Source organism: Streptomyces sp. NBC_01460, from assembly GCF_036227405.1.
Lineage (GTDB): Bacteria > Actinomycetota > Actinomycetes > Streptomycetales > Streptomycetaceae > Streptomyces.
This window is the reverse complement of the sequence record NZ_CP109473.1, coordinates 4,408,135-4,464,671: the sequence shown is the minus strand read 5'-3', so window position 1 is coordinate 4,464,671 and position 56,537 is coordinate 4,408,135. Positions and strand designations below refer to the sequence as shown.

The 56,537-nt window shown below is 71.6% G+C and carries 47 protein-coding genes, 8 tRNA genes, 1 other RNA gene, 2 pseudogenes and 1 riboswitch (1 of these 59 running past the window's edge); of the genes and pseudogenes, 27 read left to right on the top strand and 31 right to left on the bottom strand.

From position 1 onward, the window contains the following. Positions 1–25: 25 nt before the first annotated feature. The 3 genes from OG488_RS19935 to OG488_RS19925 are packed head-to-tail and all read right to left on the bottom strand — an operon-like array spanning position 26 to position 1,166. The gene (locus OG488_RS19935) at positions 26–409 is read right to left on the bottom strand and encodes a fluoride efflux transporter FluC (protein ID WP_329231056.1); all 384 of its coding nucleotides are present in this window, start codon (positions 407–409) and stop codon (positions 26–28) included. Continuing rightward, positions 406–816, bottom strand: coding sequence for a fluoride efflux transporter FluC (locus tag OG488_RS19930; protein WP_329231055.1), 411 nt, complete (start codon positions 814–816; stop codon positions 406–408). The genes OG488_RS19935 and OG488_RS19930 overlap by 4 nt, the downstream gene beginning before the upstream one ends. Further along, the gene (locus OG488_RS19925) at positions 813–1,166 is read right to left on the bottom strand and encodes a metallopeptidase family protein (protein ID WP_329231053.1); all 354 of its coding nucleotides are present in this window, start codon (positions 1,164–1,166) and stop codon (positions 813–815) included. The genes OG488_RS19930 and OG488_RS19925 overlap by 4 nt, the downstream gene beginning before the upstream one ends. Positions 1,167–1,290: 124 nt before the next feature. On the opposite strand from OG488_RS19925, the gene OG488_RS19920 reads away from it, so the two are divergent. The 4 genes from OG488_RS19920 to OG488_RS19905 all read left to right on the top strand — a co-directional run bounded on the left by OG488_RS19920 (position 1,291) and on the right by OG488_RS19905 (position 3,186). Further along, on the top strand, positions 1,291–2,820 hold the full coding sequence (locus tag OG488_RS19920; RefSeq protein ID WP_329231051.1) for a metallophosphoesterase family protein: 1,530 nt from the start codon (positions 1,291–1,293) through the stop codon (positions 2,818–2,820). Between the two features lie 80 nt (positions 2,821–2,900). Further along, positions 2,901–2,973, top strand: a tRNA-Glu gene (locus OG488_RS19915). 39 nt (positions 2,974–3,012) lie between these two features. Continuing rightward, positions 3,013–3,087 (top strand) — tRNA-Asp (locus OG488_RS19910). Positions 3,088–3,109: 22 nt separating this feature from the next. Beyond that, positions 3,110–3,186, top strand: a tRNA-Phe gene (locus OG488_RS19905). Between the two features lie 59 nt (positions 3,187–3,245). On the opposite strand, the gene OG488_RS19900 is transcribed toward OG488_RS19905, so the two are convergent. Together OG488_RS19900 and OG488_RS19895 are read right to left on the bottom strand one after the other, a co-directional pair. After that, positions 3,246–4,091: a cytochrome c biogenesis CcdA family protein gene (locus OG488_RS19900; protein ID WP_329231049.1), complete on the bottom strand. Its 846-nt coding sequence runs from the start codon at positions 4,089–4,091 to the stop codon at positions 3,246–3,248. After that, entirely contained in the window at positions 4,088–4,867 is a 780-nt protein-coding gene (locus tag OG488_RS19895) for a DsbA family protein (RefSeq protein ID WP_329231048.1), read from the bottom strand. The genes OG488_RS19900 and OG488_RS19895 overlap by 4 nt, the downstream gene beginning before the upstream one ends. A 294-nt stretch (positions 4,868–5,161) precedes the next feature. Between OG488_RS19895 and hrpA the strand changes: the two genes are divergently transcribed. The 3 genes from hrpA to OG488_RS19880 all read left to right on the top strand — a co-directional run bounded on the left by hrpA (position 5,162) and on the right by OG488_RS19880 (position 9,843). Continuing rightward, on the top strand, positions 5,162–9,094 hold the full coding sequence (gene hrpA / locus OG488_RS19890; RefSeq protein ID WP_329231046.1) for an ATP-dependent RNA helicase HrpA: 3,933 nt from the start codon (positions 5,162–5,164) through the stop codon (positions 9,092–9,094). 115 nt (positions 9,095–9,209) lie between these two features. Next, positions 9,210–9,284, top strand: a tRNA-Asp gene (locus OG488_RS19885). Between the two features lie 142 nt (positions 9,285–9,426). Continuing rightward, positions 9,427–9,843 carry a DUF6274 family protein gene (locus tag OG488_RS19880; RefSeq protein ID WP_329231044.1) on the top strand — a complete coding sequence of 139 codons (417 nt, stop codon included), beginning with the start codon at positions 9,427–9,429 and terminating at the stop codon, positions 9,841–9,843. A gap of 520 nt (positions 9,844–10,363) precedes the next feature. Here the strand turns inward: OG488_RS19880 and bldC are convergent. Then, positions 10,364–10,570, bottom strand: coding sequence for a developmental transcriptional regulator BldC (gene bldC, locus OG488_RS19875; RefSeq protein ID WP_003949541.1), 207 nt, complete (start codon positions 10,568–10,570; stop codon positions 10,364–10,366). A gap of 660 nt (positions 10,571–11,230) precedes the next feature. Then, positions 11,231–12,076, bottom strand: a complete 846-nt coding sequence (locus OG488_RS19870; RefSeq protein WP_329231042.1) for a hypothetical protein — start codon at positions 12,074–12,076, stop codon at positions 11,231–11,233. 175 nt (positions 12,077–12,251) lie between these two features. On the opposite strand from OG488_RS19870, the gene OG488_RS19865 reads away from it, so the two are divergent. Together OG488_RS19865 and OG488_RS19860 are read left to right on the top strand one after the other, a co-directional pair. Beyond that, the gene (locus tag OG488_RS19865) at positions 12,252–13,349 is read left to right on the top strand and encodes a Leu/Phe/Val dehydrogenase (RefSeq protein WP_329231040.1); all 1,098 of its coding nucleotides are present in this window, start codon (positions 12,252–12,254) and stop codon (positions 13,347–13,349) included. Positions 13,350–13,706: 357 nt separating this feature from the next. Next, positions 13,707–13,964 (top strand): DUF3073 domain-containing protein, encoded by a 258-nt coding sequence (locus OG488_RS19860; protein WP_033296941.1) that lies wholly within the window; start codon positions 13,707–13,709, stop codon positions 13,962–13,964. 156 nt (positions 13,965–14,120) lie between these two features. Here OG488_RS19860 and purM read toward each other — a convergent pair whose 3' ends face one another. Next, positions 14,121–15,194 (bottom strand): phosphoribosylformylglycinamidine cyclo-ligase, encoded by a 1,074-nt coding sequence (purM, locus tag OG488_RS19855; RefSeq protein WP_329231038.1) that lies wholly within the window; start codon positions 15,192–15,194, stop codon positions 14,121–14,123. Between the two features lie 60 nt (positions 15,195–15,254). Continuing rightward, positions 15,255–16,781, bottom strand: coding sequence for an amidophosphoribosyltransferase (gene purF, locus OG488_RS19850; protein ID WP_329231036.1), 1,527 nt, complete (start codon positions 16,779–16,781; stop codon positions 15,255–15,257). A gap of 490 nt (positions 16,782–17,271) precedes the next feature. Between purF and OG488_RS39285 the strand changes: the two genes are divergently transcribed. Together OG488_RS39285 and OG488_RS19845 are read left to right on the top strand one after the other, a co-directional pair. After that, complete coding sequence (locus OG488_RS39285; RefSeq protein WP_405693261.1) at positions 17,272–17,364, top strand: putative leader peptide; 93 nt, start codon at positions 17,272–17,274, stop codon at positions 17,362–17,364. A 195-nt stretch (positions 17,365–17,559) separates the two neighbouring features. Then, positions 17,560–19,023, top strand: coding sequence for a sulfatase-like hydrolase/transferase (locus OG488_RS19845; protein WP_329231034.1), 1,464 nt, complete (start codon positions 17,560–17,562; stop codon positions 19,021–19,023). A gap of 78 nt (positions 19,024–19,101) precedes the next feature. Here the strand turns inward: OG488_RS19845 and OG488_RS19840 are convergent, their stop codons facing one another. The 8 genes from OG488_RS19840 to purS form a co-directional block, all read right to left on the bottom strand. Next, positions 19,102–19,938, bottom strand: coding sequence for an META domain-containing protein (locus OG488_RS19840; RefSeq protein ID WP_329231032.1), 837 nt, complete (start codon positions 19,936–19,938; stop codon positions 19,102–19,104). 38 nt (positions 19,939–19,976) lie between these two features. Then, positions 19,977–20,774 (bottom strand): maleylpyruvate isomerase family mycothiol-dependent enzyme, encoded by a 798-nt coding sequence (locus tag OG488_RS19835; protein ID WP_329231031.1) that lies wholly within the window; start codon positions 20,772–20,774, stop codon positions 19,977–19,979. Between the two features lie 37 nt (positions 20,775–20,811). Then, entirely contained in the window at positions 20,812–22,074 is a 1,263-nt protein-coding gene (locus OG488_RS19830) for a hypothetical protein (protein ID WP_329231029.1), read from the bottom strand. A gap of 42 nt (positions 22,075–22,116) precedes the next feature. Continuing rightward, a complete protein-coding gene (locus OG488_RS19825) occupies positions 22,117–22,941 on the bottom strand; it encodes a M23 family metallopeptidase (protein WP_329231027.1) in 825 nt (274 codons plus the stop codon). Positions 22,942–22,970: 29 nt separating this feature from the next. Further along, positions 22,971–23,498 (bottom strand): ArsR/SmtB family transcription factor, encoded by a 528-nt coding sequence (locus OG488_RS19820; RefSeq protein ID WP_329231025.1) that lies wholly within the window; start codon positions 23,496–23,498, stop codon positions 22,971–22,973. Between the two features lie 105 nt (positions 23,499–23,603). Beyond that, a complete protein-coding gene (gene purL / locus OG488_RS19815) occupies positions 23,604–25,853 on the bottom strand; it encodes a phosphoribosylformylglycinamidine synthase subunit PurL (RefSeq protein WP_329231023.1) in 2,250 nt (749 codons plus the stop codon). Further along, complete coding sequence (purQ, locus tag OG488_RS19810) at positions 25,850–26,530, bottom strand: phosphoribosylformylglycinamidine synthase subunit PurQ (RefSeq protein ID WP_329231022.1); 681 nt, start codon at positions 26,528–26,530, stop codon at positions 25,850–25,852. Before purQ ends, purL begins: the two co-directional genes overlap by 4 nt. Further along, positions 26,527–26,778, bottom strand: coding sequence for a phosphoribosylformylglycinamidine synthase subunit PurS (purS, locus tag OG488_RS19805; protein WP_329231020.1), 252 nt, complete (start codon positions 26,776–26,778; stop codon positions 26,527–26,529). Before purS ends, purQ begins: the two co-directional genes overlap by 4 nt. 387 nt (positions 26,779–27,165) lie before the next feature. Here purS and OG488_RS19800 point away from each other — a divergent pair, with 387 nt between their 5' ends. The 8 genes from OG488_RS19800 (at position 27,166) to OG488_RS19765 (ending at position 31,857) form a co-directional block, all read left to right on the top strand. Then, positions 27,166–27,501, top strand: coding sequence for a histone-like nucleoid-structuring protein Lsr2 (locus tag OG488_RS19800; protein ID WP_329231018.1), 336 nt, complete (start codon positions 27,166–27,168; stop codon positions 27,499–27,501). Positions 27,502–27,653: 152 nt separating this feature from the next. After that, positions 27,654–27,725, top strand: a tRNA-Gly gene (locus OG488_RS19795). A gap of 79 nt (positions 27,726–27,804) precedes the next feature. Further along, positions 27,805–27,877 (top strand) — tRNA-Gly (locus OG488_RS19790). A gap of 245 nt (positions 27,878–28,122) precedes the next feature. Beyond that, positions 28,123–29,085 carry an ABC transporter ATP-binding protein gene (locus tag OG488_RS19785; RefSeq protein WP_329231016.1) on the top strand — a complete coding sequence of 321 codons (963 nt, stop codon included), beginning with the start codon at positions 28,123–28,125 and terminating at the stop codon, positions 29,083–29,085. Further along, positions 29,082–29,852 carry an ABC transporter permease gene (locus OG488_RS19780; protein ID WP_329231014.1) on the top strand — a complete coding sequence of 257 codons (771 nt, stop codon included), beginning with the start codon at positions 29,082–29,084 and terminating at the stop codon, positions 29,850–29,852. The genes OG488_RS19785 and OG488_RS19780 overlap by 4 nt, the downstream gene beginning before the upstream one ends. 30 nt (positions 29,853–29,882) lie before the next feature. After that, positions 29,883–31,139, top strand: a complete 1,257-nt coding sequence (locus OG488_RS19775; RefSeq protein WP_329231012.1) for a sensor histidine kinase — start codon at positions 29,883–29,885, stop codon at positions 31,137–31,139. Further along, a complete protein-coding gene (locus tag OG488_RS19770; RefSeq protein ID WP_329231011.1) occupies positions 31,136–31,759 on the top strand; it encodes a response regulator transcription factor in 624 nt (207 codons plus the stop codon). Before OG488_RS19775 ends, OG488_RS19770 begins: the two co-directional genes overlap by 4 nt. A 22-nt stretch (positions 31,760–31,781) precedes the next feature. Beyond that, a tRNA-Gly gene (locus OG488_RS19765) sits at positions 31,782–31,857 on the top strand. Positions 31,858–31,897: 40 nt separating this feature from the next. On the opposite strand, the gene OG488_RS19760 is transcribed toward OG488_RS19765, so the two are convergent. From OG488_RS19760 to ffs, 6 genes are all read right to left on the bottom strand, one after another. Continuing rightward, positions 31,898–32,824, bottom strand: a complete 927-nt coding sequence (locus OG488_RS19760) for a phosphoribosylaminoimidazolesuccinocarboxamide synthase (RefSeq protein WP_329231009.1) — start codon at positions 32,822–32,824, stop codon at positions 31,898–31,900. A gap of 128 nt (positions 32,825–32,952) precedes the next feature. Further along, the gene (locus OG488_RS19755) at positions 32,953–34,416 is read right to left on the bottom strand and encodes a N,N-dimethylformamidase beta subunit family domain-containing protein (RefSeq protein WP_329231008.1); all 1,464 of its coding nucleotides are present in this window, start codon (positions 34,414–34,416) and stop codon (positions 32,953–32,955) included. A gap of 218 nt (positions 34,417–34,634) precedes the next feature. Next, positions 34,635–36,362, bottom strand: a complete 1,728-nt coding sequence (locus tag OG488_RS19750; RefSeq protein ID WP_329231006.1) for a hypothetical protein — start codon at positions 36,360–36,362, stop codon at positions 34,635–34,637. A 445-nt stretch (positions 36,363–36,807) separates the two neighbouring features. Further along, on the bottom strand, positions 36,808–38,061 hold the full coding sequence (gene purD, locus OG488_RS19745) for a phosphoribosylamine--glycine ligase (protein ID WP_329231004.1): 1,254 nt from the start codon (positions 38,059–38,061) through the stop codon (positions 36,808–36,810). A 121-nt stretch (positions 38,062–38,182) separates the two neighbouring features. Beyond that, positions 38,183–40,420, bottom strand: coding sequence for a DNA polymerase III subunit gamma and tau (locus OG488_RS19740; RefSeq protein ID WP_329231003.1), 2,238 nt, complete (start codon positions 40,418–40,420; stop codon positions 38,183–38,185). A gap of 80 nt (positions 40,421–40,500) precedes the next feature. Beyond that, positions 40,501–40,595, bottom strand: an RNA gene (ffs, locus tag OG488_RS19735) — signal recognition particle sRNA small type. Between the two features lie 122 nt (positions 40,596–40,717). Here ffs and OG488_RS19730 point away from each other — a divergent pair. The 5 genes and pseudogenes from OG488_RS19730 to OG488_RS19710 all read left to right on the top strand — a co-directional run. Continuing rightward, positions 40,718–40,805: transfer RNA gene (locus OG488_RS19730), tRNA-Ser, on the top strand. Between the two features lie 77 nt (positions 40,806–40,882). Then, positions 40,883–41,819: pseudogene (locus tag OG488_RS19725) on the top strand (IS1380 family transposase); the annotation flags it as partial. Positions 41,820–42,287: 468 nt separating this feature from the next. Further along, entirely contained in the window at positions 42,288–42,503 is a 216-nt protein-coding gene (locus tag OG488_RS19720; protein ID WP_329231001.1) for a type II toxin-antitoxin system VapB family antitoxin, read from the top strand. Beyond that, entirely contained in the window at positions 42,500–42,922 is a 423-nt protein-coding gene (locus tag OG488_RS19715) for a PIN domain nuclease (RefSeq protein ID WP_329231000.1), read from the top strand. Before OG488_RS19720 ends, OG488_RS19715 begins: the two co-directional genes overlap by 4 nt. A gap of 255 nt (positions 42,923–43,177) precedes the next feature. Continuing rightward, positions 43,178–43,802 (top strand): annotated as a pseudogene (locus tag OG488_RS19710) (phosphorothioated DNA-binding restriction endonuclease); the annotation flags it as partial. A gap of 88 nt (positions 43,803–43,890) precedes the next feature. Here the strand turns inward: OG488_RS19710 and OG488_RS19705 are convergent. After that, the gene (locus tag OG488_RS19705) at positions 43,891–44,610 is read right to left on the bottom strand and encodes a hypothetical protein (protein WP_329230998.1); all 720 of its coding nucleotides are present in this window, start codon (positions 44,608–44,610) and stop codon (positions 43,891–43,893) included. A 300-nt stretch (positions 44,611–44,910) separates the two neighbouring features. Continuing rightward, positions 44,911–45,411 carry a DUF4234 domain-containing protein gene (locus OG488_RS19700; protein ID WP_329230996.1) on the bottom strand — a complete coding sequence of 167 codons (501 nt, stop codon included), beginning with the start codon at positions 45,409–45,411 and terminating at the stop codon, positions 44,911–44,913. 273 nt (positions 45,412–45,684) lie between these two features. Between OG488_RS19700 and OG488_RS19695 the strand changes: the two genes are divergently transcribed. After that, positions 45,685–46,809: a hypothetical protein gene (locus tag OG488_RS19695; RefSeq protein WP_329230994.1), complete on the top strand. Its 1,125-nt coding sequence runs from the start codon at positions 45,685–45,687 to the stop codon at positions 46,807–46,809. Positions 46,810–46,908: 99 nt separating this feature from the next. Here the strand turns inward: OG488_RS19695 and OG488_RS19690 are convergent, their stop codons facing one another. The 4 genes from OG488_RS19690 to OG488_RS19675 form a co-directional block, all read right to left on the bottom strand. Continuing rightward, positions 46,909–47,319, bottom strand: coding sequence for a VOC family protein (locus tag OG488_RS19690; RefSeq protein WP_329230992.1), 411 nt, complete (start codon positions 47,317–47,319; stop codon positions 46,909–46,911). A gap of 5 nt (positions 47,320–47,324) precedes the next feature. Further along, positions 47,325–47,774, bottom strand: a complete 450-nt coding sequence (locus tag OG488_RS19685; RefSeq protein ID WP_329230990.1) for a helix-turn-helix transcriptional regulator — start codon at positions 47,772–47,774, stop codon at positions 47,325–47,327. A 107-nt stretch (positions 47,775–47,881) separates the two neighbouring features. Beyond that, a complete protein-coding gene (locus OG488_RS19680) occupies positions 47,882–48,496 on the bottom strand; it encodes a glyoxalase (protein ID WP_329230989.1) in 615 nt (204 codons plus the stop codon). A 149-nt stretch (positions 48,497–48,645) separates the two neighbouring features. After that, on the bottom strand, positions 48,646–49,569 hold the full coding sequence (locus OG488_RS19675) for an SDR family oxidoreductase (protein WP_329230987.1): 924 nt from the start codon (positions 49,567–49,569) through the stop codon (positions 48,646–48,648). 85 nt (positions 49,570–49,654) lie between these two features. Between OG488_RS19675 and OG488_RS19670 the strand changes: the two genes are divergently transcribed. Then, positions 49,655–50,227, top strand: coding sequence for a TetR/AcrR family transcriptional regulator (locus OG488_RS19670; RefSeq protein WP_329230986.1), 573 nt, complete (start codon positions 49,655–49,657; stop codon positions 50,225–50,227). A 260-nt stretch (positions 50,228–50,487) separates the two neighbouring features. On the opposite strand, the gene OG488_RS19665 is transcribed toward OG488_RS19670, so the two are convergent. Beyond that, complete coding sequence (locus tag OG488_RS19665; protein WP_329230984.1) at positions 50,488–51,237, bottom strand: IclR family transcriptional regulator; 750 nt, start codon at positions 51,235–51,237, stop codon at positions 50,488–50,490. A gap of 84 nt (positions 51,238–51,321) precedes the next feature. Continuing rightward, positions 51,322–54,921, bottom strand: coding sequence for a cobaltochelatase subunit CobN (gene cobN / locus OG488_RS19660; protein WP_329230982.1), 3,600 nt, complete (start codon positions 54,919–54,921; stop codon positions 51,322–51,324). A 54-nt stretch (positions 54,922–54,975) separates the two neighbouring features. Next, a riboswitch (cobalamin riboswitch) is annotated at positions 54,976–55,050 on the bottom strand. Between the two features lie 163 nt (positions 55,051–55,213). Here cobN and cobG point away from each other — a divergent pair. Continuing rightward, positions 55,214–56,537 carry the 5' portion of a precorrin-3B synthase gene (cobG, locus tag OG488_RS19655; protein ID WP_329230981.1) on the top strand. Its footprint extends 44 nt past the window's final position, so the window shows 1,324 of its 1,368 coding nt (coding positions 1–1,324); the start codon lies at positions 55,214–55,216; its stop codon lies beyond the right edge, outside the window.

Genomic DNA, 56,537 nt, shown 5'->3' with positions numbered 1-56,537 from the left:
CCGGCACTCGCGCTGCCCGGCCGGCTCACCCGCCGGCGCCCCCCGGGCCGCCCGCGAGCTCCGCCCCCAGGAACACCGCCCCGAGCCCCACCAGCAGGGACACCAGGACATTGGCCCCGGCGAGGAAACCACGCCCCGTCTCGGCCAGCCGCAGGGTCTCGTACGAGAACGTCGAATACGTCGTCAGCGCCCCGCACAGGCCGGTGGCCAGCAGGGCGAAGGCCGGGTCGGACACCGAGGCCCCCGTCAGCAGCCCGAGCAGCAGGCTTCCCGCCGCGTTGGCGGCCAGGGTCCCCCACGGGAAGACGTACGGCAGCCCCGCGCCGTGCCGCGCGCGCACCGCACGGTCCGTCAGATACCGCAGCGGCGCCCCGACGGCGCCCCCGACCAGGACGAGCAGCCAGTTCACGCCGTACGCCCCCGCCGGTCCACCAGGGTCCGGGTGAGCACGGCGGCCCCCCACACCGCGCCGAGCGCCGCCACGGTGGTCGACGCCGCGTACGCCATGGCCGTCAGCACCTCCTGACGTACCAGCAGCCGGGCGACGCCGGCGGCGTACGTCGAGAAGGTGGTGAACCCGCCGAGCACCCCGACCCCCAGGAACGGCCGCACCAGCGGACGGGTGACCGTCCCCCGCTCGACGGTCAGCACCATCAGCACGCCGATCAGGGCGCAGCCCGTGACGTTGACGCCGAGGACCACCCAGGGAAAACCGTCCTCCGGGGCCGGCCAGGCGAGCGTCGCCGCGTGACGCGCCACGGCCCCCACGGCTCCGCCGGCCGCGACCGCCGCCAGGACCCGCCAGGAGCCGGTCATCCGTAGCCCAGCTCGTGCAGCCGTTCGTCGTCGATGCCGAAGTGGTGGGCGATCTCGTGGACCACGGTGATCTCCGTCTCGGCGACCACGTCCTCGCGGGTCTCGCACATCCGCAGGGTCGGCCCCCGGTAGACGGTGATCCGGTCCGGCAGGACCCCGGCGTACCACTCACCGCGTTCGGTGAGCGGCGTGCCCTCGTACAGACCGAGCAGCTCCCGGTCCTCCGGGTCCTCCGGCTCCTCCTCCACGAACACCGCGACGTTGTCCATCAGCCGCATCAGCTCCGGCGGGACCCGGTCAAGAGCCAGGCTCACCAGCTCTTCGAACTCCTCGCGCGTCATCTCCAGCACCCCGCCATTGTCACGTACCTCCGGCGGGAAGGGGCGGGCCGCACCCGCCCTCCGGGGCACCCGCCCGGCCCACAACGCCGCCCCCGCCCGCATGCGCGCCGCCCGAACGGGGCATACGCGCCCAATGGCACGCCCGTTCCACGCCGCAGCCGCCCGTGTCCGCCGCCTCCGTCGCCCGCGCACCACCGCCCCCGCCGGCGGGCTCGTCCCCGCCACGCACCCCTGGAAGCGCGCGCTCGGTCTGCTGGCCGTGGTCGTCCTGGGCGCCTGGCTCGGGCTCCTGGTCGTCGGCAGCGTGCGTACGCCGGTGGGTCCCATGGACACGACCATGACGCTGCGGCCGTCGGTGAGCGGCGGCACCAAGATCAACGTGTCACCGCTCGGCGCCCTGGAGCTGGACTCCCACCACGCCCCGGTGCGCCTGGACGTGGACGTGGACCAGCTGGACCCGGAGCGCTCGCAGGCCCTGGTGAAGCACCCCGAGCGCCTCTCCGGTCTCCAGGACGAGGTCACCCACGACGTCGCCGCCGGCACCCGGGAGCTGGCCGTCCGCTCCTGCGTGGCCGTGGTCTCCGGCGCCACCGCCCTCGGCCTCGTCGTCTACCGGCGCCCGCGCCGCGCCCTGGCCGCCGGGGGCCTGGCCCTGGCGCTGCTGGCCGCCTCGGGCGTCAGCGCGTACGCCACCTGGAACCCGAAGTCCGTCCTGGAGCCCAAGTTCTCGGGGCTGCTCTCCAGCGCCCCCTCGGTCGTGGGTGACGCCCGGTCGATCGTCACCGAGTTCGACGTCTACCAGCAGGAGCTGGCCAGGCTCGTCACCAACGTCACCAAGTTGTACGACGCCACGTCCACGCTCCCCGTGTACAAGCCGGACCCGGCGACCATCCGCGTCCTGCAGGTCTCCGACATCCACCTCAACCCGGCCGCCTGGCACATCATCGGCTCGCTCGTCGAGCAGTACGAGATCGACGTGATCATCGACTCCGGGGACACGATGGACCACGGGACGGCTGCGGAGAACGGCTTCCTCGACCCGGCCCGCGACCTCGGCGCTCCCTACGTGTGGGTGCGGGGGAACCACGACTCGAAGGAGACCCAGGCCTACCTGGAGAAGATGAAGAACGTGCACGTCCTGGACGAGGGGAAGGCCGTCACCGTGGCCGGGGTGCGCATCGCGGGCACCGGGGACCCCCAGTTCACCCCGGACCGCACGCGCCCCACCGGCGGCAAGGCGGCGGAGCAGCTGGCGGGCATGCGCCTCGCCTCGGCGCTGCGCGACCAGAAGCGGGCGGGCACCCCCGTGGACATCGCGGTGGCCCACGACCCGAACGCGGCACGGGAGACGGACGGAACGGTTCCGCTGGTCCTGGCCGGCCATGTGCACCACCGGGTGAACGAACTGCTGCCGCTGGGGACGCGGCTGAAGGTCGAGGGCTCCGCGGGCGGCGGCGGACTGCGTGCCGTGCAGAACGAGAAGCCCGAGAAGGTGCGCGCCTCGGTGCTCTATCTCGACCGCTCCACCCGGCATCTGCAGGCCTGGGACGAGATCACCCTCGGCGGTCTGGGCCTCACGACGGCCGAGGTCAGCCGCCATCTCCCGGAGGAGAACCTCAAGAGTCCGTCCCCTTCGCCGAGCGTCTCGACGACCTCCCCGTAAACCGTTTTGGCGATACCTCCCCGCATCCCATATGCTTCTCACGTCCCCGACGCGCTGGAAAGCGCGCAGGTGGGCCCTTAGCCCTCATCGTCTAGTGGCCCAGGACGCCGCCCTTTCAAGGCGGTAGCACGGGTTCGAATCCCGTTGGGGGCACGCTTTACCGTGTGCGAGACTTGTCTCGCACATTAGCTTGGTCCTGTGGAGCAGTTTGGAGTGCTCGCCACCCTGTCAAGGTGGAGGCCGCGGGTTCAAATCCCGTCAGGACCGCTGCAGCCCGTATGAGCTGCGTGGCTGGGTAGCTCAGTTGGTACGAGCGATCGCCTGAAAAGCGATAGGTCGCCGGTTCGATCCCGGCCCCAGCCACCACCCGAAGGCCCCGTCCGGTGGACGGGGCCTTCGTCGTGCTCCGGCGCGTCCGGCCGTCCTCAGACCGCCTCTTCCTCCTTCCGGCCGGAACGCCTGCGCCACACCTGCACCGCGAGGATCAGCAGCACCACGACCACCGCGGCCCCCAGCGCCGCCGTGTCCGACACCCGCTCGCCCACGCGCCGGGCCCATCCCTCCACGGCGAACGAGGCGTCCACGTCCAGGAGTCCGGGCAGCGCGGTCGTCCCGTCGTACACGAGGAAGAGCACCCCGAGGCCGGCGAAGAAGAGGCCGGAGAGCAGCGAGGTGCTGTGCACCTCGAAGCGCCCGGCGCGCAGCGGCCGGCCGCGCAGCCAGGCCCTCCGCCCGAGGTCGAAGCGGTCCCAGAGCAGGGCGAGCACGAACAGCGGGACGGCCATGCCGAGGGCGTACACGGCGAGCAGGAGCCCCCCGTAGACGGGGCTGCCGCTGACGGCTGCCACCGTGAGGACGCTGCCGAGGACGGGTCCGGCGCAGAAGCCCGCCAGCCCGTAGACCGCGCCGAGGGCGTAGACGGAGAAGGCCTTCGTGGGCCGGATCCGGCCACTGAGCTCCGTCATCCGCCGGGAGGCGAAGCCCCGCCCGGCGATCTGGGCCACCCCCAGCCCGATGATCAGCCAGCCCGCGCCCAGGACGAGGGCGTCCCGGTGTCCGTAGAAGAGCCGGCCGGCGTAGGAGCCGGCGGCCCCGAGCGGGACGAGGGTGGTGGCGAGACCGGCGTAGAAGATTCCCGTACGCGTGAGGAGCCGTGCGGCCGAGTCGACGCTGTAGGCGAAGAAGGCCGGGAGCAGCAGGGCGCTGCACGGGCTGACGAGGGCGAGCAGGCCGCCGAGCAGGGCGGCGAAGTAACCGATGTCCGGGGTCACTTCGCGGGGTCCCCGGCGTTCCCGACGTTCGCTTCCTCCGCCGCCGCCGCTTCGATGGCCTGGGTGAAGACCGCCATGGGCTGGGCTCCGGCCAGAGGACGGCCGTTGACGAGGAAGGACGGGGTGGACGTGGCCCCGATGCCGTACGCCTGATCCCGGTCCTCCGTGACCGCTTCGGTGGCCGCCGCGCTGCCGGCGTCCCGCGTGAAGCGGTCCAGGTCCTTCACGCCGGCCTGGCGGGCGAGGGCCCTGAGACGGTCCGCGCCGAACCCCTTCTCCTTGGCGTCCTCGGCGTAGGCCGCCCGGTGGAAGGCCCAGAAGCGGTCCTGCCGCCCCGCCGCCCAGGAGGCGCGGGCGGCCGCCTCGGACGCCGTGCCGAAGATCGGGAAGTTCCGCCACTCGATGCGCAGGGTGCCGTCGTCGACGTACCTCCTGATCAGTTCGGGTTCGGTGTCCCGGGCGAACTTCCCGCAGTAGCCGCACTGGAAGTCGGCGTACTCGATCAGGACGACCGGGGCGTCGGCGCGCCCCTGTGCCAGCTTGTCGCCCGGGTCGCGCCGGGCGAGCTCCGCCAGCTCCCGGTAGACGTCCGGGTCCGGTCCGGTGGCCGTGGCGGCCGGGGTGTCGGAGGCGGGTGCGTCCGGGGCGGTCGCCCGGTAGGACACGAAGCCGAGCAGCCCGGCGGCGAGCACGACGACGAGGCCGAAGAGCAGCGGTTTCCTCAGGGAGGACGGCTCCTTCGCGGAGGGTGAGGGGCGGCGGGCGGGCGTGGTCATGCGGCGCTCCGTGCGGGTGCGTGGGGGCGAGCGGGGCGTACGAGGGGAGAGCGGAGGGTGGGGCCCGCCGGCGCCCCCTGCGCGGAGCGTTCGGCGGGAGCGGGTATCTCCCGGGACATGGGACCGCCTTGTACGGGACGGGTGGTCGGTTGCCCGGAATGGTACGTGCTGTGACGACTTCGTACCGTTCCGTGACCACCGGCCCGGGGGTGGAGCCCTCCGGGACACGCCTGACGCGGCCCGGGTGAAATACGTTCGCCACTCCTCGCGCCCGGGTGAGATCCTGGGATCCGTATGTCTACTTCCTTCGCCGATCTCCAGACCCAGCTCGGGCAGCTCTCGCTCCGCGACGCGCACCGGCTCGGCCGCCGCCTCGAGGGTGCCCGCCGCATCCGCAAGCCCGAGGCCCGCCAGTCCGTGCTGGACGAGATCTCGGCCGAGGCCGGGAAGGCGGCCGAGCGGCTCGCGGGACGCGCCGCGCGGATTCCCGCCCTGTCGTACCCGGAACAGCTTCCGGTCAGCCAGAAGAAGGACGACATCCTGGAGGCGATACGCGACCACCAGGTCGTGATCGTCGCGGGTGAGACCGGCTCGGGCAAGACCACCCAGATCCCCAAGATCTGCATGGAGCTGGGGCGCGGCGTCCGGGGCATGATCGGGCACACCCAGCCCCGCCGGATCGCGGCACGCACCGTCGCCGAGCGCGTCGCCGACGAGCTGAAGACCCCGCTCGGCGAGGCCGTCGGCTGGAAGGTGCGCTTCACCGACCAGGTGAACCCGGACGCGACCTTCGTGAAGCTGATGACGGACGGCATCCTGCTGGCCGAGATCCAGACGGACCGCGAGCTCCTCGCCTACGACACGATCATCATCGACGAGGCGCACGAGCGGTCCCTGAACATCGACTTCCTGCTGGGCTATCTGGCCCGGCTGCTGCCCAAGCGCCCCGACCTGAAGGTCGTCATCACCTCGGCGACCATCGATCCGGAGCGCTTCGCCAAGCACTTCGGCGAGGCGCCGATCGTGGAGGTCAGCGGGCGTACGTATCCGGTGGAGGTCCGCTACCGCCCCCTTCTCGAGGAGGACTCCTCGGACTCCGACCGCGACCAGATCACCGCGATCTGCGACGCGGTGGACGAGCTGGACCACGAGGGCCCCGGCGACGTCCTCGTCTTCCTCTCCGGTGAGCGGGAGATCCGCGACACGGCGGACGCGCTGAACAAGCGCAACCTCAGACACACCGAGGTGCTCCCCCTCTACGCACGCCTCTCGCACGCCGAGCAGCACCGCGTGTTCCAGCGCCACACCGGACGCAGGATCGTCCTGGCGACGAACGTCGCGGAGACCTCCCTGACCGTCCCCGGCATCAAGTACGTGATCGACCCGGGCAACGCCCGCATCTCCCGCTACAGCCACCGCACCAAGGTCCAGCGACTGCCGATCGAGCGGATCTCGCAGGCCAGCGCCAACCAGCGCAAGGGCCGCTGCGGCCGTACGTCGGACGGCATCTGCATCCGGCTGTACTCCGAGGACGACTTCCTGACCCGTCCGGAGTTCACCGACCCCGAGATCCTGCGGACCAACCTCGCCTCCGTCATCCTCCAGATGACCGCGGCCGGCCTCGGCGACATCGAGAAGTTCCCCTTCATCGACCCGCCGGACCACCGCAACATCCGCGACGGCGTCCAGTTGCTGCAGGAGCTCGGCGCGCTCGACCCGGACGAGAAGGATCCGAAGAAGCGGCTCACCCCGCTGGGCCGCAAGCTCTCGCAGCTGCCGGTGGACCCCCGCCTCGCCCGCATGGTCATCGAGGCCGACAAGAACGGCTGCGCCCGCGAGGTCATGGTCATCGCGGCGGCGCTCTCCATCCAGGACCCGCGTGAGCGGCCCTCGGAGAAGCAGACGCAGGCCGACCAGAACCACGCCCGCTTCAAGGACGAGACCTCCGACTTCCTGGCGTACCTGAACCTCTGGCGCTACGTCCGCGAGCAGCAGAAGGAGCGCGGCTCGTCCTCCTTCCGCCGGATGTGCAAGCAGGAGTTCCTGAACTTCCTGCGGATCCGGGAATGGCAGGACATCTACGCGCAGCTCCGTACGGTCGCCAAGCAGATGGGCATCGCCGTCGAGGAGCCCCGGGCCGACGAGGGCGTGCCCGAGCAGGCGGTGCACACCTCGCTGCTGGCCGGGCTGCTGTCGCACATCGGCCTGAAGGACACCGAGAAGAACGAGTACCTGGGCGCGCGCAGCGCCAAGTTCGCGATCTTCCCGGGCTCCGCGCTCTTCAAGAAGCAGCCGCGCTTCGTGATGTCGGCCGAGCTCGTCGAGACGTCCCGGCTGTGGGCACGCGTCAACGCGAAGGTCGAACCGGAGTGGATCGAGCCACTCGCCGAGCACCTGCTGAAGCGGACCTACAGCGAGCCGCACTGGGAGAAGGACCAGGCAGCGGTGATGGCGTACGAGCGGGTCACGCTCTACGGAGTGCCGATCGTCGCCCAGCGCAAGATCAATTTCGGCCGTATCGACCAGGAGGCGTCGCGCGATCTGTTCATCCGCAACGCCCTGGTCGAGGGCGACTGGCGCACCCACCACCAGTTCTTCCATGACAACCGCAAACTGCTCGGCGAGGTCGAGGAGTTGGAGCACCGCGCCAGGCGCCGCGACATCCTCGTGGACGACGAGACGCTCTTCGACTTCTACGACGGGCGGATCCCGGAGCACGTCGTCTCCGGGGCGCACTTCGACTCCTGGTGGAAGCACAAGCGCCGCGACGAGCCGGACGCGCTCGACTTCGAGCGCTCGATGCTCATCAACGAGAAGGCCGGGGCCGTCACCAAGGACGACTACCCGGACTCCTGGCGGCAGGGGAAGCTCAAGTTCCGGGTGACCTACCAGTTCGAGCCGGGCGCGGACGCCGACGGTGTGACCGTCCACATCCCGCTCCAGGTGCTCAACCAGGTCACCTCCGAGGGCTTCGACTGGCAGATCCCGGGCCTGCGCGAAGAGGTGGTCACCGAGCTGATCCGCTCGCTGCCCAAGCCGATCCGCCGGCACTACGTCCCCGCGCCGAACTACGCGGACAAGTTCCTCGACCGGGCCGTCCCGCTCCAGGAACCCCTGCCGTTCACGCTCGCCCGCGAGCTCCAGCGGATGGTCGGCGTCCCGGTCACGGCCGACGACTTCGACCTGTCACGGATCCCCGACCACCTGAAGATCACCTTCCGGATCACCGACGAACGGCGCCGCAAGGTGGCCGAGGACAAGGACCTGGACGCGCTGAAGATCCAGCTGCGCCCCAAGGCCCGCCAGGCCCTCTCCAAGGCGGCCGCGGCCACCGCGGGGCCGTCGGGCGAGTCCATCGAGCGTTCGGGCCTCACGGACTGGACCATCGGCACCCTGAACCGCGTCTTCGAGACCCGGCGGGCCGGCCAGCCGGTGAAGGCGTATCCGGCCCTCACCGACCAGGGCGAGACCGTCGCCGTACGGCTCTTCGACACGGAGGCCGAGCAGCAGCAGGCGATGTGGCGCGGAACGCGGAAGCTGATCCTGCTGAACATCCCGGTGAATCCGGCCAAATTCGCCTCGGACAAGCTCACCAACCAGCAGAAGCTGGCGCTGTCCCGCAATCCGCACGGCTCCATCCAGGCGCTGTTCGACGACTGCGCGACGGCGGCGGCCGACCGGCTGATCGCCGCGCACGGGGGCCCGGCCTGGGACGAGGCGTCGTTCCGGAAGCTGTACGACAAGGTCCGCGCCGACCTCGTGGACCTCACCGTCCGCACCATCGGCCAGGTGCAGCAGATCCTGGCCGCCTGGCAGGCCTGCGAGCGCCGCCTGAAGTCGACGAACAGCCTGGTCCTGATCAACAACGTGACGGACGTACGGGACCACCTGGCCCGCCTCGTACCGCCCGGGTTCGTCACCGCGACCGGACTGCGCAGACTGCCCGACCTGATGCGCTACCTCGTCGCCGAGGACCGCCGGCTGCAGCAGATGCCGACGAACGTCCAGCGCGACACCACGCGCATGGAGAAGGTCCACGAGATGCAGGACGAGTACGCCTGGCTGCTCGAACAGCTGCCGCAGGGAAGGCCCGTGCCCCAGGAGGTCCTGGACATCCGCTGGATGATCGAGGAGCTCCGGGTGAGCTACTTCGCGCACGCACTGGGCACCGCACAGCCCGTCTCCGACAAGCGGATCGTGAAGGCGATCGACGCGGCCGCACCGTGAACCGGCCCTCCACCGGGCCGTAGTGACGTCCGCACGGTGAGTGAGTTCGACCTGCCCCGGGACCTCCTGTAGAGTCTGTCTTCGCAGCCAGCCGCAAGGCCGGAAGCGAAAACCTGGTCCTGTGGAGCAGTTTGGAGTGCTCGCCACCCTGTCAAGGTGGAGGCCGCGGGTTCAAATCCCGTCAGGACCGCAGTGAACGAAAGCCCGGATCCCCTGGATCCGGGCTTTCGTTCGTCTTGACGCCGGCGTCCGCCGCGGGTAACTCCGTAGGACGGAGTCCGCCCCTGTTTCCCTCGGCCCGGGGCGGCCGGGTCCACCGGGAGGCCGCACGTATGTCTGCGCCCACGGAAAGGCACGAGACCCGCGCGCTGCTGCGCGCCCACCTGGCGGCCGCCTCCGGCTACCGCCACCTCACCCGGCACTGTCCGATCTGCCACCGCCTGCTGCGGCTCGCCATGGAACCCCTGACGGCCCCACAGGCGCCGTGCGCGCCCGGCGAGCCCGGCAACTCGGCCGATCCGTCGCGCGCCCCGGAGACGGCCGCCGGAGCCCCTGCGGCGGGGAGCGGGGCGACACCCCTCCCCCACCTGCCTCCGTCACGGAACCGAGGACAGGCGGGCGGCCCCGAGGCCCTTCCCGGCCTCCGACCGGAGGCCGGGCCGGAGACGCGCCCGGAACTCCGCCCGGAGGTCCGCCCCGAGGACCGCCCCGAGATCCGCCCCGGGGACGAAGGTCCCCCCACGACATGACCATCTCCCGCAGCCAGGCACGCACACCCGGTGGCAGGCTCGTAGGTGGCAGGGCCGCACGGGTGTGACGGGAGTCACCACACCAGTTTTTCGCAGGGGGCACTTTACGTACTTCCTACAACTGGCGAATTTAATATGTGCCATTGCACTGCCGTGGGCGTACATCCCGGACCGTTCCGCCCGAGCTGTCCCACGGCGCCCGGGACCGGGCGAACAGCCTCGAACAGGCCCGCCCGGAGTCGCACAGGACCTCCCGCAAACCGACCCGTCGGCAGGTTCGGGCAGCAGCGGGAGCCGTTCGGGCGCCGGCGGACCCGCCCGCGGAGAGCACCTCCCGGCCCCGGGCACAAAAAAGATCGCGCTGGACCCGGCGGAGTCCAGCGCGATCGAACGACGAACCCGCATGTCACAGGCATGGCACCCGTTGGGGCGGGCACCCGTCGTATGGAGCTATGAGTGCGGACGCCGGGGGTTGGGGGACCCTTCAGCGCCCTGTTGTGGCTGCGGCGACAGGGGTGTGTCAGGCCTCGCTGCGCTGCTGCGGAATACCCGCAAGCAGTGCGCGGACCTCTGCCTCGCGGTACCGGCGATGCCCACCGAGCGTGCGGATGGACGTGAGCTTGCCAGCCTTTGCCCAACGGGTGACCGTCTTCGGGTCCACGCGGAACATCGTGGCAACCTCAGCCGGGGTCAGCAGCGGCTCGGCATCAGGGGTGCGAGCGGTCATGAGCGGCCTCCTCGGGAGAACCGAACCTTCTCGGTTCTTTCCTCTAAATTCTGCACCTTGACCCGCGTTGCCCGAAATGGCGGACGCGGGCCGAGTCGGTTATAGGACGAACGGCTTGTCCTCGGCACTACAACTACACCATCCGTCCAGCCACGTCGGCCAAACCGATGGAATTGCCCTCCCAGGTGTTCATCAGCGACGGAAGCCGATGGACCATGCCATAGCGGACAGTCACGCCCCAGTAACGATCAGTCACAGGGCGAACAGGAGTCGTCAGAAGTCGTCAGACCCCCCATAGCGTGCAATGCTGAGCATTCCGCCCATAGTTGGGCGGACAGAGTCCTCCCCGGACTCCTTGTCCTATTTTGGCATGAGGAGTAGGGAAGGGCGCAAGGGCCCCGTTAGTGCTGTCCGTCACGCTTGAGGCAAAGGCCCGGTTCAGGACGTAGGTCCCGGCGCCCACAGGTTGACTCCCGTCCCACCTGTCGCACGCGTCACACTCGACGCCGGTTCATGGCCCGTCAGTTCGCCGCATGGCATCCCCGTTCACCTCCGCCCGGCTTCCTCGGCGCCGACAGATGTCGGACACCTCACAGGATGTCTCTTCCCTGCGGAAAGCCCCTCTATGCGACGGTGCGGCCCAATTCACACCGCTTCGGACTAGTTGGAGGACTGCAGGTCGCGCACCGCGCGCCAGCGGTCGGCCAGACGCCCGTACGCGACACCCGCCGCATCGCTGTCCCCGGAGCGCAGCGCCGCGATGCCCTCGGCCACGTCCGCGGCCGAGCGGTCCCCGGCGAGCTGCTCGCCGCTCAGGGCGTGGACCAGGCCGCCGTAGTCCAGCTCGACCATGGCGCGCGGATGGAACTCCTCGAGCCAGCGCCCCACCTCCACGAGGCCCTCGGTGAGCGGCCCTTCGTCCACCGTCTCCCGCAGCGTCCGCAGCGCCCTGGCCAGCCGACGGCGCGCCTGCACCATCGGGGTCCGGTACCGCAGCAGCGGTCGCTCCACCCCGGCACCGGCGGCGACGTACTCCCGCTCCTCGTCGTCGAACAGCACGAACCAGCGCACCGGCACGTGCCAGACCGTGGTCCGGATCCAGGGGCGGGCGTCCGGGTTCCGCTCGGCCCACCGCTCGTAGTCCGCCGCCACCTGTCCCCGCACCACCGGGGGCAGCACGGCGTCCAGCACAGTGGCCGGAAACAGACCCCCCAGTTCGCCCATGGCCAGCCAGCCCCGCATCCGGGTCCGCCACGGGCAGACGCAGATCGCGCCGTCGACCACCGCGACGAAGGCGTCCGCGCTCTCGTGCACCGGCACCGCCACCGGCGGGGTGGGAACGAGATCCGCGAGGGAGCGGCGCAGTTCGTCCTGCGCCGTGGGGAGCTCCGAGCGCCGCGCGTACCGCGTCCAGTGGCTCCGCTCGGGTTCGCGGAAGGCGGCGAGCGGCTCGTACACCCGCAGGTAGGACGCATAAGGGACGAGCACCGAAGACACCACCGACATGCCGGAATCGTGTCACGCCCGTACTCCACAGGGGGGTGATCCCGGGCACGGGAACAGATCTACGTGTCACGAGGACTTACGCTCTTGCCCAGTCGGACCGTCCGCTGCCGGTCGGTCCGGGGCCCTCCCCACCTTCAGGAGGGTCTTCCGCGCTTCGTACTTGGGAGTCACCACAGTGACCGATGTGACCGGCGTGCCCGTCCCGGCTGATGTCCTGCGCACCCTTTTCCACTCGGACCAGGGGGGTCACGAGCAAGTCGTGATCTGCCAGGACCGCGCCAGCGGCCTCAAGGCCGTCATCGCCCTCCACTCCACCGCCCTGGGCCCGGCCCTCGGCGGGACCCGCTTCTACCCGTACGCCTCCGAGGAGGAGGCCGTCGCGGACGCGCTGAACCTGTCGCGCGGCATGTCGTACAAGAACGCCATGGCCGGCCTCGACCACGGCGGCGGCAAGGCCGTCATCATCGGCGACCCGGACGTGATCAAGTCCGACGAACTGCTGCTGGCCTACGGACGGTTCGTGGCCTCGCTCGGCGGACGCTACGTGACGGCGTGTGACGTCGGCACCTACGTGGCCGACATGGACGTCGTCGCCCGGGAGTGCCGCTGGACGACCGGCCGGTCCCCCGAGAACGGCGGCGCGGGCGACTCCTCCGTCCTCACCGCGTTCGGCGTCTTCCAGGGCATGCGGGCCTCGGCCCAGCACCTCTGGGGCGACCCCACCCTGCGCGGCCGCAAGGTCGGCGTCGCGGGTGTCGGCAAGGTCGGACACCACCTGGTCGAGCACCTGCTGAGCGACGGCGCCGAGGTCGTCGTCACGGACGTGCGCGAGGAGTCCGTACGCCGGGTCACCGATCTGCACCCCGAGGTCTCGGTGGCCGTGGACACGGACGCGCTGATCCGCACCGAGGGCCTCGACATCTACGCCCCGTGCGCACTCGGCGGCGCGCTGAACGACGAGAGCGTCCGCGTGCTCACCGCCAAGGTGGTGTGCGGCGCGGCCAACAACCAGCTCGCGCACCCCGGCGTCGAGAAGGACCTTGCCGACCGATCGGTTTTGTACGCACCGGACTACGTGGTGAACGCCGGAGGCGTGATCCAGGTCGCCGATGAGCTCCACGGCTTCGACTTCGACCGGTGCAAGGCGAAGGCCACGAAGATCTTCGACACCACGCTGGCCATATTCGCACGTGCGAAGGCGGACGGGATTCCGCCGGCCGCCGCCGCCGACCGCATCGCCGAGCAGCGGATGGCGGACGCCCGCCGCCCCTGACGGCTCCCGCGCGCCGCGTCGAGCCGCCGAGCCCTCGCCACCGCCCCGTTCGGAAGGGCCGGTGACGGGGGCTCGCGCGCGGGCGGGAGGAGGGCCGGCGGGCCGCGGGGAGACAAGACTCACTCCGGTCGGCGGGTCGGCCGTCCGCAAGAGGTTAAAATCGGGGTTGACCAGCGAGGAAGGGCTCCTCTGCGGTCCTGCACCGAGGCGCGTGATGCGGGCGGCGTACCGTATGGCCGAGGAAGCAGGTACCGTTAAAGCCACGGGCGCGGTCTCTCTGCCGAGAGTCCGTCCTGAAACATGAACGCGTGTCAAGACTCTGGGGCCGTCGAGCCCCGTCACCGAGGGGGTCGAGCCATGGGGCGCGGCCGGGCAAAGGCCAAGCAGACAAAGGTCGCCCGTCAGCTGAAGTACAGCAGCGGCGGGACCGACCTTTCGCGTCTGGCCAATGAGCTGGGCGCATCACCTTCGAGTCAGCCACCGAACGCCGAGCCGTTCGAGGACGACGACGAGGAAGATGACCCGTACGCACAGTACGCGGATCAGTACAACGACGACGAGGACGCGGACGAGGACGACCAGTCCGGTCCGTCGTCACAGCGCCGCGGCGCTTGACCTCGCGCTGACACATCAACCCGGTCCGGGCCTGCCCGGACCGGGTTCTGTGCTGTCCCGGCACGGACGGACGGCGTGCGCGCGCGATCGACGCGCGAGGCGAGGGCGCCCATCGCCGCCGGTCCGGTGGTGTCCCGGACCGGCGGTCATGGCGTCCTACCGTGCGTAGCCGCCGGTCAGCTCGGCGCCCGTCGTGTGGTCCCCGCGCTCGGTGATCTCACCGGCCACCCAGGAGTCGACACCCCGGTCGGCCAGCGTCGTCAGAGCCACGTCCACCGAGTCGGCCGGGACGACCGCGATCATGCCGACACCCATGTTGAGCGTCTTCTCCAGCTCCAGCCGCTCGACCTGTCCGGCCTTGCCGACCAGGTCGAAGACGGCTCCGGGCGTCCAGGTGCCACGGTCGACCGTCGCGTGCAGCCCGTCCGGGATCACCCGGGCCAGGTTGTTGGCCAGGCCGCCGCCGGTGACGTGGCTGAAGGCGTGCACCTCGGTCGTGCGGGTCAGTGCCAGGCAGTCCAGGGAGTAGATCCTGGTGGGCTCCAGGAGCTCCTCGCCGAGCGTCCTGCCGAACTCCTCGACCTGACGGTCCAGGGTCCAGCCGGCCCGGTCGAAGACCACGTGGCGCACGAGCGAGTACCCGTTGGAGTGAAGACCGGACGACGCCATCGCGATCACGGCGTCACCCTTACGGATACGGTCCGGACCCAGCAGCCGGTCGGCCTCGACGACGCCCGTGCCGGCACCCGCGACATCGAAGTCGTCGGGACCCAGCAGGCCCGGGTGCTCGGCCGTCTCGCCGCCGACGAGAGCGCAGCCCGCCAGGACACAGCCCTCGGCGATGCCCTTCACGATGGCCGCGACACGCTCGGGATGCACCTTGCCGACACAGATGTAGTCGGTCATGAAGAGCGGCTCCGCGCCGCAGACGACCAGGTCGTCGACGACCATGCCGACGAGGTCGTGCCCGATGGTGTCGTACACGCCCATCTGCCGGGCCAGATCGACCTTCGTGCCGACACCGTCGGTGGCGGAGGCGAGCAGCGGGCGCTCGTAACGCTTGAGCGCCGAGGCGTCGAAGAGGCCGGCGAATCCGCCGAGACCGCCGAGGCCGGCGACCTCGGGACGCTGCGTCTTCTTCACCCACTCCTTCATCAGCTCGACGGCGCGGTCACCGGCTTCGATGTCGACGCCCGCCGCGGCGTAGGAAGCACCTGTTGTCTCAGACATGGCCCGGGATCTTTCGTGTGGGAATACGGGGCTGGTGGAGCAGCGACCGGTCGGTCCGGGTCACGGACGACGCAGTGCGTCGGACGCCGCGGTCGCGGCGGGTCCGGCCGCCAGCTCCGTCTCCAGCAGCTGCTTGCCGAGCAGTTCCGGGTCCGGAAGCTCCATCGGGTATTCGCCGTCGAAGCAGGCGCGGCAGAGATTCGGCTTGTCGATCGTCGTCGCCTCGATCATCGAGTCGATCGAGATGTACGAGAGCGAGTCGGCGCCCATGGAGGTGGCGATCTCGTCGACCGACATGCCGTTGGCGATCAGCTCGGCCCGCGTCGCGAAGTCGATGCCGAAGAAGCAGGGCCACTTCACCGGCGGGGAGGAGATCCGGATGTGGATCTCGGCGGCCCCCGCCTCGCGGAGCATCCTCACCAGGGCGCGCTGGGTGTTGCCGCGGACGATCGAGTCGTCCACGACCACCAGCCGCTTGCCCTTGATGACTTCCTTGAGCGGATTCAGCTTGAGCCTGATGCCCAGCTGGCGGATGGTCTGCGAGGGCTGGATGAAGGTCCGACCGACGTAGGCGTTCTTGACCAGTCCGGCTCCGAACGGAATTCCGCTCGCCTCGGCGTAGCCGATGGCCGCGGGGGTTCCCGATTCCGGGGTCGCTATGACCAGATCGGCCTCGACGGGGGCCTCGGCCGCCAGCTTCCGGCCCATCTCCACGCGGGAGAGGTAGACGTTCCGCCCGGCGATGTCGGTGTCGGGACGGGCCAGGTAGACGTACTCGAAGACGCAGCCCTTGGGCTTCGCTTCCGCGAAGCGCGAGGTGCGCAGGCCGTTCTCGTCGATGGCGACGAGCTCGCCCGGCTCGATCTCGCGGACGAAGCTGGCACCGCAGATGTCGAGGGCGGCGGACTCGGAGGCCACCACCCAGCCACGCTCGAGACGGCCGAGCACCAGCGGGCGGATGCCCTGCGGGTCACGGGCGGCGTAGAGCGTGTGTTCATCCATGAAGACGAGCGAGAAGGCGCCCTTGACCTCGGGGAGCACCTTTGCGGCGGCCTCCTCGATGGTGAGCGGCTTGTCGTCGTCGTCTCTCTGGCCGGCGAGCAGCGCGGTCACCAGATCGGTGTCGTTGGTCGCCGCGACCTGGGTGGCACGCCCGTCCTTACGGGGAAGGTCGGCGACCATCTCGGCGAGCTGGGCCGTGTTGACCAGGTTGCCGTTGTGACCCAGGGCGATCGAGCCGTGCGCGGTGGCACGGAACGTCGGCTGCGCGTTCTCCCACACCGAGGCACCGGTGGTGGAGTAGCGGGCATGACCGACCGCGATATGGCCCTGGAGCGATCCCAGAGACGTTTCGTCGAAGACCTGCGAGACCAGTCCCATGTCCTTGAAGACCAGGATCTGGGACCCGTTGCTCACTGCGATGCCCGCGGACTCCTGTCCACGGTGCTGCAGGGCATACAGTCCGAAATAGGTGAGCTTGGCGACCTCTTCGCCCGGAGCCCAGACACCGAAGACGCCGCAAGCGTCCTGGGGGCCTTTCTCTCCGGGGAGCAGGTCGTGGTTGAGTCGTCCATCACCACGAGGCACGGCACCGAGTGTAGGCGAGATCGACCACCGGTCCGAATTGGACGACCGTCCCGCAAAGGCCGCGGGCGTGACGGCGGTGCGTTTGCGGCGGGCTCCGGGCCCGGCGTCGGGTGATCACTCCGGGTGACCCCGGCGCGGTCCCCCTTTCGGCCCCAGTGGCCCTCGGAGCCGCCGAGGGCCGGGATGGAGGCCGGTTACCGGCGAGTCGGGCAGGGGCGCCGCCCCGCTCCGCGAGTGCCCTTCCCGTGGCACCGGGTGGGCCCGGACCGCTGGTGGGCCAGGTGGTGGCCGAACGCTCGTTTCGTGGTGAGCCTCACACTGCGGGGTCCCTGCCGGGACCCCGCGAGCCGCCTCTGCGGCCCGCCGGTCCGCACCGGTGCACCCGGGAGGGCAGGAGGCCGCCGGCGCGGAGATCTGCCATGTGAGACAGATGTCCGCAGTTCGAGACCCCCGTTGACAGGCCCATGGCCCGTTGGCAGGCTCCTCCCTCATGCAGCCCCTCGGTGATCATTCGGTCACGCTCGTGGAGCGCCGCCACGTCGATCTGGGACGTGTCGCGAGCGCCCTCTGTCGCTGCGCCTGAGCCTGCCGTACCCCCGGAGTCCTTCCAGGGCATTCGTCCCGAACTCCGGTACGCGCGTACGCATTTCCTTCTTTCTCCCCTTCCGCCCCTCATGAGCGGGTCCGCCGCGCGCGCCCGCTCCTGACGGGCTCCGCCGCGCCCATCCCCCCTCGCGCCCCGCCCCGACCGGTGGCCGAAGCCTGCCCAGGAGACCTCATGACCTCGCACGATGCGCATGCCCATGCGGCGGAACGTTCCGGCTCGCCTCTGAGCCGACGCGCCTTCACCACCGCCGTGGGCGCGACCGCCGCGGTCGCCGCCACGGGGCTGCAGGCCGCCCCGGCGTCCGCCGCCCCCGCAGGCTCGCCCGAGGGCGCACCGGGCGAGCGTCCGTTCCGCGCCGCCCGCGACAAGCACGCGCGCCGCCCCAACATCCTGTTCATCCTGGGTGACGACCTCGGCTGGGCGGACCTCTCCTCGTACGGCGCCCCGCACATCCGTACCCCCAACCTGGACAAGCTGGGACGCCAGGGCGTGCGGTTCACGGACGCCTACTCCGGGTCCGCCACCTGCTCCCCCACCCGCTTCAGCCTCTACACCGGGCGCTACCCGGGGCGTACGAAGGGCGGGCTCGCCGAGCCCATCGCCGACCGGTCCGTGGGGCTCGAACCCACCCACCCGACCCTGGCGTCCCTGCTGCGCGGCGCCGGCTACGCCACCGCGCTCATCGGCAAGTGGCACTGCGGTTACCTGCCGGACTACAGCCCGACCAGGTCGGGCTGGGACGAGTTCTTCGGGAACTTCGGCGGGGCGCTGGAGTACTACTCCAAGCTCGGCCTGGGCGGCGAGTACGACCTGTACGAGGGCGATGCCGAGTACAAGGACCTGCGCTACTACACGCGGATCCTCACGGAGCGCGCGAGCGAGTACGTGCAGCGTGATCACGACAAGCCATGGCTGCTCAACCTGAACTTCACCACCCCGCACTGGCCGTGGATCGCCGACGGGGACACGGAGGCCAGTGCCGAGGTCGTCCGCCGCATCAAGGCGGGCGACCGGTCGGCCCTCTGGCACGCCGACGGCGGCTCGGTCGAGAAGTACACGGAGATGGTCGAGGACCTGGACCGCTCGGTCGGCGAGGTGCTCAAGGCGCTGAAGCGGTCGGGACAGGAGGAGGACACCCTGGTCTTCTTCGCCAGCGACAACGGGGGCGAGCGGTTCTCCTACAACTGGCCGCTCTCCGGCAACAAGAGCTCGCTCCAGGAGGGCGGCATCCGGGTCCCCTCGGTGCTGCGCTGGCCGGCGCGGATCGACGCCCACCAGGTCAGCGACGTCCCGGTGTTCTCGCCCGACTGGACGGCGACCCTGCTGGAGCTCGGCGGGGCGCGGCCCGACCCCGCCCACCCGCTGGACGGCGTCAGCCTCGCCGGGTACCTGCTGCGGGACGAAGCGCCGAAGGAGCGCGACCTGTTCTGGCGGGTGCGCGGCGAACGGGCGCTGCGGCGCGGCGACTGGAAGTACTACCGGGGGAAGGGCGGGGCCGACCAGCTGTTCAACCTGGACGACGACCAGCGCGAACAGGCCGACCGAGCGGCGGCCGAACCGCAGCGGCTGGCCGAGCTGCGGGCGTCGTGGGAGAGGACGAACTCCGGCCTGCTGCCGTATCCGACGGGGTCATGAGGCAGCCCTGACCGAGTGGATCGCCGGGGGCTGACCGGATCCAGGCCGGTCAGCCCCCGGCCACCGGCTCAAGGCCCGTCAGGTCCCGGCCGCCGGGGCGGTCGCGTCGAGTCCCTTGCCGCTCTTCGCCTCGATCGACAGGGAGCGGTGATCGATCGTGTACGCCGCCTTGCCCTCCAGCACACCCAGCAGTGCGCGCTCCAGCTCCATCTCGGGCCCCGGGCACATCTTCCGGGTGGAGGCGAGCGGGCCGAAGGTGAGCGTGGAGCCGGAGACCGTCGCCCTGCCGTGGAAGGAGTTGCAGCCGAGGCTTCCCTCCACCGAGCCGTCCTTGCCGAAGGTGAGGTGCGCCTTGTCCTCCGTACCGGCGGGCAGGGAGGCGACGGTGCTGCCGGACACCAGGCCGGTGACCTTCCAGGCGGTGCCGGTGAGGGGGGCGGGCGGCTCCGAGGTGAGGGTCATCGAGTCGCCTCCGGGGGTGGTCAGGGTCAGGGTCTTCTCGTCGCTCCGGCCCGCCACGGCGGCCTGGAGCTCGCCGCTGAAGGCACGGGCCATCGCCGTCTCGAACCGCTGCACGTCCTTCTCGCACGCCATGTCGGTGGACGTGCTCCGCCCGACGGTCATCGCGCTGCCCTCGATGCGGACGTCGGCGGTGAAGCGGTTGCACCCGAGATTGCCGGTGGCCTTCCCCCGGGAGTCGATCCGGACATGGGCGCCCTCGGGTGCGGCGGTCCTCTTCCCGCCGACGGTCAGGGAGGACACGTTCCAGTGGACACCGGTCACGGGCGCTTCGGGCCGCACGGTGCCGCTGCCGTCCCCGGAGTCCCCGGATCCAGCTCCGGAACCCGACTCCGTACCGCAGGCGGCGAGGGCGAGGAGGGCCAGGACGCTGACGGTCATACGTTGTGTGCGCATGGCGTTGGGACGGATCGAGTGGCCGATCCGGTTCCCCCTCAGCCCATCAGCGGAAGGAGCGGGGCGAGATCGGCCCGCTCACCACTGGCGCTGACCTGCGCCGCTTCGAGCGCCTCGGCCCACTCCGTGCGCCCGGTGGCCAGCCGGATCCAGGTGAGCGGATCCGTCTCCACCACGTTGGGCGGCGTCCCCCGGGTGTGCTTGGGACCCCCGATGCACTGGACGACGGCGAACGGCGGGACGCGCACCTCGACGGAGCCACCGGGTGCCTTGTCCGCCAGTGCGTCGGCGAGCAGCCGGGTGCAGGCGGCGAGCGCCTGACGGTCGTAGGGGATGTCGAGGCCGGTCGCCCGGTGGAGGTCGTCGGTGTGGACGACGAGCTCGACGGTGCGGGTGACCAGGAAATCGCCCAGCCGCATCGCCCCCGACCGGGTCGTCACCAGCCGGTCGCCGGCCTCGGCGGGCACCAGCTCCGAGAACCGCGCCGACGTCTCCTCGTACAGCGCGTCGAGATCGGGCCACGCCTCGGCCGGCTCCCGTGTGAGGCCGGCGATCCCCGCGGCGTTCCCGGCCGTGGAGAACGGCCACTCCAGCAGGGCGGTCTCCGGCCTGGGCCCTGCCGGCGCCGGCTGTTCCATGGCCTGGCTGACCCGCTCCAGGGTCATCGGCAGGTGCGCCGCCAGCTCGCGCACCGTCCACTCCCCCAGCCCCGGCAGGGCGAGCTGCTCGGGCGTCAGGGCGCGCACCGCGTCCCGCACATGGGCGAACTGGGCCAGGACCGCGGTCCGGGTCCGGGTGACGTCGTAGGCGCGGGGGCGCTTCTTGGCCGGTGGCATGGAGGCGAGCGTAACCGGCGGGTCCGACAGCGCCCCCTCACCTGTCGGCGAAGTCCGCCGCACCGGGCAGGACGACACCGGTGCAGCCCCGGCGTCCGGTCGCGTCGTCGACGTAGGCCCTGAACAGGGGCTCCAGCCGGTCCTGGAGGATGCGGTCGTACGGATAGGACACCTGCATCAGGTGCAGGGCGGGTCGGCCGTCGCACACGGAGGAGGCCCACCAGGCGAACTCGTCCGTACCGGCGGTGCCGGGACGGATCGCGGTCCGGTTCTGCAGACCGGTCCGTATGCCCCGGGTGCCGTCGCCGACGACGGTCTCGGTCTTCACCCACAGAGGAGAGTTGGCCAGCACGATACGGAGGTCCCGGGGGCGCTTCGTGGTCTTCTCGTAGGCGGGCCAGATCCTCCGGGTCTCGTCCTCGCCGAGTGCGAGCAGGCAGGCGTCATGGGCGCTCGCCTTCCCCGCCGGTGCCGCGAGCGCGCGGTCGGGAAGTGAGCCGCGCCCCTCGGCGGCTATGAGACGCCCGTACCAGGCGCAGGTGCCCCCGGCCGCGTCCGCCGGGCCGAGGGCGAACCCCGCCTCCGGGAGCTCGGCGGGCAGCGCGGGAAGCCTCGACGGGCACCCCTGCTCCGCGGCGGCCCGCTCCACAGCCTGCCGCGCCAGACCGGCGAGCGTACGGCGGTCCTCGGGCGTCGCGACGTCCGCGTACTTGGCGATGGCCGAGGCCTCGACGGAGGAGATCTTCCCACCGTCCGCGCACAGCGCCCTGGCCGTCACCATGTGGCTCTCGTACTCACCGAGGCCGCCGTCGCCCAGGGGGTGCGGCACGGCGTGGTCGGCCGCGGCCGAGACGTCGTCCACGCCGCCGCGGCGCAGGTCGAAGGGGTCGTCGTCGAGAGCGACCTGGCGTTCGTCGGTGTTCGGATCGGCCGGATACATGGTGAGGGTCAGGGCGAAGTGCCCGTACGTCGTCCCCGGCTCACCCACCCGGTACACGAGACAGTTGCTGACCCGCCGGGTGGAGTCGATCCGGTAGCGGTCCGCGAGTTCCACCCGGTCGGTGTCGCCGTGCAGCCCGAGCACCAGGTCCGGATCGACGAGGCCGCCGCACCCGGCCTCGATCCGCTCCCGGCTCTCGGACCGGGCGCGCAGGTCGGACAGCTGCGTGACGACGGCCCAGACGCTCAGGCCGATGCCCGCCACGGCGACCAGGCAGAACAGTGCGTTCAGGGCTTTCGGCAGCCGCCGGGGCGGCTCCCCCTCCGGCCCTGATATCCCGGCAGCGCTCGAATCGTCCATGACCGGCCCCCCGTACGACGACAACGCGTGACGCCGGGCAAGTTACCAGCCGTCGCCGACGGTCTCACCGGCGGCGAAGACCTCGCCGTTGGCCGGTACACCGATGCCCCGCCAGGTGAAGGGGATCCCCCGCGCCACGTCGAGATCCGGATGGTCCATCAGCTGGAAGTGCACATGCGGCTCGGTGGAGTTGCCGGAGTTCCCGCAGTGGGCGAGCAGTTGTCCGGCCCGTACGGTGTCGCCGGCGCGCACCCGGAGGGACCCGCGCCGGAGATGGGCGTACGCGGCGTACGTCCCGTCTCCGAGGTCGAGGACGAGGTGGTTGCCGACGATCCAGCGGGCGCCCGCCATGTCGCGCAGGGACGCCTCCACCAGCATCAGATAGGCCAGCGCCGGGCCGGAGTTCCTGCTGAGGTGGTCACGCCGGCCGTCGCTCGCGTGTACGACGGTGGCGTCGGCCACCGCGAGGAGCGGCGCGCCGAAGGCCGGGAAGTCGCGGTTGGGCCGGGCGACCGGCCAGAGCCACCGAAAGGGGGGACGGCTTCCCTCCTCGGGTTCGGCGACGATGTCGATGGCGTACGTCTGCCCGTAGCCGTGGGTGCCGTGGCTGGGGACCTTGTCGGCCGGGCTGTTGAGCGCGGTCCAGCGCCCGGTCACCGGCGGGCCGACCTCGACGGCCGGCCGGTCCGCCGCGAGGTCCGCACGTCTGCGGCCCACCAGGAGGCCGATGAGGATCGCGGCCGCCGCGGGCACGAGGACCAGCCCGTACGGGACGAGCCGGTCGGCGACGAGGTCGGCCACCAGCAGCGCGACGAAGGCGAGCCAGCAGAAGCGGTAGAGGATCATCGCGGCCTTGCGTGCGGACATGGGGTCCCCCTCGTTCTCGGCGTGCGGTCTCAGGGCCGGGCGGCCGTGAGCACCACCAGGAGCGGCACCACGCGCGGGCCGGGCACCTCGTAGCGCCCGCGCCCCGTGGTGTGCAGCCAGCCCGCGCCGGTGAGCAGGCGCAGATGGTGGTAGATCTGGCCGGTCGTGCCCGTGTCGTCCAGCTCGGCCAGTTCGGCGGCCGTACGCCGGCCGCCGAGGATCTCGCGGAGCAGCCGCAGCCGGATCGGGTGCCCGAGCGCGGCCAGGGGTTCGGCGGCTTCCGCCCAGTCGGGACGGTCCTCCTCCGTGCTCCCCAGGAGCCCCGTGGTGAGGGCCCCGTACTGCCACTCGTGCCGTTCGCCGGCCGGCAGCCTCACCGCGCCCGTGAACAGCACCCCGCCGTCGGCCGCGGCCTCCCCGACCTGCTCGAGCTGGTCCTTGAGCCCGTCCAGCGCCCAGAAGTCCCCGACCCCCAGCTCCGGCTTGCCGCTCCCGGCAGCCGACTCCAGCACCGCGAGGCGTCGCTCCAGTTCGGCGACGCGCTCCTCGAGCTTCATGACATCCACCTTACGTAATTACGTAATCTTGATCAACAGGTACCGCGGGAACGACGGAGCCCCCGTCCGGTCGACCCGGACGGGGGCTTCGGTACAGGCAGAAACCTAGGCGAACAGACCCTCCAGGGTCCCCTCGTGCGCCGTGCGCAGCTCGCTCAGCGGGATGCTGAACTCGCCCTGGACCTCGATCTCCTCGCCGTCCACGACACCGATCCGGGCGACGGGCAGGCCCCGCGCACCGCACATGTCGTTGAAGCGGAGCTCCTCGCTGCGGGGGATCGACACGACCGCGCGGCCCGCCGACTCCGAGAACAGGAAGGTGAACGCGTCCAGCCCGTCCGGGACGACCAGCCGGGCACCCTTCCCGCCGCGCAGGCAGGACTCGGTGACCGCCTGGATCAGGCCGCCGTCGGAGAGGTCGTGCGCCGCGTCGATCATGCCGTCGCGGGAGGCCGAGATCAGGATCTCGCCGAGCAGCTTCTCGCGGCCCAGGTCGACCTTGGGCGGCATCCCGCCGAGGTGCTGGTGGACGACCTCGGACCAGGCGGACCCGCCGAACTCCTCGGCGGTGTCGCCCAGGAGGTAGAGCAGCTGGCCCTCTTCGGCGAACGCGACCGGCGTGCGCCGGGTGACGTCGTCGATCACCCCGAGGACGGCCACGACCGGCGTCGGGTGGATCGCCGTCTCGCCGGTCTGGTTGTACAGCGAGACGTTGCCGCCGGTCACCGGCGTCCCCAGCTCCAGGCAGCCGTCCGCGAGACCACGGGTGGCCTCGGCGAACTGCCACATGACGTCCGGGTCCTCGGGCGAACCGAAGTTCAGGCAGTCGGAGATGGCGAGCGGCTTGGCGCCGGACGCCGCGACGTTGCGGTAGGACTCGGCCAGCGCGAGCTGCGCGCCCGTGTAGGGGTCGAGCTTGGCGTACCGGCCGTTGCCGTCGGTCGCCATCGCCACGCCCAGGTTCGACTTCTCGTCGATCCGGACCATGCCGGCGTCCTCGGGCATCGCCAGCACGGTGTTGCCCTGCACGAAGCGGTCGTACTGGTCGGTGATCCAGGACTTGGAGGCCTGGTTCGGGGAGCCGACCAGCTGGAGGACCTGCTCCCGCAGCTCCGCGCCGTTCGCCGGACGGGCCAGCTTCCCGGCGTCGTCGGCCTGCAGCGCGTCCTGCCAGGAGGGCCGCGCGAACGGCCGGTGGTACGTCGGGCCCTCGTGGGCCACGGACCGCGGCGGTACGTCCACGATCTGCTCGCCGTGCCAGAAGATCTCCAGCTGCGAGCCCTCGGTCACCTCACCGATGACGGTGGCGATGACGTCCCACTTCTCGCAGATCTCCATGAAGCGGTCCACGTGCTGCGGCTCGACGATCGCGCACATGCGTTCCTGCGACTCGCTCATGAGGATCTCCTCGGGCGAGAGGGAGGAGTCGCGCAGCGGCACGGTGTCCAGCTCGACGCGCATGCCGCCGGAGCCCGCGGAGGCCAGCTCGGAGGTGGCACAGGAGAGCCCGGCGCCGCCGAGGTCCTGGATGCCCGCGACGAGCTTCTCCTTGAAGATCTCCAGGGTGCACTCGATGAGGAGCTTCTCCTGGAACGGGTCGCCGACCTGCACGGCGGGGCGCTTGGTGGGCTTGGTGTCGTCGAAGGTCTCCGAGGCCAGCACGGAGACACCGCCGATGCCGTCGCCGCCGGTGCGGGCGCCGTAGAGGATCACCTTGTTACCGGGCCCGGAGGCCTGGGCCAGGTGGATGTCCTCGTGCTTCATCACGCCGATGCAGCCGGCGTTGACGAGCGGGTTGCCCTGGTAGCAGGCGTCGAAGACGACCTCGCCGCCGATGTTCGGCAGGCCGAGGCAGTTCCCGTAGCCGCCGATGCCCGCGACGATGCCCGGCAGGACCCGCCGGGTGTCGGGGTGGTCGGCCGCACCGAAGCGCAGCGGGTCGACGACCGCGATCGGGCGGGCACCCATGGCGAGGATGTCGCGGACGATGCCGCCGACGCCGGTGGCCGCGCCCTGGTAGGGCTCGATGTACGAGGGGTGGTTGTGCGACTCCACCTTGAAGGTGACCGCGTACCCCTGGCCGACGTCGACCACACCGGCGTTCTCGCCGATGCCGACGAGCATCGCGTCGTTGGCGGGGACCTTCTCGCCGAACTGCTTGAGGTGGACCTTGCTGCTCTTGTAGGAGCAGTGCTCGGACCACATCACGGAGTACATGGCGAGCTCGGCGCCGGTGGGACGGCGGCCCAGGATCTCGCGGATCCGGGCGTACTCGTCCTCCTTGAGGCCGAGCTCCTTCCAGGGCTGTCCGGCGTCCGGGGTTTCGGCCGCGTGCTTGACCGTGTCCAGGCTCATGCGTTGACCAGCTTCTTGATGATCGAGGTGAAGAAACCCAGGCCGTCGGTGCGACCGGTGCCGATCAGCGGCTCGACGGCGTGCTCCGGGTGCGGCATCAGACCGACGACGTTGCCCGCGGCGTTGGTGATGCCGGCGATGTCGCGCAGCGAGCCGTTCGGGTTGACGTCGGCGTAACGGAAGGCGACGCGACCCTCGGCCTCCAGCTCGTCGAGCGTGCGCTCGTCGGCGGTGTAGCGGCCGTCCACGTTCTTCAGCGGTACGGAGATCTCCTGACCCGCCGTGTAGTCCGAGGTCCAGGCGGTCTCCGCGTTCTCCACCCGCAGCTTCTGGTCGCGGCAGATGAAGTGGAGGTGGTTGTTGCGCAGCATCGCGCCGGGCAGCAGGTGTGCCTCGGTCAGGATCTGGAAACCGTTGCAGATGCCGAGGACCGGCAGACCGGCCTTCGCCTGCTCGATGACGGTCTCCATCACCGGCGAGAAGCGCGAGATGGCGCCGGCGCGCAGATAGTCGCCGTAACTGAATCCGCCCGCCAGGATGACCGCGTCGACCTGCTGGAGGTCCTTGTCGCGGTGCCACAGGGATACGGGCTCGGCACCCGCGATCCGCACGGCCCGCAGGCTGTCCTGGTCGTCGAGCGTGCCGGGAAAAGTGACGACGCCGATACGGGTGGTCACTTCTCCTCCTCCACCGTGACGGTGAAGTCCTCGATGACGGTGTTGGCGAGGAAGGTCTCGGCGATCTCGTCAATGCGGGCGAGGGCGGCGTCGTCGACCGGCCCCTCGACCTCGAGCTCGAAACGCTTTCCCTGGCGAACGTCCGCGATTCCGTCGAAGCCGAGACGGGGCAGTGCGCGCTGCACAGCCTGTCCCTGCGGGTCGAGGATCTCCGGCTTGAGCATGACGTCGACTACGACGCGTGCCACTGGCACTCCCGATGTGGTGTGGTGCGGCTGTGTCTCCGAGGGGTTCCCCAGATCCCCGCGGGTCCACTCAGCGTACCTGGCCTGAAATTCTACGCGGGTAGATATCCACCGGCCCCGATCACGCCGAGATATCGGGCCGCGACGGCCCAGGGGAAAGTCCTGGGAAAAAAATCTTCACGCTGATTGCACGCGGGCACACGGAGGCAACACGCGGATGCAATTGGCCGGGCTTCACAATGCGGCTCCCGCCGCTGTACAAATGAATACCGGGGAAAGCACGATTGTCCCGGAACAGTCGACATGGTCGATCCGTATCCGCCCAGCCGCCGGAAGGCCGGCATCAGCGCATGTCAGGCGCGACGGTGCCGCAGGAAAGGACCGATATCCGTGGCTCAGCAGGTCGTGGTCACACTCTCCGACGACATCGACGGGGGAGAAGCGGCGGAAACGGTCACCTTCGCCCTGGACGGGAAGTCGTACGAGATCGATCTCAACTCCGCCAATGCAAAGAAGCTGCGCAAGACGCTGGCGCCGTACGTTTCGGCCGGCCGAAAGCAGACAAATAGCGGCAAGCGCGGCAAGAACCCGGTGGCGTACCACCACACATCCCTCGCGCCCGATCCGGCCGCCGTGCGCGCCTGGGCCCGCTCGCACCGGATGGAGGTGCCGGCCCGCGGCCGGATCCCCAAGAAGGTCTACGAGGCGTTCGACGCCGCCAGTTGAGACCGGCGCCCGGAATGTTCCGTTCTGGTACGACGCCCGCAGGCGCCGGGGACGACACCTCGGGGAGCCGACTTGCACAACACCCCTGCAGGTCGGCTAGAGTCTGGAGCACGCCGAAGGGCAAGGCCGAAAAGCCGGGTCCGACGCAGCGTGCGGGTGTAGTTCAGTAGTAGAACATCCCCCTTCCAGGGGGAAGGCGCAGTGTGCAATTCCTGTCACCCGCTCTGCACTGCCTTACCGGGCCACTCAGTGGATCAGGTAGAGTAGTGAGCGCTCCACCGGTGAAAGCCGAGTGGCGGCAATGCGGACGTAGCTCAGTTGGTAGAGCGCAACCTTGCCAAGGTTGAGGTCGCCAGTTCGAACCTGGTCGTCCGCTCGTGATTCAAAGGCCCCGGTCGATATCGACCGGGGTCTTTGACGTTTCCCGCTGCCGATGACCATTCCGGCCGGCCACAACACCCCTGGCGCCGACGGCCTTTCCGGCCGCCCACCGCGATCACGGTCGCCCACGGCCGTTCCCGTGAGTGACGACCCTCCCGGCCACCGACGCATGACGTTTGTCATGAGCAGTGATGACACCGCGCACTGCCCGCGCCCTCCGGCGGGCGGAAGTCTTGAGCCATGACCAACGACGAATTCCCTCCGGCCGGCACCGGGACACCCGGCGCCGTGATCGAGGCGACCGGGGCCCGGCGGTCCTACGCGGGAGGCTTCGAGGCGGTGCGCGGGGTCTCGTTCTCCGTGGGACGCGGTGAGCTCTTCGCCCTGCTCGGGACCAACGGAGCCGGGAAGACCTCCACCGTCGAACTGCTCGAAGGACTGGCCCGCCCCGACAGCGGTACGGTCCGCGTGCTCGGTCACGATCCCTGGCGCGAGCGGGCAGCCGTGCGGCCCCGCACCGGCGTGATGCTCCAGGAGGGCGGCTTCCCCTCCGACCTGACCGTCACGGAGACCCTGCGGATGTGGGCCGGCTGCACCAGCGGGGCCAGGCCTCCCGGCGAGGCGCTCGACCTGGTGGGCCTCACGGCCAGGGCCGGGGTCCGGGTCAAACAGCTCTCCGGCGGGGAGCGCCGCCGTCTCGATCTGGCGCTGGCCCTGCTCGGCCGGCCGGAGGTCCTCTTCCTCGACGAGCCGACGACGGGGCTCGACGCCGAGGGCAGGCGTGAGACATGGCGGCTGGTACGGGAGTTGCGGGACGGTGGCACGACCGTCCTGCTGACCACGCACTACCTGGAGGAGGCCGAGGCACTCGCCGACCGGCTGGCCATCATGCACCAGGGGCGGATCGTCACCTCGGGCACGATCGCGGACGTGACCGCGGCCCGGCCCGCCCGGATCCGCTTCGGGCTCCCGGAAGGAGTGTCGGCGCATCAGCTCCCTCCGGCGCTGCGCGGGGCCACGGACGGCCGGCACGTCGACATCCGCACGCGGCCGCTCCAGGAGTCGCTCCACGAACTGCTGCGCTGGGCCCGCGAGTCGGGCGTGGAGCTGCGGGGGCTCGACGCACGCTCCGCCTCCCTGGAGGAGGCGTTCCTCGAGATCGCGAAGACGCACACGGAGGCGGAGAAGGTGACGGCGGCATGACGGGAACCACGGTCGCGGGGCGGCTGGGAGCACTCGGGCGGGCCGAGGTGACGCTCCTCGCGCGGAACAGGACGGCGGTGTTCGTCGCCCTGCTGATGCCGGCGGCACTGATCCTGGTGATGAAGTCCACGCTGGAGCAGATCGATCTCGGCGGATCGGGAGTGACCGTCGCCGGGGCGTCCCTGAGCGGTGGCATCGGCATGGTGCTGCTCCAGGTCGTCTACATGAACCTCGTCGCCGCCTATGTGGCCCGGCGCGAGGAGCTCGTCCTGAAGCGGCTCCGCACCGGGGAGGTCTCCGACCACGAGATCCTCACCGGTACGGCGCTCCCGGCGGCGCTCCTGGCCCTCGTCCAGTGCGTACTGATCGTGGTGGCCGGCACGTACGCCTTCGGCCTCTCGGCGCCGCGACGGCCCGGCCTGCTGATCCTCGGACTGCTCCTGGGCCTCGTGCTGATGGCCGTGCTGGCCGCGGCGACGTCCGTCCTGACGCGCTCGGTGCAGACCGCCCAGCTGACCACGCTGCCGCTCTTCCTCGTCTCGCTGCTGGGCTCCGGGCTCTTCGTGCCGCTGGAGATCCTCCCGGACCTGGCCGCGTCACTGTGCGAACTGCTGCCGCTGACGGGGGTGATGACGCTCGTCCGGGCGGGCTGGCTGGGCGGTGCGGCGGGCGGCGACGTGTTCGGCGCGCTCATGACGGCCCTGGTCTGGACGGGGCTCGCGGTGTTTGCTGTGCAGCGGTGGTTCCGATGGGATCCACGTGACTGAGCCCGACGGGCCGGGAGGGGGACGCGCGAGGTGCGGGGACGGATCCGGAGCTGGAAGGGCCGAAGCGGCTTCGACAAGATCGATCTCTATACGCGCGGCTCCCTGCACTTCCTGGTGTGGATGTCGCTCGTGTGCCCGGTGCTGCTGTCGGTGACGCGACCGGTACGGCATTCCGGCGCACCCGTCTGGCTGATCGGCGGAACGGTCCTTGCCGCGGTCGCTCAAGGCCTCTGTTCCGTCCCCCTGCTGGCCGGGGCCCTGCAGAGCTACCTGGGACGCCGGGCAGTCGGACCGTCGCTGCCGGCGCTCGGTGGAGCCCTGATGCTCGCGCACACGGCTGGTCTGCTGGCACTCGGGGCGTACGCCGGGCCGGAGGAGTTCTCCGAGCTGCCGCTGGCCCTGGCCTCGGCGACCCTGCCGCTCACGGCCTCCCTCGTCCTGCTCGCCCCCGTGTGGGCGCCCCCGGTGGCCCTGACCGCCGTGGCGGCGGGGGTGAGCGGGGGTGTTTCGCTGGCCGGCGGAGACGGGGCCCTCGTCCTCCAGACCTTTCTGGGGGTCTGTTTCGGCACCGGACTGTTCGCCGTCACCATGCGTCTCTCCGCCTGGACCCTGGACGTGATGGCGAAGCTCCGCGACGCCCAGGACGTGGAGACCCGGCTGGCCGTCGCGGAGGAACGGCTGCGGTTCGGACGGGACATGCACGACGTGCTGGGCCGGAATCTGGCGGTGATCGCCCTGAAGAGCGAGCTGGCCGTGGAGCTCGCGCAACGCGGAAAACCCACGGCCCTGGACCAGATGGTCGAGGTGCAGCGCATCGCGCGCGCCTCCCAGCAGGAGGTCCGCGACGTCGTACGGGGCTACCGGGAGGCCGACCTCGGTACGGAACTCCTGGGCGCCCAGGGCGTCCTGCGAGCCGCCGGCATCGCTGTCGCCGTGCACGGCGACAGCGGGCAGCGGCTTCCCGCCGCGGTGCAGTCCGCCCTCGGCTGGGCCGTACGGGAGGCGGCCACCAACGTGCTGCGGCACGGCGATCCCCAGCGGTGCGCCATCCGGCTGGAGACCGCCCGGGACGGGGTCCGCCTGGTGGTGGAGAACGACGGGGCGATCCCGGGGAAGGCCGTCCTCCCCGGCGGTGGATCCGGGCTCAACGGGCTCCGGGAACGGCTCGCCGCCGTCGGCGGCTCACTGGAGGCGGGACCGACGGGCGACGGCCTCTTCCACCTGACCGCCGAGGTCCCGCTGCCCTCACCGCGGAAGCCCGCACACCCCCCGCTGGAGACACGATGACGCCCGCCCCCGAGACCGTCCGCGTCCTGCTCGCCGACGACGAGCACCTGATCCGGGGCGCGCTGGCCGCGCTCCTCGCTCTGGAGGACGACATCGCCTTGGTCGCCGAGGCGGCCACCGGCCCCGAGGCGCTCGCGATGGCCCTGGCACACCGGCCCGATGTGGCCGTCCTGGACCTGGAGATGCCGGGCGCGGACGGTGTGAAGGTCGCCACATCGCTGCGGGACGCGCTGCCCGGCTGCCGGACCATGATCGTGACGAGTCACGGCCGGCCGGGGAATCTGAAACGGGCGCTGGAGGCGGGCGTCCGCGCGTTCGTCCCGAAGACCGTCAGCGCCCGGCGGCTGGCCGAGATCATCCGTACCGTGCACGCGGGGAACCGATACGTGGACCCGGAGTTGGCGGCCGACGCGATCTCCGCGGGGGATTCCCCGCTGACCGCCCGTGAGGCCGAGGTGCTGGAACTGGCGGCGGACGGGGCGCCGGTCGCGGAGATCGCGGAGCGGGCGTCGCTCTCGCAGGGAACGGTGCGCAACTACCTGTCGGCCGCCGTCTCCAAGCTCGGTGCGGAGAACCGTCATGCGGCGGTGCGTCTCGCACGCGAGAGAGGTTGGGTATAGTAGGCACCGCGCTACGGCGCACGCGGACGTAGCTCAGTTGGTAGAGCGCAACCTTGCCAAGGTTGAGGTCGCCAGTTCGAACCTGGTCGTCCGCTCCAGAGAGAAGGCCCCGGTCCTCAGGACCGGGGCCTTCTTCCGTCACACGCCCCGGTCGGGCCAGCCGGTTCCGGTCAGAAGCTCGTACGCGTCCAGGTACTTGGCCCGGGTGGCGTCGACGATCTCCTGCGGCAGCGGCGGGGGCGGCTGCTCGCTGCGGCGGTCCCAGCCCGAGGCCGGCGAGGTCAGCCAGTCACGCACGAACTGCTTGTCGTACGAGGGCTGCGCCCTGCCCGGCTCCCAGCTCTCCGCCGGCCAGAAGCGCGACGAGTCCGGCGTCAGCACCTCGTCCGCGAGGATCAGCTCCTCGCCGCCGTCCGCGGTGGGCGCGAAGCCGAACTCGAACTTCGTGTCGGCGAGGATGATCCCGCGCTCACGGGCGATGTCCCGGGCACGGCCGTAGACGTCCAGCGTCGTACGGCGCAGCACGGCCGCCGTCTCGGGGCCGACCTCGCGGGCGACCTCCTCGTACGAGACGTTCTCGTCGTGATCGCCGACCGCGGCCTTCGTGGCCGGGGTGAAGATCGGGCCCGGGAGCTCGGAGCCGTCGACGAGACCCTCCGGCAGCCCGAGGCCGCAGACCGTACGGGTCGCGTCGTACTCGACCAGGCCGGAGCCGGTCAGATAGCCGCGCGCCACGCACTCGACGGGGACCATCCGCAGCGAGCGGCAGACCAGGGTGCGGCCGGCCCAGTCGGCGGGCGCCCCGGAGGGGAGCTCGGTCGACAGCACGTGGTTGGGGACGAGATCGGCGAGCTGGTCGAACCACCACAGCGACAGCTGGGTGAGCACACGGCCCTTGTCCGGGATCTCGGTGGGCAGGACCCAGTCGTACGCGGACATGCGGTCGCTGGCGACCATCACGAGGTCGCCCGCCTCGTTCCGGTACAGGTCGCGCACCTTGCCGGTGTGCAGGTGGGTGAGCCCCGGCACCTGCACGGGCTCGGGCTTTTCTACGAAACCGGACACGCTGCCTCCGCGTAGGTTGATCCAGGAGTCGTTCCGATTGTCCCGCATGCGGAGGGGCCGCGACGACAGGGGTCGCCCGCGTCGGGCCCTGGGTGGACCGCCGGTCCCGCCCCCTGCGTACCCAGGGCTCAGTCGCGCTTGCAGATCCGGTCGAGCAGGTTGGCCGTGGCCCTCTGGATACGGGAGTCGACGTGGCCGGGGCGGTCCAGCGCCGGGGACCAGGCGAAGGTGCCCGAGGCGAAGACGAGCGCACCCGACGGGGCGCGGTACAGCGAGGTCTCCTGGTGCCGGGTGGCCCCGTCGCCGTCGGCGTACGGGGAGTGCGCCAGCAGCATGCGGCTCTCGTGATCGGGCAGCGCCGTACGCGGGAAGTACCGGTCTGCCTCGCCGGCGACCAGCCCGTCGATCTCGTCGCCCTCGGCCGCGCCGGTGGCCTCCCAGAGCCAGTGCGAGGCGTTCCGCACGACCAGGGGGTGGGGGTCGGGGACCCGGCCGGCGTACTGGATGCCGAGGAGCTGCTGCTCGGGGCGGTCGATCTCGCGCCAGAGCGCGGACTTGCCGGGGCCTCGGCGCTTGCGGCAGGTGAGCAGGCGGTCGGGGACGCCGGAGGCCGACGGACCGAGGCCGACCTGCCAGTACATGGTGTTGGCCGAGAGGAAGACGAGCGAGGTGCCGGTGTCCCTGGCGAGCTCGGTCGTACGCCGCATCGGCACCGACCAGTACTCGTCGTGGCCGGGGAAGACGAGGCCCCGGTAGCGGCTGGGGTCCACACGCCCGGCGTGCAGGTCGCGGGCGTCGGCGTACGCGAGGTCGTAGCCGTAGCGCTCGGCCCAGCGGATGAAGTCGTAGGCGTGGCCGACGTGGAGGGGCAGGCCCGCGCCCGCGTAGGGGCGGTCGAAGGAGAGGGTGACGGCGGCGTCCTCCTCGCCGAGCAGCCTGCCCTGCTCGTCCCAGGCGTGGTAGAGGCTCGCGCCGGTGCGGCCGTCCTCCGGGTACAGGTTGTAGGCCTGCCAGGTCACGTCCGGGAGCAGGAGCAGCAGGTCCGCCGGGCGGTCGTCGCGGACGGTGAAGGGGACGTGCGAGCGGTGGCCGTCGGCGGTGGTGAGCACGGCGACATAGGCGCCGACCGACCAGTAGCTGGGGATCTGCAACCGCCAGGAGAGCCACCAGTGATGGCAGGAGACCGTCCGCTCCGCGGCCATCGGCCCCGGCTGGACGATGCCGGAGAGACGCGGACTGGTGGTGATCTTGGCGGCGCCGTCGCCCGCGTAGTGCCCGATGCGGTAGACGTCCACGGAGAACTGCTGGGGCGGGTCCACGGTGATGTGGAAGTCGATCGCCTCACCGGGCGCCGCCGCGCCGGGGGACACGAAGCCCTTGATCTGCTGGTGCACGTCGTCGGCGGTCCGCGTGCCGCCTCCGACCCCGCCGCGGCCGAGGTCGGGGTCGGCGTACCAGGGGACGACGTGACCGGTGTCGTCGAAGTAGTTCTCGCTGCCTCGCAGCCAGGGCAGCGGGCCCTGCCCGAAGGGGTCGCTGACGGCGTGCGCGAGGGCACCCGATTCCCATCGCCGGATCTGCTCCGCCCCCATCCCGCACCCCTCCCTCGTCCCCCGACACATCTGATGCGCCGGACGCCGACGCCAGCCCCAGCACATCACATTACGCACGCGCTCCGTTACCGTTCGTCGCGAATTGATGTGCACGGAGCCCGATCTTCCGCGTATTGAGGGGATATACGGGACATTTCACCATCCAAGTGAACGGACGACCGTTCAACTCGAGGGGACTGTCGCCCCGGAAGCCCCGCTCAACCCAGGCGTACGGGTTTGTCGGTGCGCACCCCTACCGCGGTGAGCCAGGAGAGCAGCGGCTCCGCGTCCCCGTCCTCGACGAGGGTGAGCACGGGGGCGCCCAGGTCGGACCTGCGGCCGCCGTCGACCAGCAGGGCGGGGCCGTCGAGCCAGTCGAGCCCGGGCGCGGCCCCCGCCGTGTCCACGGCGGCGCAGCACACCATCGCGACGACATGGTCGGTGAGCAGCTCCGTACCCGTACGCGGCGGCTGGAGGGGGAACAGCGGCAGCGGGACGGGCCCCCAGAGGTCGAGGGGGTCGGTGCCCGTCCCGGACGGCCCGCCGTCCGGAGCGGCTCCGCCACCGGCCCGGGGACGCGGCGTCGCCTTCTCCTCGTCTCGGGCGAGGGCGGCGCCGATGCCCGCCGCGAGCGCCTCGCTGTCGGCACCCGGCGTCGCCAGGTGGTCGATCACCCGCGCCAGGGTGGGGACCGCGGAGCCGTCGGCGCCCGCTGCGGCGGCCTGCGCCCCCACGGAGACGCTCGTGGCCACTCCCATGGCGTCGAGCACCCGGTGCAGCCGGGCGGCCTCCGTACGCCACTTCCGGTCCACGACCTCCTCCGGGTACTGCTGCCAGTCGACGGGGGACCAGCCCGGACCCGTCTCCGCCGGCCCGCCGTGGAAGAGACGGGCGGCCAGCAGCGAGGCCGCCTCGTCGGCCGCGCCCGGCTCCTCGATCAGATCGCAGGCGGGGCGCTCCCCCAGCCGGGAGGTGAAGCCCTCGGCGAGCCGGTCGCGCCGGGAGAGCTCCGTGAGCGCCGAGACGACGCCTGCGTCCAGCCGGGAGGGCCAGCGGCCCATCCGCCAGGCGGGCAGCGCGACCCGGGTCAGCAGCCGGTCCCAGCCCGCGTAGGCCAGCCCGACCTGCTCCTGGGCGACGATCCGCAGCCCGTAGTCCACCTCATGGGCGCGCCCCGACGCGGCGGCGGCGACACAGCGCTCCATCTCCGCCGCGTGGCCGCGACAGCCGCGCAGCATCACCCTGGCGATCCACCCCACGAAGGCCGAGGGGATCCTGCGTACGACGCCCTGCCCGGGCAGCGCCGCGTCGGCGACCGCGGCGTCCAGAGCGCGGACGAACCGGCGGGCGGCGGCTATGTCGGGATGAGCGGACGGCCCGGTGCCCGCGACGACCGGCGCCAGGACCGCTCTCAGCTCGGCGACCCTCATCCACCACAGGAAGGGGGAGCCGATGACGAGCACGGGCGCCGCCGGAACCCTGCGGCCCCGGCGGGCTCCGGCCCGCCCCTCGAGAGCGTCGGGCCGGGCGGCGGGGTGCGTACGGTCCTCCAGCCAGCTGTCGCAGTCCGGGGTCAGCGCTATGGCCGACGGCGCCGGGACGTCGAGCCGGTCGGCGAGGTCCCTGACCAGCCGATAGAGGTCGGGGGCGGCAGCCTCGGTGAGGGGCACCGTCGGGCTGACCGCGGGCCTCGCGCGCGCCACCGCGACGGCGACCGCCGCGGCGAGCAGCAGGACGACGACCGCGCAGGCCACCACCACCCAGGTGACCGTGGACCACACTCCCGGGCCGATGTGCCCCTGGGCGCCCGCGACGAGCAGCACGACGGCGACGCCCGCCGGCAGGATCGCCAGGGCCGTGGCTCTGCTGCGGATGCGCAGCAGAGCCACGGCTCTGGCCTGTGCTGCGTGCGCACCCAGCTCCTCAACCGAACCGGTACCGGACACGGCTGGACGTCACCCCCTCTGCCCCCGCGACGGTGTTGGTCACTCCCCCACTGTGGCACCCGTCACCGACATCGCAATGCCGGTGGGCCAAGTGCCGGAACGCTTGCGCCGCACCCTAGTTGGGCCCTCGGCGGGCGTCATCCGGATGGCCGAGCCGTCACCCGATGGAATGGCTTTGGGCAAAGCTGCTGACGGGTGGGCCCACAGGCGTTCGGTGATACCGCCGCCTTCGCGTCCCGGGGCCCACGTGGCCGCCGTCCCGGGGGCTCGGAGCCCGTGATTCGGGGCTCAGGGGCCGCCGTCCCGGGGGTCGGGGCCGCCGTCCCGGGGGTAGGGGGCCGCCGTCCGGGGGGCTCGGGGCCCGCCGTCCCGGTGGCTAGGGGGCTGCCGGACGCACCTGTGCCCGGCACCTTCCTTGAGGGCCGGGCACGGGGACGAGCGGGTGTCAGGCCTCGTCGGCGGCCTTACGGGCGATGTCCGTACGGTGCTGGGAGCCGTCGAGCCGGATCCGGCCCACCGCGGTGTAGGCGCGCTCCCTGGCCTCCGTGAGGTCCTTGCCGGTCGCTGTGACCGAGAGGACGCGCCCTCCGGCGCTGACGACGGCGTCGCCGTCCTGCCGGGTGCCGGCGTGCAGGACGAACGCGTGCGGCGCATCCTGTGCCTCGACATCCGCGAGGCCCTCGATGGGGTCTCCCGTCCGGGGCGTGTCCGGATAGTTGTGGGAGGCGATGACCACGGTGACGGCGGCGTCGTCGCGCCAGGTCAGTGCGGGGACGGTGTCCAGGGTGCCGTTGGCCGAGCCGAGCAGGACACCGGCCAGCGGCGTCCTCAGCCGCGCCAGGACGACCTGCGTCTCCGGGTCGCCGAAGCGGGCGTTGAACTCGATGACCCGGACACCGCGCGAGGTGATCGCGAGGCCCGCGTACAGCAGGCCGGAGAACGGTGTCCCGCGCCGGCGGAGCTCGTCGACGGTCGGCTGCAGGACGGTCTGCATGACCTCGTCCACCAGCTTCGGGTCCGCCCACGGGAGCGGTGAATAGGCACCCATGCCGCCGGTGTTCGGGCCCTCGTCGCCGTCCAGGGCGCGCTTGAAGTCCTGGGCGGGCTGCAGCGGCAGCACCGTGGTGCCGTCGGTGATCGCGAAGAGGCTCACCTCGGGGCCGTCGAGGAACTCCTCGATGACCACGCGGTCGCAGGCGAGGGCGTGGGCACGCGCGGCCCGGACGTCGTCCGTGACCACGACGCCCTTGCCGGCCGCGAGGCCGTCGTCCTTCACGACGTACGGCGCGCCGAAGGCGTCCAGCGCCTCGTCGATCTCGGCGGGGGTCGTGCAGACGTAGCTGCGGGCGGTCGGGACGTTGGCACCGGCCATGACGTCCTTGGCGAACGCCTTGGAGCCCTCGAGCTGGGCGGCCTCGCGCGAGGGGCCGAAGCAGGGGATGCCGGCCGCGCGCACGGCGTCGGCGACACCGGCGACAAGCGGTGCCTCCGGGCCGACGACCACCAGCTCGGCGCCCAGCTCGGTGGCGAGGCGCGCGACGGCGTCGCCGTCGAGCGCGTCGACCGGGTGCAGTTCGGCCACCTCTGCGATTCCGGCGTTGCCGGGGGCGCAGTACAGAGCGGTGACATCGGGGTCGAGGGAGAGAGAGCGGCACAGGGCGTGTTCGCGGGCGCCGCCGCCGATGACGAGGACCTTCACGGGGTGCAGCCTAGCCGCCGGGGGCAGGGCGCCTCGACGGGCGCCGCTCCGTGGACAGCCGAGGGGGGTCGCTGCCTCTCCCTGCCCCGGGGCAGGCGGGGCACAGCCGGTGCGGGGCCCGCTACTCGTTAGTGAATTCCTCGACGACCGTCGCACCCAGCTCGCGGACGATCAGGTCGTGGCCGGAGAGCGCGGAGTCGACCAGGTCGGGATCGTCCGCCTCCGCGGTGTCGTCCTCGGGTGCGACGTTCCGCGGCGGTTCCGGGGCCGCACGGTCGTACGAGGACGGCTCGGACCTCCCGGACCGCTCCGGCGGGGGCTGCGGGGAGGGCGGCGGTGTCTGCTGGACGGGGGCCGAGGGCCTGGGCTCGTACGACGGGGCCGAGGGCGCCGACGGGGGCTGGTACGGCGCGGCGGGAGGCCTGCCGCCGCCTCCACCGGCCTGCGGGGGCTGACCTCCGCCGCCCGAGGGGTCGACGACCGCGTCGACCCGCCACTTGGCGTTGAACTGCTCGGCGAGCGCCTGCTTGAGCACCTCTTCGCTGCCGCTGCTCGAGAACGTGTCACGGGCACCGGCGTTGAGGAAGCCGATCTGCAGGGTGCTGCCGTCGAAGCCGGTGACCTGGGCGTTCTGGCTGAGCAGGATCCACGTGAACCGGCGCCGGTTCTTCACGGCCTCGAGGATGTCGGGCCACATGTTCCGCACCTGCGCGGCGCCCTGGGCCATGTCCTGTCCGCCCGGCGCGGGCGCCTGTGCGGCTGCGGGGGCCGGTGCGGCCCGGACGGGGGCGGGAGGGGGCGTGGGCGCGGGGGCCTGGGGCACGCCGCTGCCGGGCGTGGACGCGGTGGGCCAGCCGCCGGGCCGGCGCGCCGCCTCGCCACCCCCGCTGCCGGCCCCGGCCGCGGCCGGCCAGGCTCCGGGGCGCTGACCGGCGGGCGCCGGAGGCTCCTGGGCCGGTGGTGCTGCCTGCTCCACGGCCGGCTGGGGCTGCTGGGCGACCGGGGGGGCCACGGGCTCCGCGGCCACGGGTACGGGCGGGGCGGCATCGGCGGGGGCACCGCCCGGCACCTCACCGCGGACCGCCGCCCGGGCCGCGGCAGGACCCCCGACACCCCCGGCGGGCATCCCGACACCGGGCCCATGGGCTTCGGGCCCCGGCACGTATCCCACGGCGGGACCGGGCCCGGCCGCGGCGAAGGACGCCCCACGCTCCAGCCGGTCGAGCCTGGCCTGGAGCGAACGCTCGTCGTCGAAGGCGGCGGGCAGCAGCACCCGGGCACAGATCAGCTCCACCTGCAGCCGGGGCGAGGTCGCCCCGCGCATCTCGGTGAGCCCCTCGTTGACCAGGTCGGCGGCACGGCTGAGCTCGGCGGCGCCGAACACGGACGCCTGGGCCTGCATCCGCTCGACGACATCGGCGGGCGCGTCGATGAGCCCCTTCTCCCCGGCATCCGGCACGGCGGCCAGGATCACCAGGTCACGGAGCCGCTCCAGGAGGTCGGCGACGAAGCGGCGGGGGTCGTTGCCGCCCTCGATCACCCGGTCCACGACCTCGAAGGCCGCCGCCCCGTCGCCGGCCGCGAAGGCGTCGACGACGGAGTCCAGCAGGGACCCGTCCGTGTACCCGAGGAGCGAGGTGGCCATGGCGTATGTCACACCGTCGTCGCCCGCGCCGGCCAGCAGCTGGTCCATGACGGACATCGAGTCACGCACGGAACCCGCTCCGGCCCGCACCACGAGCGGCAGCACACCGTCCTCGACGAAGCTGTTCTCCTTGCCGCACACCTCCGCGAGATAGCCGCGGAGCGTCCCGGGGGGAACCAGCCTGAACGGGTAGTGGTGCGTACGCGACCGGATCGTCCCGATGACCTTCTCGGGCTCGGTGGTCGCGAAGATGAACTTGAGGTGCTCCGGCGGCTCCTCGACCACCTTCAGCAGGGCGTTGAACCCTGCCGGGGTGACCATGTGCGCCTCGTCGATGATGTAGATCTTGTACCGGCTGGACGCGGGCCCGAAGAACGCCTTCTCCCGCAGGTCACGGGCGTCGTCCACGCCACCGTGCGATGCGGCGTCGATCTCGATGACATCGATGGACCCCGGCCCGTTGCGCGCCAGGTCCTGGCAGGACTGGCACACACCGCAGGGAGTGGGTGTGGGCCCCTGCTCGCAGTTCAGACAGCGGGCGAGGATGCGCGCGCTGGTCGTCTTCCCACAGCCTCGCGGCCCGCTGAACAGGTACGCGTGATTGACCCGGTTGTTCCGCAGGGCCTGCTGCAGCGGGTCAGTGACATGCTCCTGACCGATGACCTCGGCGAACGACTCGGGGCGATAGCGGCGGTACAGCGCAAGGGACGACACACATACGAGGTTATCGGGGCGGACCGACAACCGGTCCCGCCCGGGACCGGGCGCCCGGTGGGAAACCACACCCCGGACACGCAAGGGCCCCCCACGCACCCGCCAGAGCCAACCTACCCTTGCTGCCTTCCGGCCCTGGGGGAGTTCAGTCAGATAGCGCCACGTGAGGGGCTGACGCCCACCTTAGCCGATACCCGCCCCCCGTCGTCCACCCACTGCCCGCCCGGAGGAGGGCCGGGAACGATCTTTGGGGAACGTGTTCGCGAGCACCCTCCAACGTCTTGTATTGTTTGCCGCGGAGGATTCGCCTAGTGGCCTAGGGCGCACGCTTGGAAAGCGTGTTGGGGGCAACCCCTCACGAGTTCGAATCTCGTATCCTCCGCCATTGCTCTCACCGGGCAATACGTCGAAGGGCCCCACCGCTTGCGGTGGGGCCCTTCGGCGTGGGCTGGCGTGCAGTGCGGGGTACTCGTGCTGGCCTACTCCGAGAAGCAGGACGCCACCGCGACCTGGAAGAAGACCTTCGGACGCCACCCCCTGATGGGCTTCGTGGATCGGGGAAGCGGCGGGAGCGGTGAGCCGGTCGCCGGCCTGCTCAGACCGGGCAGCGCAGGCAGCAACACCGCCGCCGACCACATCACCACGGCTGGGCTCGCCCTGGCGCAACCGCCGAAGAAGTACCGGCGCGGAAGCCGGACGCTGATCCGTACCGACTCCGGCGGCGGCACCCACGAGTTCGTCGCCTGGCTCGCCCAGCGCGGACGATGGCTGTCGTACTCGGTCGGCATGACCATCACAGAGCAGACTCACCAGGCCGTCCTCAAGGTGCCCGCTCCGGCCCGGACGGCAGCGATCGAGCCCGGCGGCGAGATCCGGGACGGGGCGTGGGTCGCCGAGATCACCGGCGGCTGCCGCAAGGGCTGGCCGAAGGGAATGCGGCTGATCGCGCGGAAGGAACGGCCCCATCCCGGCGCCCAGTTGCGGATCACCGACGATGACGGACTGCGGCTGACCTGCTTCGCCACCAACACCACCGACATGCCGATCGCGGCACTGGAGCTGCGGCACCGCCAGCGGGCACGGACCGAGGACCGCATCCGGGCCGCGCGGGCCACCGGTCTGGGCAACCTGCCCCCTGCACGACACCGCGCGGAACCAGATCTGGCTGGAGATCGTCCAGCTCGCCCTGGACCTGCTGGCCTGGATGCCGATGCTCGCTCTGACCGGCGAAATCCGCAGGTGGGAGCCCCGCCGTCTCCGGTTCCGCCTTCTCTCCGCCGCCGCCCAGATCGTCACGACCGCCCGCCGCCGGCACCTGAGGTTCGCACGCCACTGGCCCTGGACCGACGTGATCACCGACGCCCTGGCGCGGCTCGAAGCTCTCCCGCACCCCGGCTGAGCAGCCAGTTCCCGTCCCTGCGAGCAGCATCACCCCGACCGGAGCCGTGGAACCCGGCGCCCACCCGACGCGACAGCCGGGCCATCAGCGTGCCCGCCACCGCCGAACAACCGAAACGGCCCGCCGAAGAGGCCGACGGACCGTCACGAAAGATCGAGGCTAACTGGCCATTCCCGGGATCCGAACCATGCACGACTTCGGTCAGCGCTTCTGGCGACGCCACTGCTCTCACCGGGCAATACCAAGAAGGCCTTGACCTGTTCCGACCGGTCAAGGCCTTCTTCGCGCGCCGGGACGGTACTGCCTGCACGTGATCACGAGCTGGGAGGAGTCACCGCCACTGCGCGATTCCGCAACATGATCCCGGCCACCGATCCACCTTCCCGGCCGCCCGCGACATCGACATCACCTAAGGCGCCCTACCAAGATATACTTGACTCCACAGTTGATATATCAGGAGGTACACGAGTGAGTCGAACAGTGATCGACCTGGACGACGAGCTGCTGGCCGACGTGGCTCAGGCGCTGGGGACCGGCACCAAGAAGGAGACCGTCAACACCGCTCTGCGCGAGGTGCTCGACAACCGCCGACGGGCTCTCGCTCTCACTCGGTTGCGGGCCGCAGCGGGCGAGGGCGCGTTCGATCTGAATGCCTTCGAGGAGAAAAGGGACTACCGGCGGTGAGCGCGGCGCAGTTCCTGATCGACACAAGTGCGCTCGCCCGATTCTTCCGCGACGACGCCGAACAGTACGGATGGGATCAGGCCGCCACAGCAGGGCTCATCGCGACCTGCCCCGTTACCGAGCTGGAGTTCTTCTACAGCGCCCGCTCCGCCGCCGACCGTGCGCGCGGCATCGAGGACATGCGGCTGCTGTTCGGCTGGGTGCCCGTCGATGACCGCGCGTACGACCGCGCCTGGCGGGTTCAGGAGCTGCTGACCCAACGCGGTCAGCACCGCAGTGCAGGAGCTGTTGACCTCGTCGTCGCCGCCACAGCGGAACTCCAGGGGTTGACCCTCCTGCACCGCGACCACGACTTCGAATGTATCGCCGCAATCACCGGTCAGGCCATGCAGTGGTACGGCCCGGTGTCCGGTAAATGAACGAGCGCCTGGTCTCAGTTCCGGTCTCATTCGCAGGTGTTCACCACAGTTCATCGAGCCTGTAGCCGCCGGCTCCGCCACAGGTCCTGACGCCCGCGACTGTTGCCGAACAGCCGAGCGAAGACTTGGAAAGCGTGTTGGGGCAACCCCTCACGAGTTCGAATCTCGTATCCTCCGCCATTGCTCTCACCGGGCAATACGTCGAAGGGCCCCACCGCTTGCGGTGGGGCCCTTCGACGTGGGCTCAGCCCTTTCGGTCAGGGCAGCCCTGGGACCGGGGTCAAGGAGCTACGCGCAACCGGCGCCGCCGGGCGGATGCCGCCGGAGCTCCGCACGGCGCTGCGACGGGAGCCGCCCTGCTCGGCCGCATGAGACGGGTACTGCTCGATCTCAGTTTCCGCCGTCGCTCCACGGTGAACTCTGCGAAGCCGTCGGCTTGGCGCCGGAGGAGGCCGAGAGCGGACCGAGCCCGAGCGCGCAGGCAGCGGGACTGGCGGATGCGGGACCTGGTCCTGACGGCTTACGAGTACCGGTGTGCCTTCTGCGGATACGACGGGAGGATCGGCGCGGTGCCGGTCGGGCTTGAGGCCGGCCATGCGCGCTGGTGGGTCTTCGATGGCCCGGACGACGTCGAGAACGGGCCGTGCCTCTGCTCACTGCACCACAAGTTGCTCGACCAAGGCGTGCTCGGTCTCAGCGAGAGCCACCGCGTTCTGGACTCACCGATCTTCGTCGGCCGCAGTACCTCCGCCCACGAGCACGTCATCGCATTCGCCGGCCGTCCGGTGATCGCCCCCAGCCGGGCGTCCGTCCGATCGCCGCCGACCACCCGTCCTGGCACACCAGTCAGCTCTTCCAGGGCAGGCCATGTTCCGCCTGACCGCCCGGAGCCGTGCACCTCGTCGGCACCGCGGCCTCGGAGCCACAGGGCGGACGATCACTCCCACACTCGTCCGGAGGAATCCGATTCAGCCTTGGGACGGCTGGACGAACTGAGCCCACGCAACGATCTTGGGCTTGGGCATGTAGCCACGCACGTCTTCCATTGAGAGCACCAGTGCCAACGGCTTGGCGGTGTCGAAGCGTCGATTGAGCTCCCTGGCGAACTCGGGGGAGAGGACCAGGGGTGCGGCCAAGGTGGCAAGGTAGCCGCAACCCGCCATCATGACCACGCGGCTGCGGGGCTCGAAGGGGTTGCAGGCGAAGACCACCAAGGCGTGATCCTCTTTGCCTTCGACGCTCCTCGTCTCGCCGAACGACGCGTCACCTTCTCTGGCCACGATCCGGTATCTGTCGTCAATGATCCGGAACTCGTACGGAGCGTCGAGCCTGTTGGCATAGGTCTCCCACACCTCGTTCATCGCGGGCCCGCCGATGACAACCACGTTGTCCTCGGCGTATGCGGCCATCCTGAAGGAGGACGAGCTCACGGTCCCCACCGAATGGATCTTGAGGTCGCGGGCAAGACTGAGACGGATGCTCATGGCTGCCAGGGCGTCCGCTTCCCAGAGCGCCTTTCCCCCGTTCACGCTGCCGACCACAGCGGTCACGGGCTTGTGCCTGTCGATCCTCCACAGACGCGCGACCGGACGGCTGTTCCGGTAGTAGGTCAGGAGATTGCGGGTCCCGTAACCGACGAGGAAGGCTATGAGCGACGCGGTCAGGTCGACCGCAAGATCAAGTGACACAGCGCGCTCCCCTCCGCTTCGACGTCCGAGCACCGGGCCGACGACACCCGGCCCGGTTCGTGCGGGCAAGCATGACCGACGAGGGCTGAGCTGAGAAGAGCGCTGCGGGCGGGGCGGTGTGACGACGACCGCCCGGCGCGCCGGAACCCTCCTGCTCCCCTGTGCGGCAACCGCTGCGGACTGCGATGCACGAGGGCCCGGCGACGGAGGAGGAGGACGGAGCGAGGCGCCCCCTGCCGCCGGTCCGTGCCGCCAGGGCACGGACCGGCGGCGGCGCCGTGATGTGGCGCTCTTCCGGAATCAGGCCGCGAGCGAGACCTCGGTGCCCGGGGCGGCGCCCGGGTAGGCCTCGACGACCAGGTTGAGCTGGCGCTGCATGTACCAGGTGTTCAGGCCGAAGACGAACGCCAGCCACATGCTCGCGGCAGGGCTGCACGTCACCGGCAGGCCGGCCGCGCGCTGGGCGTTCGCGATGGCCTTCCCGGTGTTGTTGAACGAGATCAGCGGAGCGATCACGGTCCAGCCCAGGAATATGAGGACCAGCACGCTGCCGCCCGGGCTCAGGGGCCTGCGCCGGTCGAACTCCTGCAGCTCCTTGTGGATCTTGAAGTACCAGACCAGCTGGTAGATCCCGAACGTGATGAGGGTCAGGCCGAGCCACACGGCGACGGGGCCGCGGCGCTTCATGGCCAGACCGGACAGCCTGACGTCGGGCGCGCCGGCGGCGGTCGGCTCGACGACGCCTCCGGCCGGACTCTGGACGCCCGGAACGGACGCGGTGGTGGGCTGAGTGTCAGCCATGTGAGGTGCTCCATCTGATGGTTCTGGTTTCAGCCGGAGCAGCATGACAGCAAGTGAAGACCCTGTGAAGGAAATTGGGTGTTCAGTGTTGATCCCGTCACGCTTTTGTGATCACTCATCCCCGGTACGCCGGTCGACCCGGGGCGCCACCACCACCTTGACCAGCCGCTACAACCATCGGACGTGACCAGGAGTCTGGCCCTTTGCCGACGGGCCACGGGCCTCGTCCGGCACTCGGGAAAGCGTCAACTCACCGTGAAGGAAAGCCCTCTGATGCTCGTACGGCACCTCATACGCTCCGCGGCCGTCTCGTCGGCTCTCGCCTCCACCCTGCTCGTGGCCGGCGGAGCGGGCGCGGCCGAGGCACCCGGCTGGGAGGTCTCCCTCTCCGGGGAGAGCTCCGCCGGTTCCCTGCTGTCCGTCTCCTCCGTCGACGACGACCTCGCGTGGGCGGTCGGGAGCAAGGCGGGCGCGGGCGTCATCATGCGCTGGGACGGCGAGCGGTGGGCCGAGGACACCGCTCCGGGGCTCCCGGCCGTCTGGCAGTGGTCGGCGGTGAGCGCCGTCTCCGCCGACGACGTCTGGGCCTACGGCTCGGTGGGCAGGGGCCAGGCGCTCGTGCACTTCGACGGCGAACGCTGGAACAGCGTCACCGCCGCCGGACCCGCCGACGACTCCTGGCCCGAGGTGCCGATCGACGCCGTCCCCGGGCGGCTCTTCAAGGGCGGGAACGCGCTCTACACGTACACCGGCGGCACCTGGAAGACCTTCGCGCTGCCCGCCCGCGTGGACATCAGGGACATCGACGCGATCTCGGCGGACGACGCCTACGCCACCGGGATGCAGTACCCGGTCAAGGGCGGCCACCCGGTGACGTACCACTGGGACGGCACCACGTGGACGCTGATGGACCAGCCGCCCGTGCGCGCCGGCACGGACACCGCCAAGATCGCCGCCGCGTCCCCCGACAGCGTCTACGTCGCCGGATGGGCCGAGGACCCCGATGTCACCGAACCCGTGCCGGGCGTGGCCCACTGGGACGGCTCCGCCTGGGAGGACATCACCGGGGCGCTCGCCACCTTCTACGTACGCGCCCTCGCCCCAGACGGCCGGGGCGGCCTCTGGGTCACCGGCAACGACCAGGCCGAACCCGCCCACGCGGACCCGGTCTTCTGGCACTACGACGGCACCACCTGGACGAAGGAGGCCGGGGGACCGGCACCCGACGGCGACACCCGGTGGCCCTCCTACACGTTCAACGACCTGGCCCCGGCGGGCGGCTCCGGCGGTTTCTGGGCGGTCGGCGAGTACTCCACACCGATGGACGCGCACGGGGACCAGACGGTCAACGGCCTGATCGAGCGGTCCACGGCGTCGCCGGAGGCGGCGGGCAGCTGAGGGCGCCCGGCCCACCGCCCCGGACCGGGGGTCCTCACCACGGGTGAGGACCCCCGGTCCGGGACCTGCCCGTCCGTCACGGCTGCGGACAGGACGTGCTCAGCGCACTTCCTTGATGCGGATCTGGTTGCCGGCCGGGTCGCGGAAGGCGCAGTCGCGCACGCCGTACGGCTGCAGGGTCGGCTCCTGGACGACCTCGGCGTCGCCGGCCTGCAGCTTCTCGAAGGTGGCGTCCAGGTCCGGGGTGGACAGGAGGATCCAGCCGTAGGTCCCCTTGGCCATCATCTCGACGACGGTGCGGCGCTCGTCCTCGGTGATGCCCGGGTCGACGGCCGGCGGTGCCAGGAGGATGGAGGTACCCGGCTGCCCGGCGGGGCCGACCGTGATCCAGCGCATCGTGCCGGATCCGACGTCGCTGCGGACCTCGAAACCGAGGGTGTCGCGGTAGAAGGCGAGGGCTGCGTCCGGGTCGTCGTGCGGGAGGACGCTCGTGTGAATGGTGATGTCCATGCTGGTCACGCTAGCGGCGGTTCGGCAGGGCGTGCTTCTCGATTCCTGACCGGTCTGGTCACCTGTTTCGCCACGCACGGGGGGACACCCGCCGCCCCGCTCGCAGCCTGACGCCGGTAGGTGCTGGGCGGCATGCCGACCAGTTCGGTGAACCGCGTGCTGAAGGTGCCCAGCGAGGAGCAGCCGACCGCGAAGCAGACCTCGGTGACGCTGAGGTCACCACGGCGCAGCAGTGCCATCGCGCGCTCGATGCGCCGGGTCATGAGATAGCCGTACGGCGATTCGCCGTAGGCGAGCCGGAACTGGCGGCTGAGGTGCCCGGCCGACATGTTCACGCCCCGGGCGAGCGCCTCGACGTCCAACGGCTGCGCGTACTCCCGGTCCATCCGGTCCCGGACGCGGCGCAGCAGCGCCAGATCGCGCAGGTGCTGCGCCTCGGAGGGTCTGCTGGTCACCTGCGCGATCGTGCCATGTCCACGGGCGCCGCGCAGCGTGTTCTGCCGGGAGTCCCGGCGGCCGGGACGCCAGGCGGGTGTGGGGGCGAGGACGGGCCGTGCCCGGCTCAGTCCGAGGCCTTCTCCCACGTGAAGCCGTCCGGGTCGGTGGAGGGTCCGATGTCGCTGCCGATCGCGATCCGGTGCGATCCGGTGCCGTCGGGCGCGACCCCTGCGTCCTTGGCCAGGGCGGCGCGACCGTAGAGGCCCAGGGAGACGGGGCCCGGCTTCGTGTCGAACTCGACGTACTTGCGGCCGAAGCTCTTGCCCACGGTGAGGCCGCGTTCGACGTAGAACCGCTTGGTCGCGATCACGTCCTCGACACCCAGGAGGAGCACGAAGCGGTCGATCTGCCGGGTGGCGGGCCCCTTGTCCTTCTTCGCCGAGGAGGCGATCTTCCAGAGGGTGCCGTCCGGGGCCTGTACGACGCCGCCGTAGCCCCAGAGCGACTTCGCGGCCGGCTTCACGGAGGTGGCGCCGGCTTCCAGGGCGGAGTCGACGAGGCTGTTGACGGTGGACGGCTGGGAGACCGTGAGCGACAGCGTGAAGCCGCGGAACCCGGTCGTCGGGGCTTCCGCGGCCCGTACGCGTAGCTGCGTGCCCAGGCCGAAGGCGTCGGCGTAGAAGCGTTCGGCGGCGGTGGGGTCGTCCACCTCGAGGGTGACGGATGCGAGGGAGGTCATGGAACGACGTTATGGCGGCTTCGCACCGCGCGCTTCTCGATTCCTGACCGGTCCGGTCCGGCCGGACCGGCCGGACCGTCCGGGCCGCCCGGGCCGTCCGGGCCACCCGGGCCGTCCGGGCCACCCGGGGAGCCGGGAGGCGTACGCCGTCAGGCCGTGACGGCGGGGGCGTCGAAGTAGTGGCCCGCCTCCAGGTCCTGGAGCAGGCCCGGCCGGGTCGGCCGCCAGTCGAGCAGTTCGCCGGTGAGGGCGTGCGACACCGGGGCGTCCACGCCCAGGAAGCCGGCCAGCCACCCGAAGTGCTCCCCCGCCGCGGACGGGTCCACGGAGGTCACCGGCACGCCGAGGTGGCGGCCGATCACCCCGGCGATGTCGCGGATCGCGACGCCCTCCTCCGCGACGCCGTGCAGCACCGACCCGGCGGGGGCCTTCTCGACCGCGAGGCGGAACAGCCGCGCGGCGTCCAGACGGTGGACCGCCGGCCAGCGGTTGGCGCCGTCCCCGATGTAGCCCGAGACCCCCCGGGCCCGGGCAGTGGCGACGAGGGCCGCAGTGAAGCCGTTGTCCCCCTCACCGTGGCAGGTGGGGGAGAGCCGCACCACGGAGGAGCGGATCCCGCGCGGGGCGAGGGCGAGCACCGCCTGGGACGTGGCCGCCCGGACCGAGAGCGGCGAGCCGTCGATCGTCGGCATGTCCCGCTCGGTCGCCACCCGCCCGGGGAGGAGACCGGCGACGCCCGACGCGATGACGAACGGGCGGCCGGTGCCGGCCAGTGCGTCGCCGAACGCGTCGACCGCACGGCGGTCGGCCTCCGCGGCACCCAGGAAGTCACCCGAGAAGGCGATGTCGTGCTTGAAGGCCAGGTGGATCACCCCGTCCGCCGCGGCGGCCGCTTCCCGCAGGACGCCGAGGTCGTCGACGGTGCCCCGGACCACCTCCGCCCCGGCCTCGGTGAGCGCGACCGCGGAGGAGTCGGAACGGGCGAGCCCGACCACCTGGTGGCCCGCGCCGATGAGCTCGGGGACGACGGCGGATCCGATCCAGCCGGACGCGCCGGTCACGAAGATGCGCATGGGAGACTCCGGAACTCTCGATGTCAGTGACTGACATCCACCGTAACACCTGATGTCAGTGACTGCCGTCGCGTAGGATCTCCGTATGGGTAGATGGGAGCCGAACGCGCGCGGGCGCCTGGCCGAGGCGGCGCTGGAGCTCTACAGCGAGCGCGGATTCGAGCAGACCACCGTCGCGGAGATCGCCAAGCGGGCCGGGCTCACCGAGCGGACCTACTTCCGGCACTACGCCGACAAGCGCGAGGTGCTCTTCGGCGGCACGGAGCTTCGGGACCTGCTGGTCGGGGCGGTGGCCGGCGTCCCGGAGGACACGGCCCCGATCGACGCGCTGGCGGTGGGCCTCGACGCGGTGTCGGAGATGTTCGACGACCGCCGGGAGCACGCCCGTAAGCGGCAGGCCGTGATCACCGCGAACGCCGAACTCCAGGAGCGCGAGCTGATCAAGCTCGATTCGCTGTCCGCCGCGCTCGCCGACGCCCTGCGCGGGCGCGGCGTTCCGGAGCCCGCCGCGAGCCTGAGCGCCGAAACGGGGATCGCCGTCTTCAAGGTCGGCTTCGAACGGTGGATCAGCGAGGCCGAGGAACGCGCGATGTCCCTGGTCATGCGGGACGTGCTGGACGAGCTGAAGGCCCTCACGGCCGGCGGTCGCACCTCGTAGGGGCACCGCCCACAGCGGCGGATCGGGCAGGGCACGCGGGCGCCGTGCCGAGTCGCGAGAGCGGGAACCCCGGACGTCGGAGGAGGCGGGAGCAGGATCCCCGGACGCTGGAGGAGGCGGAAGCGGGGTCCCCTGGATGCCGGCGAGGGCGGAAGCGGGATCCCCGGACGCCGGGCGAGGGCGGGAGCGGGGCCCCCGGACGCCGGGCGAGGGCGGGAGCGAACGAGCTCCCGGATGCCGGAGCGGGCTCCCGGACGTTCTCAGCCGCCGAGGGCGAGGCCCCTGGTCACCCGGGCCGCCGTCGACAGCAGGCTCTCGCGGACCTGACTGGTGCGGTACATCCGGTCCGCCCGGAAGGAGACGCCGAGCGAGCCGAGCTTCTCGCCGCTGCGTACGGGCACCGCCACGCACACCGTGCCGAGGTCGTACTCCTCCCGGTCCATGACCACCGGTGCCGGAAGCGACCCCTCGAGCTCGCGGATCAGCTCCTCCCGGTGCGTGATGGTGCGGGGCGTGAGGTCGGCGAGGGTGTGCCGCGAGAGGTACTCGCCGCGCGCGTCGGCATCCAGTTCGCGCAGCACGCACTTGCCGAGCGCCGTGGCGTGCCCGGCGTCCTGGAATCCCACCCAGAGGTCGACCCTGGGTGTCTTCGGGCCGTCGACGATCTCGGCGATCCGGATCTCGCCCTCCTCGTAGAAGGTGAGGTAGGCCGCCGCCGACACGTCGTTGCGCAGGGCGGCCAGTGCGGGGCGGACCCTGCTCACCAGGTCCTGCGCGGAGTGCCCGCCGTGCAGCTTGTCGCCCAGGACGTAGCCGCCGTCCTCCAGCACGCGGAGGTAACCGTCCTGTGTGAGGGCCCGCAGCAGCTCCCGGGCCGTGTCCGGCGGCAGCCCCGCCTGCCGCGCCAGCTGATGCGCGGGCGCGCCGCCCTCGTGCGCCGCCACGGCTTCCATCAAGCGGAACGTGTGCTGCACAGAGGCTATGGGCGCGTGGCCCGCTCGGTCACCCATTCCACAAGCTTGGACCCCCTGCCCGGAGGCAGCAAGGCAGGACGCCGAGCTCCGGCCGGGGAGCTCCCCCGGCCGGAGCGGAGGTCAGTCCTCGCCTTCGAGGTCGCCCTCGGTCTCCAGGAACACCTGGCGCAGCGCCTCCAGCACCGCCGGGTCGGGCTTGGCCCACATGCCCCGGGACTCGGCTTCCAGGAGGCGCTCGGCGATGCCGTGGAGCGCCCAGGGGTTGGCCTGCTGGAGGAACGCGCGGTTCGTGGGGTCGAGGACGTACGTCTCGGTCAGCTTGTCGTACATCCAGTCCGCGACGACGCCGGTCGTCGCGTCGTACCCGAAGAGGTAGTCGACCGTCGCGGCGAGCTCGAAGGCGCCCTTGTAGCCGTGGCGGCGCATCGCCTCGATCCACTTCGGGTTGACCACCCGGGCGCGGAAGACCCGGGACGTCTCCTCGACCAGGGTGCGGGTGCGGACCGTCTCGGGGCGGGTCGAGTCCCCGATGTACGCCTCGGGGGCGGTGCCCCTCAGCGCGCGCACGGTCGCGACCATGCCGCCGTGGTACTGGAAGTAGTCGTCCGAGTCCGCGATGTCGTGCTCGCGGGTGTCGGTGTTCTTCGCCGCCACCGCGATCCGCTTGTACGCGGTCTCCATCTCGTCCCGCGCCGGGCGTCCGTCCAGCTCACGCCCGTAGGCGTAGCCGCCCCACACCGTGTACACCTCGGCGAGGTCGGCGTCCGTGCGCCAGTCGCGGGAGTCGATGAGCTGGAGCAGCCCCGCGCCGTAGGTGCCGGGACGGGAGCCGAAGATCCGGGTGGTGGCGCGCCGCTCGTCGCCGTGTTCGGCGAGGTCGGCCTGGGTGTGGGCGCGTACGAAGTTCTGCTCGGCGGGCTCGTCGAGGGAGGCCGCCAGGCGCACCGCGTCGTCGAGCAGGCCGATCGTGTGCGGGAACGCGTCGCGGAAGAAGCCGGAGATGCGCAGCGTGACGTCGATACGGGGGCGGCCCAGCTCCTCGTACGGGATCGGCTCCAGGCCCGTGACCCGGCGGGAGGCGTCGTCCCAGACGGGGCGGACGCCGAGCAGGGCGAACGCCTCGGCGATGTCGTCGCCGGCGGTGCGCATCGCGCTGGTGCCCCACAGGGACAGGCCGACGGAGGTGGGCCACTCGCCGTTGTCCGCGCGGTAGCGCTCCAGGAGCGAGTCGGCGAGGGCCTGGCCGGTCTCCCAGGCGAGGCGGGAGGGGACGGCCTTCGGGTCGACCGAGTAGAAGTTCCGGCCGGTCGGCAGCACGTTGACCAGGCCGCGGAGCGGGGACCCGGACGGGCCGGCGGGGACGAAGCCGCCGTTCAGCGCGTGCACCGCGTGGTCGAGCTCGTCGGTCGTCGCGGCGAGCCGGGGCACGACCTCGCGCGCGGCGAAGTCGAGGATGTCGGCGACGGCCTGCGGGTGTCCCGCGGCGACACCGGCGACGGCGGCCGGGTCCCAGTCCGCGTCGTCCATCGCCTGGACGAGGGCACGGGCCTTCTCCTCGGTCTCGTCAGCCGCTGTGCGGGTGGCCGCCGACTCGTCCAGGCCCAGCGCCTCGCGCAGACCGGGCAGCGAGGCCGTGCCGCCCCAGATCTGGCGGGCGCGCAGGACGGCGAGGACCAGGTTGACGCGGTCCTTGCCGGCCGGGGCGCTGCCGAGGACGTGCAGGCCGTCGCGGATCTGGACGTCCTTGATCTCACAGAGCCAGCCGTCGAGATGCATGATGAACTCGTCGAAGCCCTCGTCCTCCGGCCGGTCCTCCAGGCCCAGGTCGTGGTCGAGCTTCGCGGCCTGGATGAGGGTCCAGATCTGGGCGCGGACGGCCGGGAGCTTGGCCGGGTCCATCGCGGCGATCTGGGCGTGCTCGTCCAGGAGTTGTTCGAGGCGGGCGATGTCGCCGTAGCTGTCGGCCCGCGCCATCGGCGGCACGAGGTGGTCGACCAGGGTCGCGTGCACCCGGCGCTTGGCCTGGGTGCCCTCGCCGGGGTCGTTGACCAGGAACGGGTAGACCAGCGGCAGGTCACCGAGGGCGGCGTCGGGGCCGCAGGCGGCCGAGAGACCGGCGTTCTTGCCGGGCAGCCACTCCAGGTTGCCGTGCTTGCCGAGGTGGATCATCGCGTCGGCGCCGAAGCCGTTGTCGTCGGCGGACGCGGCGATCCAGCGGTACGCGGCCAGGTAGTGGTGCGAGGGCGGCAGATCGGGGTCGTGGTAGATCGCGATCGGGTTCTCGCCGAAGCCGCGCGGCGGCTGGATGAGGATCAGCAGGTTGCCGCGCCGCAGGGCGGCGAGCACGATGTCGCCCTCGGGGTTGCGGGACCGGTCGACGAACATCTCGCCGGGCGCCGGGCCCCAGTGCTCCTCGACGGCCTCGCGCAGCTCGGCGGGCAGCGTGGCGAACCAGCGGCGGTAGTCGGCGGCGGGGATGCGGACCGGGTTGCGGGCCAGCTGCTCCTCGGTCAGCCACTCCTGGTCGTGGCCGCCGGCCTCGATGAGCGCGTAGATCAGCTCGTCGCCGTCGCCGGAGACGAGGCCCGGGATCTCCTCCTCGGGCCCGAAGTCGTAGCCCTCGGAGCGCAGTCGGCGCAGCAGGGCGACGGCGCTGGCGGGGGTGTCGAGGCCGACCGCGTTGCCGATGCGGGAGTGCTTGGTCGGGTACGCGGACAGGACCAGCGCGATCCGCTTCTCGGCGGCCGGGATGTGGCGGAGCCGGGCGTGACGGACGGCGATCCCGGCGACCCGGGCGGCCCGCTCGGGGTCGGCGACGTAGGCGGGGAGGCCGTCCTCGTCGATCTCCTTGAAGGAGAACGGCACGGTGATCAGGCGGCCGTCGAACTCGGGGACGGCGATCTGGGTGGCCGCGTCCAGCGGCGAGACGCCCTCGTCGTTCTCCTCCCAGGCCGCGCGCGGGCTGGTGAGACAGAGCGCCTGGAGGACCGGCACGTCGAGCCCCGTGAGGGCGCCCGCGTCCCAGGACTCGTCGTCGCCGCCAGCGGAGGCCGTGGCGGGCTTGGTGCCGCCCGCGGCGAGCACGGTGGTCACGATGGCGTCGGCCGCGCGGAGTTCGTCGATGAGCTCGGGTTCGGGCGTGCGGAGCGAGGCCACGTACAGCGGGAGGGGGCGGGCGCCCGCGTCCTCCACGGCCGTGCAGAGCGCCTCGACGAACGCGGTGTTCCCGCTCATGTGGTGGGCGCGGTAGTAGAGCACCGCGACCGTCGGGCCGGTGACGTCCCGGGCGGTCCGCTCCAGCGGACCCCAGGCGGGGGCCGGGGCGGGCGGCTCGAAGCCGTGGCCGGTGAGGAGCACGGTGTCGGAGAGGAAGCGGGCGAGCTGCTCCAGGTTGGCGGGGCCGCCGTGCGCGAGGTAGGCGTGCGCCTCGGCGGCGATGCCGATCGGCACGGTGGACGCGGCCATCAGCTGGGCGTCGGGAGCCTGTTCACCGGTGAGCACGACGACCGGACGGCCGGTGGCCAGCACCTGGTCCAGCCCTTCCTGCCAGGCGCGTACGCCGCCGAGGAGGCGTACGACGACGAGGTCCGTGCCCTCCAGGAGCCGCGGCAGGTCATCGACGGAGAGGCGGGACGGATTCGCGTAGCGGAAGCCGACCGGGCCGCCGGACGCGCGGGCGCTGAGCAGGTCGGTGTCGGACGTCGACAGGAGCAGGATCATGCGGCGTCAGGCCTTCCTCGGGGTGTCCACGCCCCGGGCGGTGTCGGACGGCAGGAGTTCCTGACTCGCCCGGCCGGTGGGCCGGGCTCACAGTGGCGGGACCGCGCCGGAATCTCACCGGGCTTCCTCCCATGTCGCCGTCTGGCGATGGCGGGCCGAACGGACCGCCGCTAGGCATAGTAGGCGGGGGGTGGGGGGTCCTGACCAGACGGCCCCCGCCGTCGGCCGGGGGCGGCAGCGGATGTCCCGTAGGTCACAGTGACCGTAGGGGTGGGCCACGGTCACGGTCGGTATGCTCGCCGCCATGCCCGCCTCCCTTCCGTCCCGGTCTCCGGGCGACGCGTGTGCCCGGAGCAGCGGTGACGCCTGCCCCGGCGCACTGCGGCTGCACCGGGCGGACGACGGGGCGCTGGCACGGATCCGCATACCCGGCGGGGCGCTGACGCCCCGCCAGGCAGGGGTGCTGGGGCAGGCCGCCGAGCGCCTCGGTGACGGTGAGCTGCATCTCACCTCCCGCGGAAACGTGCAGCTGCGCGGCCTCGCACCGGACTGCGGTACGGAGCTGGCGGCCCTGCTGGACGAGGCCGGGCTACTGCCGTCCGCACGTCATGAACGGGTACGCAACGTGGTCGCGTCCCCGCTCTCCGGGCTCGACGGGCTGGGGGCGGCCGACGTCCGGCCCTGGCTGACCGGGCTGGACGGCCTCCTCTGCGCGAGTGACGGCGCGACGGCGCTCTCCGGACGCTTCCTGTTCGCGCTCGACGACGGCCGCGGTGACGTGGACGCCCTCGGCGCCGACCTCACCTTGCTGGCCCTCGGTGCCGACGGCGGCCTGCTGCGCGTCGGGCCCGGTGACGCCGTCCTCCGGGTGCCCGCCCCCGACGCCCCCCGCGCCGCGCTGACCGCCGCCGAAGCCTTCCTGGACGCGGCGCGGGAGACCGGTGCCTGGCGGGTGAAGGACCTGCCGGACGACACGGCCGCGGCGTTGCCCGCCGAGGTCGTCCGACGGCTGCGGGAGGCCGGGGTCCCCGTCGCCCCGGACCGGCGCCCGCGCCCCCTCGAAGCGCTGCCCCCTGCGCACGGGCGCGTCCCGGGCGGCCGACGCGAGGCCTCGCTGTCCGTCGGCGTACCGCTGGGACGGCTGGACCCGGAGCAGTGGCGGCTCCTGGCGGGAGCCGGCGGACTGCGGCTCACCCCGTGGCGCGGAGCCGTCGTCACCGGGGTCGCGCCCGACCGTGCGGACGGCCTCCTGGAAGAGCTCTCCGCAGCCGGACTGATCACCGGCCCCGGCTCCCCGTGGTCCGGTGTGGGCGCCTGTATCGGGCAGCCCGGCTGCGCGAAGTCGCTGGCCGACGTGCGGGCCGAGGCGGGGGCCGCCGTCGGGCCGCCCGGGCGGCTCCCTGTGTACTGGTCCGGGTGCGAACGCCGCTGCGGTCATCCGCACGGGGAGTGGATCGACGTGGTCGCCACCCCTGACGGACACCGGATCTCCCACGCGCGGGGGGAGTCGGCCACCGGGGCGGCGACGGTACGGAACGACCCGGCGGCGCTCGCCGCGGCCGTGGCGGAAGCCCGGGGCACCAACCCGGAACCCCGGGGCGCACACACCCCCGGAG

Excerpts from the sequence above, each read along its gene's own strand:
- OG488_RS19930 (WP_329231055.1), bottom strand. The coding sequence starts at position 816 with ATGACCGGCTCCTGGCGGGTCCTGGCGGCGGTCGCGGCCGGCGGAGCC.
- OG488_RS19920 (WP_329231051.1), top strand. The coding sequence starts at position 1,291 with ATGGCACGCCCGTTCCACGCCGCAGCCGCCCGTGTCCGCCGCCTCCGT.
- OG488_RS19895 (WP_329231048.1), bottom strand. The coding sequence starts at position 4,867 with ATGACCACGCCCGCCCGCCGCCCCTCACCCTCCGCGAAGGAGCCGTCC.
- hrpA (WP_329231046.1), top strand. The coding sequence starts at position 5,162 with ATGTCTACTTCCTTCGCCGATCTCCAGACCCAGCTCGGGCAGCTCTCG.
- OG488_RS19880 (WP_329231044.1), top strand. The coding sequence starts at position 9,427 with ATGTCTGCGCCCACGGAAAGGCACGAGACCCGCGCGCTGCTGCGCGCC.
- bldC (WP_003949541.1), bottom strand. The coding sequence starts at position 10,570 with ATGACCGCTCGCACCCCTGATGCCGAGCCGCTGCTGACCCCGGCTGAG.
- OG488_RS19870 (WP_329231042.1), bottom strand. The coding sequence starts at position 12,076 with ATGTCGGTGGTGTCTTCGGTGCTCGTCCCTTATGCGTCCTACCTGCGG.
- OG488_RS19860 (WP_033296941.1), top strand. The coding sequence starts at position 13,707 with ATGGGGCGCGGCCGGGCAAAGGCCAAGCAGACAAAGGTCGCCCGTCAG.
- purM (WP_329231038.1), bottom strand. The coding sequence starts at position 15,194 with ATGTCTGAGACAACAGGTGCTTCCTACGCCGCGGCGGGCGTCGACATC.
- OG488_RS39285 (WP_405693261.1), top strand. The coding sequence starts at position 17,272 with ATGCAGCCCCTCGGTGATCATTCGGTCACGCTCGTGGAGCGCCGCCAC.
- OG488_RS19845 (WP_329231034.1), top strand. The coding sequence starts at position 17,560 with ATGACCTCGCACGATGCGCATGCCCATGCGGCGGAACGTTCCGGCTCG.
- OG488_RS19840 (WP_329231032.1), bottom strand. The coding sequence starts at position 19,938 with ATGCGCACACAACGTATGACCGTCAGCGTCCTGGCCCTCCTCGCCCTC.
- OG488_RS19835 (WP_329231031.1), bottom strand. The coding sequence starts at position 20,774 with ATGCCACCGGCCAAGAAGCGCCCCCGCGCCTACGACGTCACCCGGACC.
- OG488_RS19830 (WP_329231029.1), bottom strand. The coding sequence starts at position 22,074 with ATGGACGATTCGAGCGCTGCCGGGATATCAGGGCCGGAGGGGGAGCCG.
- OG488_RS19825 (WP_329231027.1), bottom strand. The coding sequence starts at position 22,941 with ATGTCCGCACGCAAGGCCGCGATGATCCTCTACCGCTTCTGCTGGCTC.
- OG488_RS19820 (WP_329231025.1), bottom strand. The coding sequence starts at position 23,498 with ATGAAGCTCGAGGAGCGCGTCGCCGAACTGGAGCGACGCCTCGCGGTG.
- purL (WP_329231023.1), bottom strand. The coding sequence starts at position 25,853 with ATGAGCCTGGACACGGTCAAGCACGCGGCCGAAACCCCGGACGCCGGA.
- OG488_RS19785 (WP_329231016.1), top strand. The coding sequence starts at position 28,123 with ATGACCAACGACGAATTCCCTCCGGCCGGCACCGGGACACCCGGCGCC.
- OG488_RS19780 (WP_329231014.1), top strand. The coding sequence starts at position 29,082 with ATGACGGGAACCACGGTCGCGGGGCGGCTGGGAGCACTCGGGCGGGCC.
- OG488_RS19770 (WP_329231011.1), top strand. The coding sequence starts at position 31,136 with ATGACGCCCGCCCCCGAGACCGTCCGCGTCCTGCTCGCCGACGACGAG.
- OG488_RS19755 (WP_329231008.1), bottom strand. The coding sequence starts at position 34,416 with ATGGGGGCGGAGCAGATCCGGCGATGGGAATCGGGTGCCCTCGCGCAC.
- OG488_RS19700 (WP_329230996.1), bottom strand. The coding sequence starts at position 45,411 with ATGGCTGACACTCAGCCCACCACCGCGTCCGTTCCGGGCGTCCAGAGT.
- OG488_RS19695 (WP_329230994.1), top strand. The coding sequence starts at position 45,685 with ATGCTCGTACGGCACCTCATACGCTCCGCGGCCGTCTCGTCGGCTCTC.
- OG488_RS19690 (WP_329230992.1), bottom strand. The coding sequence starts at position 47,319 with ATGGACATCACCATTCACACGAGCGTCCTCCCGCACGACGACCCGGAC.
- OG488_RS19680 (WP_329230989.1), bottom strand. The coding sequence starts at position 48,496 with ATGACCTCCCTCGCATCCGTCACCCTCGAGGTGGACGACCCCACCGCC.
- OG488_RS19675 (WP_329230987.1), bottom strand. The coding sequence starts at position 49,569 with ATGCGCATCTTCGTGACCGGCGCGTCCGGCTGGATCGGATCCGCCGTC.
- OG488_RS19670 (WP_329230986.1), top strand. The coding sequence starts at position 49,655 with ATGGGTAGATGGGAGCCGAACGCGCGCGGGCGCCTGGCCGAGGCGGCG.
- OG488_RS19665 (WP_329230984.1), bottom strand. The coding sequence starts at position 51,237 with ATGGGTGACCGAGCGGGCCACGCGCCCATAGCCTCTGTGCAGCACACG.
- cobN (WP_329230982.1), bottom strand. The coding sequence starts at position 54,921 with ATGATCCTGCTCCTGTCGACGTCCGACACCGACCTGCTCAGCGCCCGC.